The sequence below is a fragment of the Streptomyces sp. ISL-98 genome, assembly GCF_018614055.1.
Taxonomy (GTDB): Bacteria; Actinomycetota; Actinomycetes; order Streptomycetales; family Streptomycetaceae; genus Streptomyces; species Streptomyces spiramyceticus.
In genome coordinates this window covers 1-41418 of record NZ_JAGGPB010000053.1, presented here as the reverse complement: position 1 = coordinate 41418, position 41418 = coordinate 1, and the positions used below count along the sequence as shown (strand labels likewise).

Below are 41418 nucleotides of genomic sequence, written 5' to 3'. Positions count from 1 at the left end.
AATTATCAGACAGGCCTTAGGCCGGGTTGCCCGCGTGCGTCAGTGTCTCCCAGGCGACGAAGAGGTTGTTGGACCCGGCGGGCCGCTGCTGCTCGGTCAGCCGCTCGGTGCTGGTCATCGTGTATCCCATGCGGTTGTGGAGCGCGTTGAAGCCGACCTCGGTCACCGGGCCCAGCTTGTCCTTCAGGCTGCCGCCGCACAGCGACGAAGGAACCGGCTCCCCCAGCTGGTACTTGGCGTGGAAGCCCAGCGCGTGCCGCAGCCGGTCGGCGACCTCCGGGTAGAGGTCCTGCCCCTGGATTCGGCTGGTCTCGGCTATGTGCGAGATCGCCGAGAGGCCGTATCCGGTGTGCGTGAGGTCGCGGCAGGTCTCCTGGCTCAGCCCGTTGGTGAAGGTCGTCTGCCCCTGCCAGTACTTGATGATCTTCTCGCGGGTGTCGAGGTTGCTCCCGGGAGCGGTCTTCGGCAGCGCACCGTCGCTGTTCAGGTAGATGTACGCGGGCACCCGCCCACGGAATTTCGCGACCGCCTTGTCGTACGCCGTGCGGTCCTCCAGGAAGACGGCGATCCCGATGGCGGCCTCCGTCATGCTCAGCTCCCAGTTGCCGTTGGAGTGCGAGCCGTTGATGACCTCGGGAAGGTAGACCGTGCGCAGCATGGTGGCGAAGCGCCCGGAGTTCGGCCAGCCGCCGGTGTAGGTGTACTTGATGATCTCGGCGGCGCGCGGCCACGAGGAGCCCGCCCACCCCGTCTGCAGCGGAGCGTTGGAGTTGGTGTGGTCCTTGATCACGGCCGACCAGGCGTCCATGATCTCGACCGATTTCCTGGCGTAGCGGGCGTCACCGCTGATGTGCCAGGCCAGGGCGAGTGTGTACGCCGCGATCGCGTCCTCGCGCTCGTCCGTACAGCCGTAGTTGGGGTTCGAGTACGAGCCGCATTCGACGACCGCACGCGGCTTGGGGGTGCGTGACAGCGAGGCGTACTTGCTGGCCAGCATCTGGTCGTACGCCCCCTTCCAGGGCTGCGCACCGGCCCGCACCTTGTCCCGTACGAAGTCGAGTTGCGGGCGGCTGACGAGGACGCCGGGGTGGGTGAACGCGGTGGGCGCGGCGGCAGCGGCCGGCGTGACGCGCTCCGCTCTCCCGGCGGAGGCCGGGGCCATGAAGGCCGCTCCGATGAGGCCGGCCAGGGCGGCGGCGAGGACGAGGACGCGGGGGACGGATCCGGGACGCATGGGGGGCTCCATTCAGGTACCTGAACATGGGGTGAAATGGTGAACCCTGCAATGAGTGAGGAACCTAAAGGCGTCTCATGGACACGTCAAGAATGAGTGCTCAGTGAACGAACTGAACGAAGTAACGACGTAACGACGTAAACGAAGGGGCCCGGCACCCTTCGCAGGTGCCGGGCCCCTCAGGACCGCCTCACGCCAACTCACAGCGTCAGCGCATCAGTACGCCCGCGCCCTCCCCCGTCGCCCCGGTGGGCAGCGCCACCAGCCCCAGATCCGCGTTGTGCGCCAGCAGCGGGTGCGCCGGAAGGATCCGCACCGTGTACCCGTAGGGACCTGTGCGGTCGAGGGCGAGCGGGCCCTCGTACACCCAGCGGCCGTCCAGGTCGGGCCCGCTCGCGGGCTTCAGCGGAAACGGCTGCGCGTCGCCGATCGCATCGTCCGGGTCGACCCGTCCCGCGACCGCCTGCACCTCCACGTCCTCCGGCTGCAGCGGCCCCAGCGCCACCCGCACCCGCAGTCCGAGCGTCGAGCCCAGCTCCGCGGTGCCGTTGACGGCGGTGGCCGCCGTCGCCTCGACGTGGTCGACCGTGACCCGTGGCCAGCCGGCGCGCACCCGGGCCTTCCAGGCCGCCAGTTCCCTCGCGGTGTCGGGTCCGAGGGAACGGTGCGCCTCGGCGGCCGGGGCGTACAGCCGCTCGACGTACTCCCGCACCATGCGTCCCGCCAGCACCTTCGGGCCCAGGGTTGCGAGGGTACGGCGGACCATTTCGATCCAGCGCTCGGGCAGCCCGTCCCGTCCCCGGTCGTAGAAGCGCGGTGCGACCCGCTGCTCGATCAGCTTGTACAGCGCGTTGGCCTCCAGGTCGTCGCGCCGGTCCTCGTCCTGCACCAGGCCGGAACCCGTGCCCGGACCCATGCCCGGAGCCGTGCCCGGCCCCGTGGCCGCATTGGCCGGGCCCGCCGGGCCGGCGCCCCCTCCCACGCCGTCGGCGGTCGGGATGGCCCAGCCGAAGTCCGGCTCGAACCACTCGTCCCACCAGCCGTCGAGGACGGACAGATTCAGGCCACCGTTCAGCGCGGATTTCATCCCGCTCGTCCCGCACGCCTCAAGCGGCCGCAGCGGATTGTTCAGCCACACATCGCAGCCGGGGTAGAGCTTCTGCGCCATCCCCATCCCGTAGTCCGGGAGGAAGACGATGCGGTGCCGCACCCGCGGATCGTCCGCGAACCGCACCAGCTCCTGCACCAGCCGCTTGCCGCCGTCGTCCGCGGGATGGGCCTTGCCCGCCACCACGATCTGGATGGGCCGCGTCGGATGCAGCAGCAGCTCCATCAGCCGGTCGCGGTCCCGCAGCATCAGCGTGAGCCGCTTGTACGAGGGGACGCGCCGCGCAAAGCCGATGGTCAGGACGTCCGGGTCCAGTACGCCGGAGATCCAGCCGAGTTCCGCGTCCGCGGCGCCGCGCTGCCGCCACGATGCGTACAGCCGCTCCCGTACCTCCAGGACCAGCTGTTCGCGCAGGGTGCGCCGCAGGTCCCAGATCTCGGCGTCCGCGATGTCGGCGACGGTGTCCCAGCGCTGGGATCCGCCGACCGACAGGGCGTCCTCGGTGCGGGTGGCGCCGATCTGGCGTGCGCCGAGCCGGAAGACCTCCGGCGCGACCCAGGTCGGTGCGTGCACGCCGTTCGTGATCGAGGTGATCGGCACCTCTTCGGGGTCGAATCCCGGCCACAGGCCCGAGAACATGTCGCGGCTGACCGCGCCGTGCAGGGTGGAGACGCCGTTGGCGCGCTGGGCGAGCCGCAGCCCCATCACGGCCATGTTGAAGAGATTCGGCTCGCCGCCCGGGTACGTCTCCATACCGAGCTGGAGGATGCGTCCGACGTCGACGCCGGGCAGCTCGCCGTCGTCCCCGAAGTGGTGCGCGACGAGCTCGCGGTCGAAGCGGTCGATGCCCGCCGGTACGGGCGTGTGCGTCGTAAAGACGGTCCCGGCCCTCACCGTCTCCAGCGCGGGCTCGAATTCCAGCCCCTGGACGGCGAGTTCGCTGATCCGCTCCAGGCCGAGGAAGCCGGCGTGCCCCTCGTTGGTGTGGAAGACCTCGGGCGCGGGATGGCCGGTCAGCCGGCAGTACGCCCGCACGGCCCGCACACCCCCTATTCCCAGCAGCATCTCCTGCAACAGCCGGTGCTCGCTGCCCCCGCCGTAGAGCCGGTCGGTGACGTCGCGCTCCCCGACCGCGTTCTCCTCGACGTCAGAGTCGAGCATCAGCAGCGGTACGCGTCCGACCTGCGCCTGCCAGATGTGCGCGCGCAGCGACCGCCCGCCGGGCAGCGCCAGTGCGACCTGGCTGGGGGTGCCGTCGGCCTCCCGCAGCAGGGAGACCGGAAGTTCGTTCGGGTCGAGTACGGGATAGTGCTCCTGCTGCCAGCCGTCCCTGGACAGACTCTGCCTGAAGTATCCGTGCCGGTAGAGCAGGCCGACCCCGATGAGCGGTACGCCCAGGTCGCTGGCGGCCTTGAGGTGGTCCCCGGCGAGAATGCCGAGGCCGCCCGAGTACTGCGGGAGGGCGGCGGTGACTCCGAATTCGGGTGAGAAGTAGGCGACGGCGGCGGGCAATCGGGTGTCGGGCGACTGCGACTGGTACCACCGGCGGCCGCGGAGGTAGTCGTCCAGGTCGTCGGCCGCTGCGGTCAGTCTGCGCAGAAAGCGCCGGTCTGCGGCCAGCTCGGCCAGCCGCCCGGCAGGTACGGCCCCGAGCAGCCGTACGGGATCACCTCCCGCGGCCGCCCAGCCGTCGGGGTCGACGCTCTGGAACAGCTCACGGGTCTCGGTATGCCAGGACCACCGCAGATTGCGGGCCAGGTCACTGAGCGGTTGGAGGGATTCGGGAAGAACGGGGCGCACGGTGAATCGACGAATGGCCTTCACGTGTTCCACCTTCGCAGGGGACAAACGAATCGGGTCGGACGCACGACGGTGTGCTTCCGGCCTTCCCCCCGACGGTAGTGCCACCCCGCCCCCGCAACCACGGCGCACGGCGGGCGCTCGCGGTGGCAGACCTGCCCCGCGAGCGCCTCATGTGTGATCAGCGCACCGCGTGCGGCAGTACGTCGTACGGAGAGCCCAGATTCACCGTCCCGGGGTCGAAAGCCCCGGTGGCGGCGTACTTCCCGGCGATGGCCGCCAGCTCGTCGGCCGGGATCACCTCGTCGATGTCGGCGAACCCTCCGGGTGCCCGCTCGTGCGCCAGACTGATGACGACCTCCGGTCCCAACTGCCGGTTGGAGCACTGCAGTTCGGTCATCGCGGGCCTGCGCCCCGCCTCGTACACGGCAAGCGCCTCGGCCGGGTCCGTGTGCGTCGCCATGGCGTGGGCGAGCGCGCGGGCGTCGACGATCGACTGGGTGGCTCCATTGGAGCCGATCGGGTACATGGCGTGGGCGGCGTCGCCGATCAGCGTCGTACGGCCGTGGGTCCAGCGCTCCAGCGGGTCGGTGTCGACCATCGGGTATTCGAACGCGCCGTCGGCGGCCAGCAGGACCTCGGGGACGCTGACGCCGTCGAATACCCAGCCGTCGTAGTGGTGGAGGAACTTGGTGACCGGCACCGGCCTGTTCCAGTCGCCGCGCGAGGCGTCGTCGATGGAGTCGGCAGGCATCGCGAGGGCCCAGTTGACCAGCACTTCGCCGGTCTCCGGGTCCGGTTCCGTCATCGGGTACACCACGGCCTTCTGCCGGTCGGAGCCCGCGATGAACATGAACGTACCGGCCCGGTCCTCCGGCATCCGGGAGGTGCCGCGCCACACCAGCATGCCGTTCCACGGCGGCTCGCCCTCGTCCGGATTGAGCGCGCGGCGGACTGTGGAGCGGATGCCGTCGGCGCCGATCAGTACGTCGGGCTCCAGGGCGGCGCGGCCGCAGGTGCCGCGGTCGCGGTGCTCCAGGTGTACGCGGGCACGGCCGTCCGCCAGCATGGAAAGGCCCGACAGGCGTACGCCGCCGACGATGGCGGAGGGCCCGATGCGTTCCCGTACGGCATCGGCCAGCGCCAGTTGCAGGTTGCCGCGGTGGATCGAGAGCTGGGGCCAGTCGTAGCCGGCGCCGAGGCCGCGGGGCTCGCGGGATATCAGGCTGCCGGTGCAGTGGTAGTAGCGCAGTTCACGGGTGCGTACGGACTGTGCTTCGAGGTCGTCGAGCAGCCCGAGTGCGTCGAGTTCGCGTACGGCGTTGGGCATGATGTTCAGCCCGGCGCCGACCGGTTGGATCTCGCGCGCCGCCTCGACCACGGTGATCCGGTCGAAGCCGGCCGCGTGCAGGCTCAGGGCGGCGGTGAGCCCCGCGATGCCGCCTCCGGCGATCAGAATGTGCGTCATGGGGGAAGCCCTTCGCCCGGTCAGGCGGCCGGAGTGCGCGGCCGTTCGGTGGCGCGGCGCACCAGCGTCTCGTTGTCCCGGGTCAGGTCGAGTACTGAGCGCAGGAGTTCGATAGGGGCGCCGCCGCTGCCCACCTCGTACAGCCGTACCTCCTCGCTGTACGCCTTGCGGGCGATGCCGATGTGGCGGGCGCGGAACGTCTTGAGGATGCGCAGCACCCGGGCGAGCGAGACGGCCGACGCGGCCAGTTCGGGGGGCAGCCTGTCCACGGTCTCCCAGCTGATGGCGGCGGACAGCTTGGAGATGGCGGAGGTGCCGCCCTTGTGCGTGGCGTGGAATTCGCGCCACGACGGCAGGCTGTACTGCACGGATTCGGCGAGGAACTCGTCGTACTGCGGACTGGTGTGGTCGCACTGCCACAGCGTCAGGTCGATCGGCCACAGCGGGACCTGGGCGGCCGCCGGGCCGAGATAGTCGCGGCCCGCTACGTCGATCTCCTCGAAGTACGGGCGCAGGACCTGGGCGAAGAAGACCGGCGAGACATTGGCGACGGTGAAGTCGATGGAGTCGACCATCGACTGGACGTGCTGGGCGGTGCGGTCGAGGGCGAGCGAGAAGCCCGGTTCGTGCGGCTCCAGGCGGGCCAGCGCCGCACACGTGTCCAGCGAGGCGGCGAGGCTCGGGAAGACCATGCGGACCGCGTCCTGGAGGTTGCCCTCCATCTCCTCGCCGGTGTACATCCGCTGGCGTGCGCCGATGGGGTTCCACGTCGTGTAGTGGTGCACAGTGTCGCGCGGCACCATGTCGGTACGCCGCCCCAGCGCCTCCAGGACGGTCAGGGCTTCGGGGACCACGGCCAGCGGTTCGGTGCCGTGCCGCTTGAGCGAGCCGAGGATCATGCCGAGGTCGCGCATCGCGGCGAGCGACTCGACGACGCTCCACTGGGCGACGGTCCCCGAGGTCGGCAGGAGGGTGCGCAGGGCGACGGTGAGCGCGGCCACGTCGGCGTCGCGGTTCATCGCGGGCAGTACGGCGAGCAGCGGGTCGGCGGCCAGTGGGTCCGCCTCGCGTATCTCGGATATCCGGTAGCGCGGTTCATTGCGCGCATCGAGGCCGGGCGATGCGAGAACCGGCGATGCGAGGCCGGCTGATACAAGGCCGGCCACGGCATGGCCGGTCGCATTCCTCAGGTGCATGGTCATGGCGAAGTCCCCCTCGGACAATGGGTTCGGTGGATGCAATGCGGTGGTGCGCCTGGCCGGACCAGCCAGTTCGTCCCGTACACCGGGCCGCTCCACCGCAGCGGAGCGCAGGCAGCGGAGGCGATGTGCCGTCCGCCCCCGTCTCACTTCACGGCGTCTCCCACTCGCGCCGGTTCCGCGGGGAGTACCGCGGGGGCCGGGAGGCGCAGCCGGACACAGAGCAGGGCGGCAGCCCCTGCGAAGGCGGCGCCGACGAGCAGAGCGTCCCTGAAGCCCGCGGTGGCGGCCGTGACGGCGGCGCTTCCGGAGGCGTCGGTGACGGCGGTGGCAACGGCGACGAGGACGGCGAGGCCGAGCACCGAGCCGAACTGCTGGCTGGTGTTGATGAGTCCTGAGGCGAGCCCGGTCTCCTCGGGCGCCGCTTCGGCCGTGGCGGCCACATTGGTGGTGACCATGACCAGCGGCAGGGCGACGCCGAGCAGCAGGCTCGGGGCGAGGACGGTGGTGAAGAAGGTGCCTTCGGCGGCGAGCGCGAGGGCCAGCCAGAGCGTCCCGGCGAAGAGCAGTCCGAAGCCGAGCGTCATCGTGGACCGCAGTCCGATCCTGGCGATGATGCGCCCGCTCTGCGGCGCGGTGACGACGACGACCAGCGACAGCGGCAGCAGGCCGAGCCCGCCGATCAGCGGCGAGTAGCCGAGGACGCTCTGGAGGTACAGGCTGACCAGGAAGAACATCGGGAAGAGTGCCATCTGGGCGAGCGCGCTCAGCAGATTGGCGAGCCGCAGCGCGGGCCTGCGCAGCACGGCGGGCGGCACCAGCGGGCGTGCGATTTTCCCTTCGAGTACGGCGAAGGCGACGAGCAGTGCCAGTCCAGCGCCGCCCGCGGCGAGCGTGCGCGCACTGGTCCAGCCCGCCTCGCCCGCGCCGACCAGGGCGTAGGCGACGAGGCCGAGCCCACCGGTGGCGGTGAGCGCGCCGCCGAGGTCGAAGCCGCCCTCGGCGGCGCGCGTACCGCCGTCGAGGAGGCGCAGGGCGAGTACGCCGAGCAGCAGTCCGACGAGCACATTGAGCCAGAACGTGGAGCGCCAGCCGAGCAGGTCGGTGAGGACCCCGCCCATGACGGTGCCCAGTACGCCGCCGAGTCCGCCCATCGCGGCGAAGGCGCCGAGCGCCTTGTGCCGCCCGGGCCCGTCCGGGAAAAGGATGAGCAGCAGCGCGAACGCGGCCGCCGCGGCGAGCGCCGCGCCCACGCCCTGGACGGCGCGGGCGGCGATCAGCGCACCCGACGACTGGGCGAGCCCGCCGACGGCGGATGCCGCGGCGAGCAGGCCCAGACCGGCGGTGAACAGCCGCCGGTGGCCGAGGAGATCGGCGGTGCGCCCGCCGAGCAGCAGCAGCCCGCCGAAGGTGATGAGATAGGCGTTGGCCACCCAGGACAGTCCCGCCGAGCCCGAGCCGAGGTCCTCGCCGATCGACGGCAGCGCGACGTTGATGATCGCGGTGTCCATGATCAGCAGCAGCTGGGTGGAGGCGAGCAGCGCGAGCGCGGCCTTCGGAGAGCCCTTCACAGCGCCGAGCGCTCCCCGGACGTCCCGCCGCCCAGCGTGTAGCCGTCGAGACAGGCTTGCGCGAGGGACTCGCACGCGCCGGTGTCGCCCTCCCACGCCTGCTGCATCAGGTAGATGTGCGGGGCGCCGTGGTAGAAGCGCTCGTACTGCTCGTGGCGTCCGGCGAACTCCGAACCGAGCGCGTCCCAGGCCAGCTTGAGCAGCTTGATCCGGTCCTCGGCGGGGTGTCCGGGCGAGCGGATGTACTTCTTGACGAGCGGCCCGATCTCCGGGTGCAGCAGGTCCTCGGCGGAGGCGGGCAGCTGGATGACACCGCCGCCGGCGAGCATCTTGATCTCCTGCACGGCCTGCGGGTAGAGCTCGCCGGCCATGATGCGCTGCGCGAAGGAGATCTCCTTGCCGGGCTTCACGCCGTGCCCGCCCTCGACGCTCTCATACGACGCCTCAGCGGCCAGTACGAACGCCTTGGCCTGGGCGACCTTGCCCATCAGCCGACCGATCGCCTGGGTGACGGGCGGCAGCTTGTAGGTGTTGTTCGCCCTGGTCATCAGGATCGCGACGCCGGTGAGGAATTCCAGCTTGGTCCAGAAGCGGGTCGCGGCCTGGTGGACGAAGTTGACGTACGCCGGGGTCTGCCACCACATCGCGAAGCTCGCGTCGACATTGCGGTACGCGAGGACGTTCTCCCACGGTACGAAGACGTCCTCGCAGACCAGCAGGGCGTCGTTCTCGTCGAAGCGGGAGGACAGCGGGTTGTCGAAGACGCTGCGCGCCTGCGCCTCGTACGACGTGCGCGACAGGAATTTCAGGCCCGGGGTGTCGATCGGCACGGAGAAACACACGGCGTGCTCGATGTCCTGCGGGGCGAGCGGCTCGATGGTGCCGACGATGACCTCGTTGCCGAAGAGGGCGCCGGTGCCGATCATCTTGGCGCCGCGTACGACGATCCCGCCGTCCCGCTCCGCGACGACGCGGACCACCAGGTCGGCCTCCTCCTGCTCGGAGGCGGACTTGGTCCGGTCGATCTGCGGGTTGGTGATGGTGAACGTCGGGTACAGGTCGCCCTCGGCGAGCCGCCGATGGTAGGCGAGGGCGTTCGGGGCACCGTCGAAGCTGTCGGTGGTGAACGTCTGCGGCAGGGCGGCGAAGCCCGCCGCGCCGCCCGCCATGTAGTCGGGCGTACGGCCCAGGAAGCCGAAACTGGCTTCCGCCCACACCTTGTACGCCTTGCGCCTGGCGACCAGGTCCTCGTACGACTCGGGGACCGCGAACGCGCGGTGCACGCCCTGCGAGGTGAGCACCGGCGTGTGCTCGGAGTCGTGGGCGAGGTCGTAGAGGCGGGCTATGGACCCCGCGGTGTTGCGGAAGGCGGGGTGCTGGGTGACGTCCTTGATCCGCTCACCGTCGAGCCATATTTCTCGGCCGTCTCGCAGCGATTCCAGATAATCCTGACCGGACCTTGTCACCTTTTCTCCTCATGCGGAACGGCACTGCCGCTGCCGAGACTGTCGGCCCGCACCCACCTGCGGCAATGAACGACCGTCCAGCCGGACTTATGAACCAGCCACACAATCCGGCCAGCAACGCCGAGGTCACTGGTCTAGGCCGTACGGCCGGCGGCGAGCCGGTACTCGCCCGGCGTCGTACCGAACCACTTGCGGAAAGCGAGATGGAAGCCGACGGAACTCTGGTAGCCGACCCGCTGCGGCACCGCAGACTGGGCCACCGTCGTCTCCCCGAGCAGCCGCGCCGCCTCCTGCATCCGACGCCCGGTCAGATGCTTGGCGGGCGCGTCTCCGACGAGCTTGCGGAAGGCGGCCGTGAACGCGGACCTGGACATGCCGACCTCGCGGGCCAGCGATTCGATGGTCCACGGCTCGGCGAATCTGGTGGCGATGACGACCATGGCCCTGCTGATGCCCGCATGGCGCAGGACGGGCAACGCCGAGGGATTGTCGGCCAGTTCGCGCAGGAGCGGTCGCAGCGCGAGCACCAGCGCCATCTCGAAGGCGCGCAGCGTGATCAGCCGGTCGCCGGGCCCGACGGGCCGGTCGGGGGCGGCGAGCAGCTCCAGCGTGTCACGGAGCAGCGGCTCCGCGGCGACCTGCGGCCCGTCGAGCACCAGCGCTCTGGGCAGCGCTTTGTAGAGGCCGGTGGCGGCGCTCGCGTCGTAGTGCAGCCCGGCGCAGAGCAGCCTGCTCTCGGGCCCGGTCCCGTCGATCCTGATCTCGCCGGACGTGCCGGGCTGGCGCTCGGGGAGTACGGCCTTGAGCGGCACGCCCTGCCGGTCGGGCCGGTCGGAGAGCCGGTGCGCGGTGCCGGTAGGGAAGACGATGAGGTCCCCGGCGCTCAGTTCGACGGGGGTCTGGTCGTCGCCGCTGATCCAGCAGCCGCCCTCCACTATGTAGTGGAGTACGGCGCAACTCTGCTCGGCGTCGCCCTCGATGGCCCACGGCCCGCGGACATGCCAGCGACTGTCGAAGACTCCGGTGAGGCGGAGGGGCTTCAACAGCTCGCTGAGCAGATCGTCTCCTTCTCGTTCCATGGCGTCCATTGGACGATCCCTCAACCCCCGCCCCGGTTTGTTAATTGATCGGCCGAAGCCCCCGCCGCCAGCCTTGAAGGGCCTGTCACGGCAACAGCCACACCCTATCGAAGGGCTCTACAGACACATGTCCGATCACATGCCGATGCGCGTCGCGGTCGTGGGGGCGACCGGCTTCCAGGGCGGCGCGGTAGCCCGGCTGCTGGCCGAGCGGAACCACCGCGTCCGCACTTTGACCCGTAAGCACGAGACGGAGCGCCCCGACATGCCGGGCGTCTCCTTCGCCTCCGGCGACCTCGCGAAGGCGGCCGACGTACGACAGCTCTTCGAGGGCGCCACCCATGCCTCGGTGGTGATGCCGCTGGTGTACGACGCCGGGACGGTCAGGACGTACGCGCAGCACATCACGGACGCGGCGCGCGAGGCCGGGCTGAAGCGGCTCGTCTACAACGCCAACACGCGCATCCCCGAGGCCTCCACCAATGTGGCGGCCTTCGAGACCCGCCGGCTGGCCGAGACGGTGCTGCGGGAGGGGCTGCGCGAGAGCGGCGTGGAGCTGGTGGTCCTGCGGCCGCCGGTCTATCTGGACAACCTGTTCAGCCCGTGGAACGGCCCGGCGCTCACGAAGGAGGGCGTACTCGCCTACCCGCTGCCCGCCGACACCCGGACCGCGTGGCTCTCCCACCGCGATCTCGCCGAGGCGGTGTACGCGGCGCTCACCGCGGACGGCGTCGCGGGCCGCACGCTCGACATCGGCGGCTCGCAGAGCCTGACCGGCGACGAGCTCGCGGACGCGTTCGCCGAGGGCCTCGGCCGGGAGGTCCGCTACCTGGCACTGCCGCCGCACGTGTTCGAGGAGGGCCTGGCCCGGGCGATCGGCGCGGAGGCGGCGGCCGGTGTGGCGGGGATCTACCACTACATGGCGAGCGGCGCGGGCCCCGACCTGATGGCGGGCGACGGAGGCACGTCCGCCGAGGCGCTCGCGGTGAAGCCGGCACCGGTGGACGAGTGGGTGGCACGGCAGCCGTGGCAGATCTGGACGGACGACGCGGACGCGGAGGGCGCAGCGACCGACGCGTCGTAGGCCGCCCGCGGCGCTTTCCCCCCGGACGCCCTGAGAATCTCCCAACTCCACTGCCCGCCCGCGCAGTTGTGTAACGACCGCGTCCGCCGCCAGGCAAAAAAGAAACCGGCCCCGCCAAAAAGGCGGGGCCGGTTTCTTGCCATAACCATTACGCGCAAGTAGTTAACAAAGCACCGGATTGCCCACCCGTACACCAAGGGAAGGCTCCCCCGGTACGCACGCCCGCGCGCCCCAAAAGTCGGTCCACCCGAGTGAACGTGGACAGGAGCGGTCATGCCCGCAGCCCGCCATTCTCCAACGGAGCAGCTAAAAAGGACAGACCCTAAGAAAGCCCTCAAACGCGAACCGCGGTCGCCCGCGGTCGCACAGCCCCCAGGTGAGCCAATGATCGGTCGCATCCCCGTCCTGGACGTACGCCCCGCCGTCGACTGCGGCAGAAGGCCCGCCAAGGCGGTGGCCGGTGAAACCTTCGAAGTCACCGCCACCGTCTTCCGCGAAGGCCACGACGCTGTAGCCGCCAATGTCGTCCTGCGGGACCCCGCGGGCCGCGAGGGCCCCTGGACCCCGATGCGTGAACTCGCCCCGGGCACCGACCGGTGGGGCGCCAGTGTGACCCCGGTCGCCGAGGGGCGGTGGACGTACGCCGTGGAGGCCTGGAGCGACCCGGTCTCGACCTGGCGGCACACCGCCCGGATCAAGATCCCGGCGGGCCAGGACACCGAGCTCGTGCTGGCGGAGGGCGCCGAGCTGTACGAGCGCGCCGCGTCCGGAGTTCCGAAGCGCGACGGACGCGAGGCCGTCCTGGCCGCCGTCGACGCACTGCGCAACACCAAGAAGCCCCCCGCCGCCCGCCTCGCCGCGGCACTGTCCGCCGAGGCCGATGCCGCCCTGGCCCGCCACCCCTTGCGCGAACTGGTCACGTCGTCCGCTCCCTTGCCCCTGCTCGTCGAACGCGAGCGCGCGCTCTACGGGTCCTGGTACGAGTTCTTCCCCCGCTCCGAGGGCGCTCGCACGAAGAAGGACGGAACGCACGTCAGTGGCACGTTCCGCACGGCGGCCGAGCGACTGCCCGCCGTCGCCGCGATGGGCTTCGACGTCGTCTACCTGCCCCCCGTACACCCCATCGGCACCACGCACCGCAAGGGCGCCAACAACTCCCTCTCGGCGAGCGCTTCGGACGTGGGCGTCCCCTGGGCGATCGGCTCCCCGGCCGGCGGCCACGACGCGATCCACCCGGACCTCGGCACGTTCGACGACTTCGACGACTTCGTCGGACGCGCCCGTGACCTGCGCATGGAGGTCGCCCTGGACTTCGCGCTGCAGTGCTCGCCCGACCACCCGTGGGTCTCCGAGCACCCCGAGTGGTTCCACCACCGCGCGGACGGCACCATCGCGTACGCCGAGAACCCGCCGAAGAAGTACCAGGACATCTACCCTGTCGCGTTCGACGCCGACATGCCGGGACTGGTCCGCGAGACGCTCCGCGTACTGCGGCTGTGGATGAGCCACGGCGTACGGATCTTCAGGGTCGACAATCCGCACACCAAGCCGGTGGTCTTCTGGGAGAAGGTCATCGCGGACATCAACCGCACCGACCCCGACGTGATCTTCCTGGCCGAGGCTTTCACCCGCCCGGCGATGATGCACACCCTCGGCGCGATCGGCTTCCAGCAGTCGTACACGTACTTCACCTGGCGTAATACCAAGGAGGAAATCACGGAGTACCTCACGGAGCTCTCCGGCGACGCGGCTTCGTACATGCGTCCCAATTTCTTCGTGAATACCCCGGACATCCTGCACGCCTACCTCCAGCACGGCGGCCGCCCCGCCTTCGAGGTACGGGCGGCGCTCGCCGCCACGCTCGCGCCCTCGTGGGGCGTGTACGCGGGTTACGAGCTCTGCGAGAACACGCCGGTCCGGCCGGGCAGCGAGGAGTACGCCGACTCGGAGAAGTACCAACTGAGGCCCCGCGACTGGGAGTCGGCGGAGCGCGAGGGCCGCACCATCGCCCCGCTGATCACCACACTCAACCGTGTACGCCGCCGCAATCCCGCCCTCCAGCAGCTGCGCGATCTGCATTTCCATCACGCCGACAACGACGCCGTCATCGTGTACTCGAAGCGCTCGGGATCGAACATCGTTGTGGTGGTCGCCAACCTCGACCCTCACCACACCCAGGAGGCCACGGTCTCGTTGGACATGCCGGAACTCGGCCTCGACTGGCGCGATTCCTTCCCGGTGCGCGACGAGCTCACCGGCGAGACCTACCACTGGGGCAGGGCCAACTATGTGCGCCTCGAGCCGGGCCGTACGCCCGCGCACATCGTCGTCCTGCGACCGTCCCCGCCGATCGGAGGGTCACCCACATCATGATCGTCAATGAGCCCGTCCATGACACCTTCGCAGACACGCCCGCCAAGGACCGCGATCCCGAGTGGTTCAAGCGCGCCGTCTTCTACGAGGTGCTCGTACGCTCCTTCCAGGACAGCAACGGAGACGGCGTAGGCGACCTCAAGGGCATCACCGCCAAGCTGGACTATCTCCAGTGGCTCGGCGTCGACTGTCTCTGGCTGCCGCCGTTCTTCAAGTCCCCGCTGCGCGACGGCGGTTACGACGTGTCGGACTACACGTCGGTCCTTCCCGAGTTCGGCGATCTGGCCGACTTCGTCGAGTTCGTCGACGCCGCCCACCACCGCGGCATGCGCGTCATCATCGACTTCGTCATGAACCACACCAGCGACCAGCATCCGTGGTTCCAGGAGTCCCGGGCAGACCCCACCGGGCCCTACGGCGACTACTACGTCTGGGCGGACGACGACAAGCAGTTCCAGGACGCCCGGATCATCTTCGTCGACACCGAGACGTCCAACTGGACCTTCGACCCGGTCCGCAAGCAGTACTTCTGGCACCGCTTCTTCTCCCACCAGCCGGATCTCAATTACGAGAACCCGGCCGTCCAGGAGGAGATGATCTCGGCACTGCGCTTCTGGCTCGACCTCGGCATCGACGGCTTCCGCCTCGACGCCGTTCCCTACCTCTACCAGGAGGAGGGCACGAACTGCGAGAACCTGCCGCGCACCCACGAGTTCCTCAAGCGGGTGCGCACCGAGATCGACGCGTCGTACCCCGACACGGTGATCCTCGCCGAGGCCAACCAGTGGCCGGAGGACGTCGTCGACTACTTCGGCGAGTTCGAGGCGGGGGGCGACGAGTGCCACATGGCGTTCCACTTCCCCGTGATGCCGCGCATCTTCATGGCCGTACGCCGCGAATCGCGCTACCCGGTCTCGGAAGTCCTGGCCAAGACCCCGGCGATCCCGTCCAACTGTCAGTGGGGCATCTTCCTGCGCAACCACGACGAACTGACGCTCGAAATGGTCACGGACGAAGAGCGCGACTACATGTACGCGGAGTACGCCAAGGATCCGCGCATGCGCGCCAACATCGGCATCCGCCGGCGTCTGGCTCCGCTCCTCGACAACGACCGCAACCAGATCGAGCTGTTCACGGCCCTCCTCCTGTCCCTCCCGGGCTCGCCGATCCTGTACTACGGCGACGAAATCGGGATGGGCGACAACATCTGGCTGGGCGACCGGGACGCCGTACGGACGCCCATGCAGTGGACACCCGACCGCAACGCGGGCTTCTCGTCCTGCGACCCGGGGCGGCTCTTCCTCCCCACGATCATGGACCCGGTCTACGGCTACCAGGTGACCAATGTGGAGGCCGCGATGACCTCGCCGTCCTCCCTCCTGCACTGGACGCGGCGGATGATCGAGATCCGCAAGCAGAACCCGGCCTTCGGGCTCGGCTCGTACACCGAACTGCCGTCCACCAATCCGGCGGTGATCGCCTTCCTCCGCGAGTACAAGGACGACCTGGTCCTGTGCGTGCACAACTTCTCGCGGTTCCCTCAACCGACCGAACTCGATCTGCAGTCCTTCAACGGGCGGCATCCGGTGGAACTGATCGGCGGGGTGCGCTTCCCCGCCATCGGTGAGTGGCCCTACCTGCTCACTCTCGCGGGGCACGGCTTCTACTGGTTCCGGCTCCGCAAGGACGCAGCACCGTTGCCCGCCAAGCGCGTTTGACGCTCCCGTCCGGGGCGGGGCGTTTCCACTGCCCCGCCCTGGGCACTCTCCCCCTCATATCGGGTCCGTACGGACCATCCCGACCCGACACTCCCCGCGTCTGCAGCGGAGAGAACCCCACGCACCGCCCGGACAGCTACGGTCGCAATCCGGGACACTCTGCGCAAACTGTGGTGTGCCCGGGGAAAGGACGCGATGCCATGTCGGAGGCTGCATCCACCCGGAGTTCGGCCGCCCACCGCGCCACCCCTCCAGCCGCTCCCCCCACGCTGCTCCCCTCTCTCACACACCTGCTCCACGAATGGCTGCCCAGGCAACGGTGGTTCGCGGGGAAGGGGCGCTCGATCACCGGCTTCTCGCTGGTCTCCGCCACGGAGCTGCTGCCGGTCGGTTCGGCGTCCGCTCCGGGCCTGCTTCATCTGCTCGTACAAGTCCATCAATCCGCACCGTCCACACCACCGCCCGTGGCCGACTGCTACCAACTGCTCCTCGGCGTACGGGCCTCACTGCCGCCGCATCTGGCCCCGGCCCTGATCGGCCACGTACAGGAGGGACCCATCGCCAACCGCACCGTGTACGAGGCTCTGCAAGACCCGCGCCTTGCCGGGCTGCTCCTGGAACGCCTGCGCACGCCGGGCGTCCACGGCTCCCTCCACTTCCAACGCGACCGTGCCGTAACGATCCCGCCCGCCCTCACCCCACGACCGCTCGACGCCGAACAGTCCAACTCGTCCCTGATCTACGGCAATTCCTACATCCTGAAGATCTTCCGCCGCGTCTCGCCGGGCTCGAACCCCGACCTGGAACTGCCGCTCGCGCTGGCCCGCAAGGGCTGCGAGCGGGTGCCCGCGCCGGTCGCCTGGTACGAAGCGGCCACCCCCGCCTCCCGCGAAGAGACGTACACCCTCGGCGTACTCCAGCCCTTCCTGCACGGCTCCGAGGACGGCTGGCAACGCGCGCTGCGCGCCCTCGCCGTGGGCAACGACTTCACCACCGAGGCGCAGGCCCTGGGCCGCGCCACCGCCGAAGTCCACACCGCACTCGCCACGGCACTGCCGACCCTCATGCTGCGCAAGCAGCAGACGCAACTGCTGGCCGCCGCGATGACCGAGCGCCTCGAAGCGGCGGCCCAGGCAGTGCCGGCCCTGCTCCCGTACGCCCCCGCACTGCGCACCGCGTTCGACGCGGTGGCGACGCTCGGCCGGAAGGGCCGGACGTGGGCCGCCCAGCGCATCCACGGCGACCTGCACCTGGGGCAGACCCTGCGAGCCCCCGCCGGCGACTGGTCGGTCATCGACTTCGAGGGCGAACCGACACGCCCCCTGACGGAACGCCGCCGCCCCCAGCCACCCCTGCGCGACGTGGCGGGCATGCTGCGCTCCTTCGACTACGCGGCCCGCTCCCACGACCCCTGGGACGCCGCATGGGCCGTGCGCTGCCGCGACGCCTACTGCACGGGCTACGCGAAGGCATCGGGCGCCGACCCCCGCGAGGAGCCGGAGCTGCTGCGGGCGTACGAGACCGACAAGGCGATCTACGAGGTGCTGTACGAGGCAAGGCACCGCCCGGACTGGCTCCCGGTCCCCCTGGCAGCAATCCACCGCCTGGCAAGCACATGACCCGCCACAACCCACCGGGACGCGCTCCCCCCCCGGCGCGGCACCGACACCGGAGCCACCGCACCCCCGCCCACCGCACCACGCCCGAAGTCACCGCACCCCCGACCGGAACCTCCCAAGGAGGCCTCACCCGTGACCCCCCGTCCGCCGTCCCGCAAGTCTTCCGAAGCCCCGACCGAGGCGCAGGCCCCGCAGCCGCCCGCGCCCGCGAAGACCGCCAAAGCCGCCGGCACCGCCAAGACCGCGAAGGCCACCAAGAGCGCCACCAAGAGCGCCACCAAGACGGCCAAGACTGCCAAGGCCGCCAAACCGGCCAAAACGACGCAGGCCACGAAGAGCCCCACGGCCAAGGCGACAGCCCCCCGACGCCGCACCGGCGTATCCACCGCCGAGCCGCTCGACGCCGGGACGCGCGGCCGCCTGCTGGCCGGGGCTCATCACGACCCGCACAGCGTGCTGGGCGCCCACCCCGGCCCCGACGGCGTAACCTTCCGCGTCCTGCGCCCGTACGCGCAGGCCGTCACCGTGGTCACCGAGGGCACGGGCAGGGCCAAGGAGACCCGTCTCCAGCTGAACGACGACGGCGACGGGCTGTTCTCCGGCGTACTGCCGCTGCGCTCCGTCCCGGAGTACACGCTGCGCGTCACGTACGACGGCAGCGAGCAGGAGATGCGTGACCCGTACCGCTTCCTGCCCGCCATCGGCGAGGTCGACCTCTACCTCATCGGCGAGGGCCGCCATGAGGAGCTGTGGCGGGCGCTCGGCGCGGAGCCGATGACCCACGAGGGCGTCGACGGCACGCGCTTCACCGTATGGGCGCCGAACGCGCAGGGCGTCCGCCTGGCCGGGGACTTCAACTACTGGGACGGCGCGGGCCTCCCGATGCGCTCCCTGGGCGCGTCCGGCGTCTGGGAGCTGTTCGTCCCCGGCATCGGCGAAGGCACGCGGTACAAGTTCGAGATCACCCAGCCGGACGGCGGCCACACCCTGCGCGCCGACCCGATGGCCCGCCGCACCGAGGTGCCGCCCGACACGGCGTCGATCGTGACGGCCTCGCACCACGTGTGGCGCGACGAGGAGTGGATGGCGCACCGCGCCGACCACCCCGTCCACGAGGCACCGTTCTCGGTGTACGAAGTCCACCTCCCCTCGTGGCGCCCGGGCCTGACGTACCGTGAGCTGGCCGAGCAGCTGCCCTCGTACGTCGCCGACCTCGGCTTCACGCACGTGGAGCTGATGCCGGTCGCCGAGCACCCCTTCGGCGGCTCGTGGGGCTACCAGATCACCGGGTTCTACGCCCCGACGGCCCGCCTGGGCACGCCCGACGACTTCCGCCACCTGGTCGACGCGCTGCACCGGGCCGGCATCGGCGTGATCGTCGACTGGGTGCCCGCGCACTTCCCGAAGGACGACTGGGCACTGGCCCGCTTCGACGGCACACCGCTGTACGAGCACCCCGACCCGCGGCGTGCCGAGCACCCCGACTGGGGCACGCTCGAATTCGATTACGGCCGCACGGAGGTGCGTAACTTCCTGGTCGCCAATGCCACGTACTGGTGCGAGGAGTTCCACATCGACGGCCTGCGGGTGGATGCCGTCGCCTCGATGCTGTACCTGGACTACTCGCGCGAGGGCGGCGACTGGGCCCCGAACGAGTACGGCGGGCGGGAGAACTTCGACGCGGTCGGCTTCCTCCAGGAGATGAACGCCACCGTCTACCGCCGCTGCCCGGGAGTCGTGACGATCGCCGAGGAGTCGACGGCCTGGGAGGGCGTCACCCGCCCCACGGACCACGGCGGTCTCGGCTTCGGCCTGAAGTGGAACATGGGCTGGATGCACGACTCGCTGGTGTACGTCTCCAAGGAGCCGGTACACCGCAAGTACCACCACAACGAGATGACCTTCTCGATGGTGTACGCGTACAGCGAGAACTACGTCCTGCCCATCTCGCACGACGAGGTGGTGCACGGCAAGCAGGCGCTGGTGTCCAAGATGCCGGGCGACTGGTGGCAGCGGCGTGCCAACCACCGCGCGTATCTCGGCTTCATGTGGGCGCACCCCGGCAAGCAGCTCCTGTTCATGGGCCAGGAGTTCGCGCAGGGCGCCGAGTGGTCGGAGGCGCACGGCCCGGAGTGGTGGCTGCTGGACGACACGTACCACTCGGCGGGCGACCACCGGGGCGTGCGCGACCTGGTCCGCGACCTGAACCAGGTGTACGCCGCCACACCCGCGCTGTGGGAGCGGGACACCGTCCCGGAAGGCTTCGCGTGGGTGGACGGCGGCGCCGCCGAGGACAACGTCTTCTCGTTCATGCGCTTCGACGCGCAGGGCTCACCGCTGCTGGCCGTGTCCAACTTCTCGCCGGTCGTACGGCACGACTACCGGCTGGGCGTCATGGACGACATCCCGGCCTGGACGGAGATCCTGAACACGGACGCGGCCCGCTACGGCGGCAGCGACGTACACAACCCGGAGCCGCTCAAGCCCGAGTCGACCGGGGCGCACGGGCGTCCGGCCAGTGTGCAGCTGACGCTGCCGCCGCTGGCGACGGTATGGCTCAGGCCGGCGTGAGCCCCTCCTTCAGGTCCTGCCGGAACTCCTCCCGGAGGTTCCCCCGGAGGCACTCCGGCAGGACCCCCGTGTGAACGACGGCGAGGTGCTGTGTAGCCCGGGTCAGGGCCACGTACAGGTCGTTGGCACCACGTGGTGACCCGGCGAGGATCCGGCCGGGCTCGACGACGATCACGGTGTCGAACTCCAGGCCCTTCACCTGACGGGGGTCGAGGAGCACGACCGGCAGGGTGAGGTCGGGGGCGGTGCCGTGCGCGGCGCCGGGGAGGGCGGCGGCCAGCGCCCCGTGCAGCTCGCGCGGGGCGACGACGGCCAGCCGGCCCTCCTCCGGCGTCTCGTCCGCGACCGTTTCGGCGACGGTACGGGCGAGGGCGTCCGGCTCGGTGGCGCGCGCGTGGGGGCGTTCACCGGTGGAGCGGACGGAGCTCGGCGGCTCGAAGGAGGGGTCTTCGGTCCGCCGTACGCCGGCCGCGACCTCCATGATCTCGGCGGGGGTGCGGTAGTTGACCCCGAGGCGGGTGTGGTGCCAGCGGTCTTCGACGTACGGGCCGAGGATCTGCTGCCACGAGTCGCATCCCGCCGCGTCCCCGGTCTGGGCGGGGTCGCCGACCAGGGTCATCGAGCGCGTCGGGGAGCGGCGCATCAGCAGCCGCCAGGCCATCGCGGACAGCTCCTGCGCCTCGTCGACGACGATGTGGCCGAAGGCCCAGGTGCGGTCGGCGGCGGCGCGTTCGGCGGCGCTGCGGTGGTCGGCCTCTTCGTGGCGCTCGGCCATCCGCTCGGCGTCGACGATGTCGTGCGCGCCCAGGACCTCGGACGCGTCCTTGTCCACGTCCTCCTTGTCCTCGAACTCGTAGGTGCGGGAGGCGTACGCGACATCCAGCACGCCCTGGGCGTACGCGATGCGCTGCTGCCGCTCGGCCTCCTCGGCGGCCCGCGCGGCGGAGTCGTCCTCGCCGAGCAGTTCGGCGGCCTCGTCGAGGAGCGGTACGTCGGCGGGCGTCCACGGACCGCCGCCCCGCCGGATCAACTCGGCGTCGGCGTCGGGGAGATGAACGGGTTCGGCGAGGAACTCCTCGACCAGCTGCTGAGGAGTGAGCGGCGGCCACAGTGTGTCGATGGCCGCGTGCACGTCATCGCTGAGCGCGATGGCCTTGCCCAGCTGGGCGATGTCGTCGGGTCCGAGGAAGTTGGGGCCGCCGTACGGGTCGGCGCCGATCCGGTCGGCGAGCTGCTCGGTGAGCGCGTCGATGATCCGGAAGGCGAAGTGGGGGCGGGCGAGGTTGTGCGGCAGCAGGGTCTCGCGGGCGGCGGCCCGGGCGTCCTCCGCCATCGCCCGCTCCAGCCACAGCGTGCCGTCGTCGTGCTCGATCTCGATGCCCGGATGGGGCACGGTCTGGCGGTCCCGTACGAAGCGGGCCAGCGCGTCCGCCATCGCGGCCCGGCCCTTGACCTCGGCGGCTTCGGCGGTGTCGGTTCCGGTGGCGGTGACCCCCGGGAAGAGCTCGCCGACGGTCGAGAGCAGCACGCCGGTCTCGCCGAGCGAGGGCAGTACTTCGCCGATGTAGGCGAGGAAGGCCGGGTTGGGCCCGACGATCAGCACGCCGCGGCGGGCGAGCAGGTCGCGGTAGGCGTACAGCAGGTACGCCGCCCGGTGCAGCGCGACGACGGTCTTGCCGGTGCCGGGACCGCCCTCGACGACGAGGACGCCGTGGTGCGGGGCACGGATGATGCGGTCCTGCTCGGCCTGGATGGTCTGCACGATGTCGTGCATCCGCCCTGAGCGCGCCGCGTCCAGCGCGGCGAGCAGCACGGTGTCGGCGGCGGAGCCCTCGTGGCCGGTGCGGGTGGTGTCGGTGAGGTCGAGGATTTCGTCGTGCAGCGCGGTGACCGTGCGGCCCTCCGTGGAGATGTGCCGCCTGCGGCGCAGTCCCATCGGGGAATAGCCGGTCGCGAGATAGAAGGGGCGTGCGATCTCGGCCCGCCAGTCGACGACGAGAGGCGTACGGTCCGGGTCGTTCTGCCGGATTCCGATACGGCCCATGTGGTACTTGCGGCCGTCCTGGAAGTCGAGCCGGCCGAAGCACAGCCCGTTCTCTCCCGCATTGAATGCGGCGAGCAGTCCGGACTGCTCGGCCACCATCACATCGCGCTCCAGCTTCGCCTGGTGGCCCGTCCTCACCTGGGTCAACGCCGCCTGTGCGGTGGCCTCGGCCTCTTCTCGCAGGTCATCGAGGCGCGCGTAGAGACCGGTGATGAATTCCTGCTCTTTCTGAAATTCCTCGGTTGACAATTCAGCTCCCAACAAGCTACGCTGCGTTCACACGGCACCTCTGTGACCCAATTTACGTGAGGTCGCAGAAACGCTCAATATACGCAGAGAAAAACCCCGGGTGTCAATTCCCCGGGGTTTTCCTTTTGCCTGTGGAGCCGGGCGCGCGACCAGCCGGATCAGCCCTTGAGCGCCTCGATCGTGCTCGCCCAGTCGTCCGCGCCGTGCCCCTTGGCGATGGCACGGTCGGCGACGGCCTTGATCGCCTCCAGGTGTCCCGTGTCCAGGCCCCGGTCACGCGACATGTGCAGGAGGTGGTCGACGCTCGCGGTCATCATGGACAGGTTGGCCTGCTCGCCGTCGTAATTGCCCTCGTCGATCGCGGTCGCCATACCGGCCGCGATGGGTGGCAGGATCGAGGTGATGGCGTTCAGGTACGGAGCCAGGGCCGTGGCCGCCACCTTGTCCTCCCGCGCCAGGGCGAAGGCGTGCACCAGACCCGAGATGCTCGCGTAGAAGAAGTCGAGCATCGACAGGTCGTGGACGGCGGCAAGGGTGTGGTCCTCGCCGAGGTGGGCGGCCTGCCCGGCCAGTGCCTTCAGCGTGCTCTCGTACTTCTCGAAAGCCGGCCGCGAACCGGCGTAGAGGATCAGCGCCTCGGGCCCGCCGACGAGCGGGGTCGGCACCATCACCGCACCGTCCAGGTAGGCGATGCCGTGCTCGTCCGCCCAGGCCGCCGCTGCGCGGGCCCGCTCCGGGGAGTCCGAGGTGAGGTTGACCAGGACGCGGCCCGCGAGGGCTTCGGCCAGCGGGTCGAGCACGGCCTGCGAGGCGTCGTAGTCGACAACGCAGACAACGGTCAACTCGCTTGCGCGAACGGCCTCTTCGGCCGAGGCGGCGAGGACCGCGCCGCGCGCGACGAGGTCATCGCCCTTCCCCGTCGAGCGGTTCCAGACGGTGGTGGGGTGGCCGGCGTCCAGGAAGGCACCTGCGAGGGCGCGGCCCATGGCGCCGAGGCCGATGACGGTAACGGTAACAAGGTTGTCGGAAGTCATGACCACCATGCTTCGGCGTCACAACGAGCCCTACAAGTACCGACTTTAAAGTCGGATACGCACCAGAAGGTAAGCATCAAGGGCTGAAGGGCCCGGCCGTCGCCGGCCGAGCCCTTCCCCTCACATCGCACCGTCACATCGCGGCGTCACATCGCGCCGCGTGCTTACAGCTGCGCCGAGGCCTTTTCCACGCTCACCCCGTCCCGCTGCTCCGGGACGTCGCCGTGGGGCCGCGTCTCGTCCGGCGCCGCGACGTGGTCGTCGACCAGCGTCTTCTCGTCGAACGGGGCGCGTCCGGCCAGGACTTCGGCGACCCGGTCCTTGTCGATCTCCTTGGTCCACGTGCCGACCAGCACCGTCGCCACCGCGTTGCCCGCGAAGTTCGTCAGGGCGCGCGCCTCGCTCATGAAGCGGTCGATGCCGACGATCAGACCGACACCGTCGACCAGTTCCGGGCGGTGGGACTGGAGGCCGCCGGCGAGAGTGGCCAGGCCGGCGCCCGTGACGCCCGCCGCACCCTTCGAGGCGATGATCATGAAGATGAGGAGGGAGATCTGCTGGCTGATCGTGAGCGGGTTGCCCATCGCCTCCGCGACAAAGAGCGAGGCCATCGTCAGATAGATCGCCGTACCGTCGAGGTTGAAGGAGTAGCCCGTCGGGACGGTGATGCCGACGACCGGCTTGCTCACGCCCAGGTGCTCCATCTTCGCGATCAGCCGCGGCAGCGCCGACTCCGAGGACGACGTGGACAGGATCAGCAGGAATTCCCTGGCCAGGTACTTCAGCAGCAGGAAGAGGTTCACGCCCGCGACCAGGCGCAGGATCGTGCCGAGTACGACGAAGACGAACAGCGCGCACGTGATGTAGAAGCCGATCATGATGACCGCGAGCGACTTCAGGGCGTCGAGGCCCGTCTCGCCGACGACCGCCGCGATCGCGCCGAACGCGCCCACCGGGGCCACCCACATGATCATCGCGAGCACCCGGAAGACCAGCCGCTGGATGTGTCCGATGCCCCGGATGACGGGCTCGCCGACCGAGCCCATCGCCTGCAGCGCGAAGCCCACCAGCAGCGCGACCAGCAGCGTCTGGAGCACCTCGCCCTCGGTGAAGGCGGACACCAGGGTCGTCGGGATGATCCCGAGCAGGAAGTCGGCGGTCGACTCGCTCGCGCCCTCCGCCTGGGCCGCGCCCGCGCTGCGCGCCGATTCGGTGAGGTCGAGGCCCGCACCCGGCTCAAGGATGTTGCCGACGAGCAGGCCGATGGAGAGTGCCACGGTCGACATCACCAGGAAGTAGCCGAGCGCGAGCCCGCCCACCGCACCGACCTTGGCGGCCTTGCGGACCGAACCGACGCCCAGAACGATCGTGCAGAAGATAATGGGCGAAATCATCATCTTGATCAGATTGACGAACCCGGCGCCGATCGGCTTGAGCTCGACGGCCACGCCGGGGGCCGCGAAGCCCACGACGACACCGAGTACGACAGCGCCGATGACGGCGAGGTACAGATAATGGGTACGGTCCCGCCTTGCGGCTTTCTCTGCCACGGGGGTCCTCCTCCTATTGCTGCGACACCCATGTCCCGATGGGTCCCGGCGACTATCCACCAGCGCTGTGACCCCCGTCACCGTTGCGCGCATTTCGTTCACAGCTTTTCGGCCATGCAGACGGCCATGCACACTTGCGGCATGCGCATACCCCGTCCCCGCAGCCTGGCCGGCCAGCTCTTCGCCATGCAGGTCGTGCTGGTGGCGGTGATCGTCGCCGGGTGTGCGGCCTTCACATACGTCTCCGACCGGGCCCAGGCGGAGGAGACCGCGACCCGGCAGGCCACCGCCACCGCGACCGCCGTGGCGAAGTCCCCCGCGGTGATCGAGGCGGCCCGCTCGGACAATCCGACGGCGGCCCTCCAGCCGTACACGGAGGAACTCCGCAAGGAATCCGGCGTCAACTTCGTCGTGATCATGGCGCCGGACGGCACCCGCTGGACGCATCCGGAGGGGACCGAGATCGGCCGTATGTACCTGGGAACCATCGGCCCCGCCCTGAAGGGCAGGACCTACGGCGAGACGCACCTGGGGACACTGGGGCGCTCGGTGCGCGTGGTGACGCCGGTGCGCGACCCGGAGGACGGGGGGCGGATCACCGGGCTCGTCAGCGCGGGCATCACCATTGAGCGGATCAGCGCGCAGCTGCGGCAGCAGGTGGCGGCGCTGCTCGGAGTCGCGTCGGGCGCGCTCGCCCTCGGCGGCCTCGGTACGTACGTCATCAACGCCCGGCTGCGGCGTCACACCCACGGCATGAACGCCGCCGAGCTGAGCCACATGCACGACTACCACCAAGCCGCACTGCACGCCGTACGGGAAGGGCTGCTGATGCTCGACAGCCGGCAGCGCATCGCGCTGATCAATGACGGCGGGCGCGAGCTGCTCGGCCTCGGGGACGACGCGGTCGGCCGCCCGGTGGCCGAAATGAGCCTGCCCAAACCGCTCACGGCGGCGCTGCTCGCCGCCGAGCCGCGCGTCGACGAGGTGCATCTGACGGCGGACCGGGTGATCGTCGTCAACAGCCGTCCGGTCTCCACCGGGAAGCAGCGCGGTACGGTCGTGACCCTGCGCGATCACACCGAACTCCAGGCTCTGTCGGGCGAGTTGGACTCGGAGCGGGGCTTCACGCAGGCGCTGCGCTCGCAGGCCCACGAGGCGGCGAACCGCCTGCACACCGTCGTCTCGCTCATCGAGCTGGGTCGCTCGGACGAGGCGGTGGAGTTCGCCACGGCGGAGCTGGAGCTGGCCCAGGCGCTCACCGACCAGGTCGTCGACGCGGTCGGCGAACCGGTGCTCGCGGCGCTGCTGCTCGGCAAGGCGGCGCAGGCGAACGAGCGGGGCGTGGCGCTCGTACTGGACGAGGACAGCAGGATCGACGACGGCCTGCTGCCGCGCACGCTGCCCGCTCGCGACCTGGTCACGATCCTCGGCAACCTGATCGACAACGCGGTGGACGCGGCGCAGGGCAGCGACGGAGCGAGGGTCACGGTGACGGCCCGCACGGAGGACGACGAGCTGCTGGTGCGCGTCTCCGACACGGGGCCCGGCGTCGACCCCGAGTCGGCCGACGCGGTGTTCGCACGCGGCTGGTCGACGAAGAGCCCGGGCCGGGGGATCGGCCTGGCGCTGGTCCGGCAGGCGGTGCACCGGGGTCACGGCACGGTGGTCTTGGCGGAGGGCGGGGACGGGGGCGCGGAGTTCACGGTACGGCTGCCGTTGCGGGCGGGCGCGGGTGCGCATGCGGGTGCCAATGCGGGTCCGGGCGCCGATGCGGGTGCGGGTGCCGATGCGGGTGCGGGTGCCGATGGCGGCGCGGGCGCGGGCGCCGACGCAGGTGCGGGTGCGGGTGCGCATGCGGGCGCGGTTGCCGACGCGGGCGCGGACGCCAACGCGGGCGCGGCGGGGGTGCGGGCATGACGCGGCGTATCCGGCGGGCCTTTTCTTTCCCCACCCCGCCCCTTCCCGAACCAGGGCTCCGCCCCAGACCTCGCTGCTCAAACTCCCCCAAGGACTTCGTCCAGGGGGGACCCCCAGGGGCTGGTATTTCAGCCCGTCCGGCGTTTGAGGACATTCCCCCAGACTTCGTCCGGGGGGACCCCCAAGGGCGTACCGGGGGTCTGGGGGCTTGCCCCCAGTTCGGGAAGAATGGGGTCTCCCCTGCTCGAACGAAGTTGAGAGCTTGGGGAAGGGTAGGGGAACAGCCCCGCAGGGCAGCCCACCCCGAGGTGGCCGCATGAACGCAGCCCCCATCCGCGTCCTCGTCGTCGAAGACGACCCCGTAGCGGCCGACGCCCACGCGCTCTACGTGGCCCGCGTCCCCGGATTCGCAGTCTCCGGCGTCGCCCACTCGCGGGCCGAGGCGGTGCGTGCCCTCGACCGGCGGCCCGTCGATCTGCTGCTGCTCGACCTCTACCTGCCCGACGGCCACGGCCTGCAGCTCGTACGTTCACTGCGCGGCGCGGGCCACACCGCCGACGTCATCGCCGTCACTTCGGCGCGCGATCTGGCCGTCGTACGGGAAGGGGTGTCGCTCGGCGTCGTCCAGTACGTCCTGAAGCCCTTCACCTTCGCGACCCTGCGCGACCGCCTCACCCGCTACGCCGAGTTCCGCGCGTCGGCCGGCGAGGCCAGCGGCCAGGACGAGGTGGACCGCGCGCTCGCCGCCCTCCGCACCCCCGAGCCCGCCGCCCTCCCCAAGGGCCTGAGCGCGCCGACGCTGGACGCGGTGACCCGTACGCTGCGCACATCGGCGAGCGGGGTCACGGCCGCCGCGGCCGCCGCCGAGGTCGGGATCTCGCGGATCACCGCGCGCCGCTATCTGGAACACCTGGTCACCACGGGCCGGGCCGAGCGCAGTCCGCAGTACGGCCAGGTCGGGCGCCCGGAGCTCCACTACCGGTGGATCTCCCTGCACTGAACGGGAGTTGGGGTTCAGGAAGCGGCAGGCCACGAAGGCCTTGAACGCGGCGCGTCGGCGGAGGCCGGCACCGGGGCGGCGGGCCCGGTGCTCAGCGGGGCACCGCCGCACTTCTGCCGGTCGGTGATCCAGTTGGCGATGCGTACGGCTGCTCCGGCCACCAGGCGCCGGTCGCTCGGCGAGAGCTCGCTCGCGTACGCGTCCTTCACCTTCACCGGCAGGCCCACGGCCACCTGGAGATCCTGGCTCGGCCGGACGCGGCCCGTCAGGCCCTTCGGGCACTCGACGACCAGGGAGGCGATCGCCCGCGCCGCACCGCTCCGGTCGATCTTCACCGTTCCCTGCGCGGTCGGCGGCAGGCGGAAGGGGAAGTCGCTGTCGGATGCGCCGGGCGCCTCCTCGGCCCGGGCCGGCAGGGCGTTCGCCCTGACGGTGACCTCCTCGTCGCCGCCCCAGGACAGCCGGCAGTCCAGCAGAACGCGGCTCTGCTGCCCCGGATCGAGCATCGTGCCGTACTGATGCAGCGAACCCGCCTCACCCTTCGACAGGAATCGCCCTAAATGCCCCTGTGGCAGCAGACCCGCGCAGGCACTCTTCAACTGTGCGCGGTTGTCGGCCAGTTGCTCACTTCGCCGGTCCAGCCACACGACGACGCCCACCGCGATCACCGTGATGACCACCACCACAGGAACGGCGCGACGCAGTCGTACGTACCCCCGTAACCCGCGCAAGGCGTTTCCCCTCCCGCTCCAGGATCCGGCCGGGGAGGCTACCAGAATTGGATCGTAGGACGTTCCTACGACTTGTAATCTTGGGCGAACGCACCGTAGTCGCCACACCGTTTTCATACGTACGGTGTGCCCCGTGCACCCCACTCCGCCCTTTAACGCCCCCGCCGCGCGACGACTGCGCGAAGCCCTCGGCATGGCGCCCGGTCATGTCGCCTACGGCCTGCGCGCGCAATACGGGCTGAACATCGTCCCCGACATGGTCGTCGCCTGGGAGCGCGGCCTGCGCGCGCCCGATTCACGGGAGATCACCGCGCTCGCCGGCGTGCTGTGGTGTTCGCTGAGCGACCTGCTGGCCTCCCCCACCACGCTGCGCGAGCACCGGCTGGCGCGCGGCCTGGCCGTGCCCGATCTTGCGCGGGCGATCGGCGTGGAGCTGAATGCGTACCAGCGCATGGAGGAGTCCGGGCGGTGGCGCGGCAATGAGCGGCAGTCCGCGGCACTCTCCGAGGTGCTCGGCCTGTCGCCGGAGGAGTTCGTGAAGGCGACCGGCCGGAACGAGGAGCTGGCCGGGGTGCTGCGCAGCGCGGTGATGACGCGCTGGCAGGCGTACGTACGCCCGACGGCCAAGCTGGTGCCTGTGCCGCGGGACCAGCTGGAGGACGTACTCCAGCGGCTGCACGCCGACTACCAGTCCCGGATGGTGTCGACGCTGAGCTGGGGCGGGAGCGATTCGGCGGGGGACGGTGCGGCGGGCCGCGATTTCCTGGACGCCATCGTCGGCCACTTCTGGCAGCTGGCCCGGCGCCCCTGACCTGGGGCGACGACGCTCGCGGGCAGGTGCCCGGGCCGCTCGCGGCCCGGGACCCCGTCCTGCCGGGTCAGAAGACCGATTCCGCCTCGTACATCCGCCCGTCGGGGACCCTCTTGAGCTCCTCGACGCCCTCGGCGAGCGGCACCATCACGATGTCCGTGCCCCGCAGCGCCGTCATGTTGCCGAAGTCGCCACGGTGCACCGCCTCCACCGCGTGCCAGCCGAAGCGCGTCGCCAGGACCCGGTCGTACGCCGTCGGGGTGCCGCCACGCTGGACGTGGCCGAGAATGACCGGGCGGGCTTCCTTGCCGAGGCGCTTTTCCAGCTCGCCGGCGAGCCGCGTGCCGATGCCGGTGAAGCGCTCGTGCCCGAACTTGTCGATGGCGCCCTTCTCGTACGGCATGGAACCCTCCGCCGGGCGCGCGCCTTCCGCGACGCACACGACCGCGAACTTCTTCCCGCGCGCGAAGCGTTCCTCGACCATCTTGACCAGGTCGTCCACCTCGAAGGGACGCTCCGGCAGGCAGATACCGTGCGCGCCGCCCGCCATGCCGGACTCCAGCGCGATCCAGCCCGCGTGCCGGCCCATGACCTCGACGACCATCACGCGCTGGTGCGATTCGGCGGTGGTCTTGAGGCGGTCTATGGCTTCGGTGGCGACGCCGACGGCCGTGTCGAAGCCGAAGGTGCGGTCGGTGCCGTTGATGTCGTTGTCGATCGTCTTCGGTACGCCGACGACGGGCATCCCCGCGTCCGACAGCATCCGGGACGCCGTGAGCGTGCCTTCGCCGCCGATCGGAATGAGCGCGTCGATACCGGAGCGCTCCGACAACTCGTGCCAGTTCTCGGCCGCTTCGCGCAGCCGGTCCCGCTCCAGGCGGGCGGAGCCCAGGATCGTACCGCCGCGTGCCAGGATGCCGCTCACGGCGTTGAGGTCGAGGGGGCGGTAGTGGCCGTCGAGCAGGCCCTTGAACCCGTCCTCGAATCCGACGACTTCGTCGCCGTGACCTGCGACGGCACGGTGCACAACCGACCGGATCACTGCGTTCAGCCCCGGGCAGTCGCCGCCGGCGGTGAGAACTCCGATACGCATTGTGCTGTGTCTCCTGCTCGCTAGTGATACACGTGAGCCAGAGTCCGATTGTTTCACGGGTCGCATGGGCTCCGCGCTTTCGGACACTCCGGCAGGAAGGCCGCAGAAACGCCGCAGAAAGGTCCCTGCGGGGCGTTTCCGCAGACGTCCGGCGGGCCCCGCCCGGCGGGCGCCCTAACCACCCTCAGAGGTATTGTCAAGAGGGCAAGCCCACCCTAACTGGACGGAGAGCACGCGTGACGCGCAGCGTGTACGTGACCGGGATCGACCGGGGCGACGGTCGCCAGGTCGTCGAGCTGGGAGTCATGGAGCTCCTCACCCGCCAAGTGGACCGGGTGGGCGTATTCCGCCCCCTCGTGCACGACGGGCCCGATCGGCTGTTCGACCTACTGCGCGCCCGCTACCGGCTGTCGCAGGACCCGGCGTCCGGGTACGGCATGGACTACAGCGAGGCGTCCGCCCTCCAGGCCGAGAAGGGCACCGACGAGCTGGTGTCCCGCATCGTCGACCGCTTCCACAAGGTGGCGCGGGAGTACGAGGTCGTCCTGGTCCTCGGTACGGACTTCGCGGACACCCTGCTCCCCGAGGAACTCGCCCTGAACGCCCGGCTGGCCAATGAGTTCGGCGCCTCGGTGATCCCGGTGGTCGGCGGCAGGAAGCAGACCGCCAAGTCGGTGCGCTCCGAGACCCGTAACGCCTACCGCGCGTACGAGGCCCTGGGCTGCGACATTCTGGCCATGGTCGCCAACCGGGTCGCCCCGATGGACCGCCACGAGATCGCCGAGCGGCTGTCGGCCAGCCTGCCCGTGCCGTGCTACGCGCTGCCCGACGACGCCGCGCTCTCCGCCCCCACGGTCTCCCAGATAACGCGCGCCCTCGGCGGCACTGTGCTGCTCGGCGACGACGCGGGTCTCGCGCGCGACGCCCTGGACTTCGTGTTCGGCGGTGCGATGCTGCCGAACTTCCTGAACGCCCTGACCCCCGGCTGCCTCGTCGTCACCCCGGGCGACCGCTCCGACCTGGTGGTCGGTTCGCTCGCCGCCCACAGCGCGGGCACCCCGCCCATAGCCGGCGTACTCCTCACCCTGAACGAGCGCCCCGGCGACGAGGTGCTGACCCTGGCCGCGCGCCTCGCGCCCGGTACCCCGGTGGTCTCGGTGGCCGGCGGCTCCTTCCCCACCGCGGGCGAGCTCTTCGCCATGGAGGGCAAGCTGAGCGCGGCCACCCCGCGCAAGGCGGAGACCGCGCTCGGCCTGTTCGAGCGGCACGTCGACACCGCCGACCTGCTGGCCCGGATGTCGGTGGCCCGCAGCGGCCGTGTCACACCGATGATGTTCGAGCACGAGCTGCTCGAAAGGGCCCGCGCCAAGCGCCGCCGCGTCGTACTCCCCGAGGGCACGGAGGAGCGCGTACTGCGCGCGGCCGATGTGCTGCTGCGCCGCGACGTGTGCGACCTGACGCTGCTCGGCGACGTCGACGTCATCCGCAAGAAGGCCGCCGACCTGGGCATCGACCTCGCGCTGACGCAGATCATCGACCCGCAGACCTCCCAGCTGCGCGGCCGGTTCGCCGAGTCGTACGCGAAAATGCGCGCGCACCGGGGCGTCAGCCTGGAGCTGGCGCACGACGTGGTCGCCGATGTGAACTACTTCGGCACGTTCATGGTCCACGAGGGCCTGGCCGACGGCATGGTGTCGGGCTCGGTGCACTCCACCGCCGCGACCATCCGCCCCGCCTTCGAGATCATCAAGACCAAGCCGGACGCCAAGATCGTGTCCTCGGTCTTCTTCATGCTGCTCGGCGACCGGGTCCTGGTGTACGGCGACTGCGCGGTCAACCCGGACCCGAACGCCGTCCAGCTCGCGGACATCGCCGTGCAGTCGGCCGCCACGGCGCAGAAGTTCGGCGTGGATCCGCGGCTGGCGATGCTCTCGTACTCGACCGGCAGCTCGGGCTCCGGCGCGGACGTCGACAAGGTGCGCGAAGCCACCGAGCTGGTACGGGCCGGCCGCCCGGACCTGAGGGTCGAGGGGCCGATCCAGTACGACGCGGCGGTCGAGCCGTCCGTCGCCGCGACCAAGCTGCCGGACTCCGAGGTCGCGGGCCAGGCGACGGTCCTGATCTTCCCGGACCTGAACACCGGCAACAACACGTACAAGGCCGTGCAGCGCTCGGCCGGTGCGGTCGCCGTCGGCCCCGTCCTCCAGGGCCTGAACAAGCCGGTGAACGACCTTTCGCGCGGCGCCCTGGTCCAGGACATCGTCCAGACCGTCGCCATCACGGCGATACAGGCCCAGGGCGAGTCCGCATGACCACCACCCCCGTCCAGGAAAGCTCCGCACCCGTGACCGCTACGCGCATCCTCGTCCTCAACTCCGGCTCGTCGTCGGTGAAGTACCAGCTCCTCGACATGCGCGACCACTCGCGTCTCGCGATCGGCCTGGTCGAACGCATCGGTGAGCAGACGTCCCGCCTCGTGCACACCCCGCTCACCGGCGACGGCGCCGGCAAGCGCGAGCGCACGGGACCCATCGCCGACCACGACGCCGCGCTGAAGGCCGTCGCCGAGGAGCTGGCGACCGACGGACTCGGCGTCGACTCCCCCGAGTTGGCCGCCATCGGTCACCGCGTCGTCCACGGCGGCCTGAAGTTCACCGCGCCCACCGTGATCGACGACGAGGTGATGGCGGAGATCGAGCGGCTCGTACCGGTCGCGCCGCTGCACAACCCGGCGAACATCACCGGCATCCGCACCGCCCGGGCGCTGCGCCCCGACCTCCCGCAGGTCGCCGTCTTCGACACCGCCTTCCATACGACGATGCCGGAGTCGGCGGCCCGCTACGCGATGGACGTCGAGACCGCCGACGCCCACCGCATCCGCCGCTACGGCTTCCACGGCACGTCGCACGCGTACGTCTCCCGGAAGGCTGCCAAGCTGCTGGGCAAGGACCCGTCCGAGGTCAATGTCATCGTCCTGCACCTGGGCAACGGGGCGTCCGCGTCGGCCGTCCGGGGCGGGCAGTGCGTCGATACGTCGATGGGGCTCACGCCACTGGAAGGTCTGGTGATGGGAACGCGCTCCGGTGACATCGACCCGGCCGTGATCTTCCACCTGAAGCGGGTCGCCGGTATGTCCACCGACGAGATCGACGCACTGCTCAACAAGAAGAGCGGCCTGATCGGTCTCTGCGGCGACAACGACATGCGGGAGATCCGGCGCCGTATCGACGAGGGCGACCGGCGGGCGCTGCTCGCCTTCGAGATCTACATTCATCGGCTGAAGAAGTACATCGGCGCGTATTACGCCGTTCTGGGACGGGTCGACGCGGTGGTCTTCACCGCGGGCGTCGGCGAGAACGCCGCGCCCGTGCGTGAGGCTGCGATCGCGGGCCTGGAGGAGCTGGGCCTGGCGGTGGACGCGAACCTCAATGCCGTACGTTCCGGTGAGCCGCGTCTCATCTCGCCGGAGTACGCCAGGGTCGCGGTCGCCGTCATACCCACCGACGAGGAGCTGGAAATCGCCCGGCAGACGTATGCATTGGTCAACGCCTGAGCGGCCTCCCGCCCATTTGTACATTCCACCAGACGGAATATTCCGCAGCGAAACAAACCGATAGGATCCGCCTCATGCGCCGTTCCAAAATCGTCTGCACACTGGGCCCCGCCGTCGACTCGTACGAGCAACTGAAAGCGCTCATCGAGGCCGGTATGAACGTGGCCCGCTTCAACATGAGCCACGGAACCCATGCGGAGCACCAGGAGCGGTACGTCCGCGTCCGCAAGGCCGCCGAGGACACCGGCCGTGCGATCGGCGTACTCGCCGACCTCCAGGGCCCCAAGATCCGTCTGGAGACCTTCGCCGAGGGACCCGTCGAACTGGTCCGTGGTGACGAGTTCATCATCACGGCCGAGGACGTCCCCGGTGACAAGTCCATCTGCGGAACCACCTACAAGGGCCTGCCCGGCGACGTCGCCAAGGGCGACCCGATTCTGATCAACGACGGCAACGTCGAGCTCAAGGTGACGTCGGTCGAGGGCCCGCGGGTCCACACCATCGTCATCGAGGGCGGTGTCATCTCCGACCACAAGGGCATCAACCTGCCCGGCGCGGCGGTCAACGTCCCGGCCCTGTCCGAGAAGGACGTCGAAGACCTCCGTTTCGCCCTCCGCATGGGCTGCGACCTGGTCGCACTCTCCTTCGTGCGCGACGCCGACGACGTCAAGGACGTCCACAAGGTGATGGACGAGGAGGGCCGCCGTGTCCCCGTCATCGCCAAGGTCGAGAAGCCGCAGGCCGTCGAGCACATGGAGGGCGTCGTCATGGCGTTCGACGGTGTGATGGTCGCCCGCGGTGACCTGGCCGTCGAGTATCCGCTCGAAAAGGTCCCGATGGTGCAGAAGCGGCTCATCGAGCTGTGCCGCCGCAACGCCAAGCCGGTGATTGTCGCGACCCAGATGATGGAGTCGATGATCACCAACTCCCGCCCCACGCGCGCCGAGGCGTCCGACGTCGCCAACGCGATCCTGGACGGCGCGGACGCGGTCATGCTCTCCGCCGAGTCCTCGGTGGGCGCGTACCCGATCGAGACCGTCAAGACGATGTCGAAGATCGTCGTCGCGGCCGAGGAGGAGCTCCTGTCGAAGGGCCTCCAGCCGCTGGTCCCCGGCAAGAAGCCCCGTACGCAGGGTGGTTCGGTCGCCCGCGCGGCCTGCGAGATCGCGGACTTCCTGAACGGCAAGGCACTGGTCGCCTTCACCAAGTCCGGCGACACGGCCCGCCGCCTGTCCCGCTACCGCACGCTCCAGCCGATCCTCGCCTTCACGACGGACGAGGCGACCCGCAACCAGCTCGCGCTGAGCTGGGGCATCGAGTCCTTCGTGGTGCCGCACGTGAACAACACGGACGCGATGGTCGACCTGGTCGACGCCGAGCTGCTCAAGCTCCAGCGCTACAACAACGGCGACCTCATGATCATCACCGCCGGTTCGCCCCCCGGCATCCCCGGCACCACGAACATGGTGCGGGTCCACCACCTGGGCGGCGAGAGCGCCTGACGGCAGTACGCAGGCCTGTACCGCTGTACGACATGACCGTGGCCCGCCCCCTGATTCTTCGGGGGCGGGCCACGGTCGTAGGCGGTGTGCCTCTCAGCCGGTGTAGAAGTTGTGCAGGCCGGGGACCGTGAGCGTGCCGCCGAACTGGCCGGCCTGCGTCACCTTGACGTCGGTGAACATGGCGATCGGAACATTCAGCGGCGGCGGGGTCTCCGGGCTGAACGTGATCGGGATGAGGCCGAAGAGCTTGCCCTTCAGCTCCTCCGTGTACATGGTCACCGTGCCGTTGCGAAGGGTCGACTTGGAGCCCTTGGCTGCCTGGACGTGCGCCGTGGTGCCGTTGGGGCCGACGACCTTCTGGTGCAGGTCCTTGATGTCGGTTTCCACGGCGGTGAACTTCAGGACCTTCTTGATCTTGCCGCTGCCGGTCCTGACCTCGACGATGCCCTCGTAGTCGAGCCCACGCAGGGTGAGCATCGAGCTCTCCAGGATCCACGGGTCGTCCGGCAGGTCCGGGATGCCCTGTTCCAGGTCGGCCGCCGCAAGAGCTTCCGGGTCCGCCGTCGGGCAGGGGAAGGGCTTCTTGCCGTCGGCGTCCTCGGCCGGGTCATCGGCCTTTGCCCCGGCCTTGTCAGCGGCGTCCTCGGCGGACTCCTTGGCGTCCTCGCCGAGTTCCTCGACCTTCGCGCCCGCCTTGTCCGCCGCGTCCCTGATGGCGTCTGCGGTCTTGTCGGCCGCGTCGTCCACCGCGTTGCCCGCGGCGTCCTTCGCGTCGTCGGGCTTCGTGGTCGCGCTCTCCTCGGCAGCCGGCTTCGACTCGGCCGGGTCCGACGCTGCCGGGTCCGACTCCGCCGGCTTCGACTCGGTCGGCTCCGGGGAGGCCGTCTCCTCGTCCGGGCCGTCCAGGACGTCCTTGATCGCGTCGCCCACGCCCAGCGGGTCGAGCGGGTTCTTGGTCTCGCTCTCCGTCGGGGCCGGCGCAGGCGTCTCGGTCGTGCCCGCCTCGGGCTCCTTCGTCGGCTCGGTGGCCGGCGGGGTGCTGCTCGCGCTCGCCGACGGCGACTCGCCCGGGGCCGGGGTCTCCGTCTCCGCGGGCTTGTCGGCGCTGGCGCTCGGGCTCGGCGTGGCCGTCGAAGAGGGCTTGTCCGAGGGGGACTTGGACTCGGAGGCGTCCGGGTCCGGCGTGTCCGAGCGGGTTACGCAGGGACCCGGCGCGAAGGGGTTGGTGATCCCGTCGTCGGCGATCGCCAGCTTCGGCGTGAGCCCCATGCCGACGAACACGGCCGTGGGCATCGCGGCCAGGGCCATCGCCTTGCCCGCGGGTATCTGCAGCTTCGTCAGGAGCGACTTCCTGGGGGCCGCGTGACGCGGCCCCTTTCTCTCACGGGTCCCGTCGCCTCCGGCCGCAGTCAGCTCCGCCTCGTCACCCCGCACTGTTCCTCCCGCCATTGGCGTCAACAGATGTGTCGTACATGTCGTCCGGGAAGTCGGCCCGGTCGGTGCCGCCGTCCGGCTCGTCGCCCTTGGGCGAGGTCTCGGCGGTGTCGACGACGGGCCTGGCCGGATCGGCCGGCGCCCAGGAAATCGACATGGCTCCGCCGAGCAGCGCCAGCAGGAAGCCGACCAGGAATCCACCCAGGTTGGACACGGGGATGGAGACAAGTGCCAGCAGAATCGAGGCGACACCCGCGAAGACCCGGACGATGTGGTGGTACCACATGGTCAGGCCCAGTGTGACGAGCAGTACGCCGATGATCAGCGAGCCCGCTCCCGCGGTGGTGGCCATGGCCAGCGTGAGGTGACCGATCTGGAGTTCCGCGTACGGAAGCCATGCGATCGGTACACCGCCCAGAATCGTGAGCAGGCCCGCCCAGAACGGCCGGCTGCCCCGCCAGGCACGGAAACGCAGCCGCCAGTAGGTGAAATCGCGGCTCGGACCCGAGGACTCGGCGCTCATGGAAAACAGCTCCCTGGAACCGGTGTTGCTGTGCAGAGATAAGGGAGGGGCGGCAGGCGGGACGACATGTCACACGAGTCACGCGTGTCACGCGCCCCGCCCGCGGAGGGGGTGCTTAGTAGCACTCCTTGATGCCCTTGTGCAGGCGCATGCTCAGACCGCTGAGCTTGAAGGTTCCGGCCGTGGTGGCCCATGCCTTCTGTCGCACCTTGGTCAGGACGGCCTCGTCGGCCTCCTGCGAGAAGCCGTACGGGTTGACCGACTTCTCCGTGCCCGGCTGGATACCCGGGCCCTTGCTGGCCTTGCCCGCGGCAACACCGATGTTGATGTTCTTGAACTCTGCGTTGGCGTCGAGTTCCTCGACGTCCAGGTACAGGTTCTCGGCCTTGACCGGAGTACCGTTCCCGCCGGCGTTCAGCTGGAGGGTGATGTTTCCGAAGATCGGGACGTTGGGCGTCACGACCGACTGACACATCTTGGTGATCTCGGCGGACTTGAACGCCGACACCGCGACCGGGTGGGCAGTCTTGTTGCCCTCCAGGTCGGTGCCCGTGGCCATGCTTCCGTACTGGAAGAAGCCCTTACCCTCGAGCCTCTCCGCGCTGACCTTGAAGCTCTGGCCGGAGACGCTGAACGATGCCGCGAGCGCGCCCTGTGCAAGGGCGACGCCTATCGCGGCAGTCGCGGCCACACTCGGCACCATGACAACGGCGAACCGCTTCCATCTGGTCCCGCCACGAACTACAGACTCCATGACTTTCCTCCTTCTCGGACGTACATCTCCAGTACGGGCAGGAGCCCGCAGGGGGATGGGAGAAGTGCTACGTCCTCGGGAAGGAGAGCGCCCGATTCGGAGGCGCGAACGTCATCCGAAACACCGGCGATCACCCCCGAGCGACAACCACTGGCCACGCATTCGCGCAACCTGCCGGACAGGCCCTGCCGAACAGCAGAGACCCCCCTGTCCACGGCCGGCGCCACTGCCGCCGACCGGCTCGGTGGGGACCCAAGGGACCACGCGGCACGATTGGCTGTCGGGCTGGTGCGGTATTGGACCGAGCGTGGCCGATCGTGGTCCATTCGAAGCCGGGGCACAAGGGGGTTCGTTACTGGCTAGTAACGGCCCGATAACCGATGCGCGACCACCCGGCATCGAGCAGCCACGGACGGTGTCATCAGGTGACGAGAGAAACGTGGTGATTGACGCTCAGAAACGGGCAGAACACCCCGCTCGGCTTACTGCAAGTAACAGCGGCCGCGATTACCAAGTTTTGGTAAAGCGCGGCCGCGTTTTGTCACTGTGTCGCCAAATCACTGGTGTTGCCCGGGGGCACAACCGGTCAGAACAGCACCCTCGCCAGGGCTGTTCGCGCCGAAGCCACCCGCGGGTCGTCGGCGCCGATGACCTCGAAGAGCTCAAGCAGCCGCACCCGTGCGGCATTTCGGTCATCACCGACAGTTCGGCGCACCGTTTCCACCAGGCGCCCGAAGGCGTCCTCGACATGACCGCCGACCAGGTCGAGGTCGGCCGCGGCGATCTGCGCGGTTACGTCGGCCGGATTCTCGGCGGCGTCCTTGCGGACCTGCTGCGGGTCCAGGTTCTGGACGCGGGCGAGCAGTTCCGCCTGGGCGAGGCCCAGCGTGGCCTCGGTGTTGCCGGGGTCGTCGGCGAGGACGTTCTTGTACGCCTGGGCCGCACCGGCGAAGTCGTTCGCGTCCAGCGCCTGTACGGCTGCTTCGAGCAGCGCGTCGTAAGGACCGGCGGGCGCCTCGGCCTGCTCGGCCGGACCGCCTTCCGGGGCCGCGTTCGGGTCGACGGTGATGCCGGTCAGGCCGAAGCGCTCCTCGGCGACCTGGATCAGCTGCCCCAGGGTCTCGCGGATCTGCTGCTCGGAGGCCACACCCTGGAAGAGGGGCAGTGCCTGCCCGGCCACCACGGCGAAGACCGCGGGGATGGCCTGGATCGCGAACTGCTGGGTGAGCATCGGGTTGGTGCTGACGTCGACCCTGGCAAGGACAAACCGGCCGTTGGCCTCGACGGCGAGCCGCTCCAGGAGCGGGCCGAGCTGCTGCGACGTATCGGCGCCCGGGGCCCAGAAGTCGATGACGACCGGGACTTCGGCGGAGCGCTGGAGGACATCGCGCTCAAAACTGGCCTCGTCGACATCGGACACCAGACTCGACGGAGACACCGCACCACCGCCGCCCTCCCGGGCGGACTCCGCACGCGTCTGCTCCGCCTTCTGCCGGGCTTCGCCGGCCGCCTTCACCGCGGCGAGGTCGACGACGCCGCTCATGGACATGTTCCTAGGCTGCATGCGTACATCCTCCCCCTTTCGCGCGCGGTAGAGAAAAACTGCCCCCGGATACACGAACCGGATACATGGACCGGGCCCGTCCGCAGCCCCCCGCCGGTTTGCGGGGCGTACGGTCGAACACGGCCGGAGGTCCCGAGGAGGACCGTGGGTCGGCGCTGGGTCCCCACCCTGGCGCCTGCGGTTGTCTTGCGTGGTTGTCGCTTGGCTGACCGCTCTTTCGCTACGGGTCGTAGCGTAACTCCAAAGGCAGGGACCGCGCCGCCCTCTTTCGGTGATCTCCCTCACGGCGCTCTATTCCCTACTGGCCGGTATGGTCGCGGGCATGCCCAGCCAGCCCCCCACCACTCCGCCTTCCCGTACGGGCCGCCCGCGCAGCCTGGAGGCCGACGCCGCGATCCTTGTGGCGACCAGGGCGGCGCTGGTCGAGCTGGGCTGGTCGAAGTTCTCGATGGGCGATGTGGCGAGCCGGGCGGGTGTCGCCAAGACGACGCTCTACCGCCGCTGGGCGAACAAGAACGAACTGGTCGTCGACGCCGTCGCCGTCCTTTTCGACGAGCTGGAACTCCCGGACCGGGGAAGCCTGACGGCCGACATCGAGGGCGTGGTGCTCCAGTTCTCGGCGCTTCTCGAACGCCCCGAGACGAAGACGGCGCTGATGGCAGTGGTTGCGGAGTCGACGCGCGACGAGGCGCTGCGCGAGCGGATCCGCTCGGCGATCGTCGACCGCCAGAAATGCCTGGTACTGCTCGGCCGGGAACGCGCGCAGGCCCGCGGCGAGCTCCCGTACGAGGACTCCCCCGCACAGGCCGCCCGCAACGCGGACCTGATCTTCGACGTGATCGCGGGCGCCGTGGTCCACCGGGCGCTGGTGAGCGCGGAACCGGTGGACGCGGAGTGGGCGAGCAGCTTCACGATGCTGCTGGTGAGCGGCCTGACGTCGGGGCTGTGAGCGGGCACCTCTCACCGGCCGACTTGGCAGGCACGAGCCGGACCTTGCCCGCCGACACCTTCAGAGGTTTTCCGGTCCGCGCATCCCAGAGCACTGCGTCGCCACCCGCGACCCCGAAGGCAAGGTAGGGGCGATACGGGTCGATCCGGCCGCCCTCGCCAGGGAGTTCGGCGGGCGGCACAGCAGGCTCGACGCAGGTCCATTCGGGCTCGACACCGAAATACGACGGCGGCTGCTCGCCCTTCGCGGCGGCTGCGGCGGTGGCCGCCGCCGCCGAACTGGCCGACGACCAGGCCAGTATGCCGACGCCCAGGAGGATGACCCCGAGCAGGACGACGTACAGCACTCCGGTCAACTACCCGGCCCTAAAGGGCCGGGCTTGGAGGTAGGGCCCAACTGGCTGCTGGGTGGTCTCCTCCG

At 70.0% G+C, this 41418-nt stretch carries 29 protein-coding genes; 12 read left to right on the top strand and 17 right to left on the bottom strand.

Translation table 11 applies throughout. From position 1 onward, the window contains the following. Positions 1-16 precede the first annotated feature (16 nt). The 7 genes from J7I98_RS31185 to J7I98_RS31155 form a co-directional block, all read right to left on the bottom strand. Positions 17-1234, bottom strand: a complete 1218-nt coding sequence (locus tag J7I98_RS31185; RefSeq protein WP_214928400.1) for an alginate lyase family protein — start codon at positions 1232-1234, stop codon at positions 17-19. 208 nt (positions 1235-1442) lie between these two features. Further along, positions 1443-4166: an alpha-glucan family phosphorylase gene (glgP, locus tag J7I98_RS31180; RefSeq protein WP_214928399.1), complete on the bottom strand. Its 2724-nt coding sequence runs from the start codon at positions 4164-4166 to the stop codon at positions 1443-1445. 157 nt (positions 4167-4323) lie between these two features. Continuing rightward, the gene (locus J7I98_RS31175) at positions 4324-5610 is read right to left on the bottom strand and encodes a flavin-dependent oxidoreductase (protein WP_214928398.1); all 1287 of its coding nucleotides are present in this window, start codon (positions 5608-5610) and stop codon (positions 4324-4326) included. 20 nt (positions 5611-5630) lie between these two features. Next, entirely contained in the window at positions 5631-6812 is a 1182-nt protein-coding gene (locus tag J7I98_RS31170; protein WP_251021484.1) for a monodechloroaminopyrrolnitrin synthase PrnB family protein, read from the bottom strand. Between the two features lie 143 nt (positions 6813-6955). Then, complete coding sequence (locus J7I98_RS31165) at positions 6956-8380, bottom strand: MFS transporter (protein ID WP_214928397.1); 1425 nt, start codon at positions 8378-8380, stop codon at positions 6956-6958. After that, complete coding sequence (locus tag J7I98_RS31160) at positions 8377-9846, bottom strand: 4-hydroxyphenylacetate 3-hydroxylase family protein (protein WP_214928396.1); 1470 nt, start codon at positions 9844-9846, stop codon at positions 8377-8379. Before J7I98_RS31160 ends, J7I98_RS31165 begins: the two co-directional genes overlap by 4 nt. A gap of 134 nt (positions 9847-9980) precedes the next feature. Then, the gene (locus J7I98_RS31155; protein ID WP_374225192.1) at positions 9981-10925 is read right to left on the bottom strand and encodes an AraC family transcriptional regulator; all 945 of its coding nucleotides are present in this window, start codon (positions 10923-10925) and stop codon (positions 9981-9983) included. A 127-nt stretch (positions 10926-11052) separates the two neighbouring features. Here J7I98_RS31155 and J7I98_RS31150 point away from each other — a divergent pair, with 127 nt between their 5' ends. From J7I98_RS31150 to glgB, 5 genes are all read left to right on the top strand, one after another. Next, positions 11053-12009 carry an SDR family oxidoreductase gene (locus J7I98_RS31150; protein ID WP_214928394.1) on the top strand — a complete coding sequence of 319 codons (957 nt, stop codon included), beginning with the start codon at positions 11053-11055 and terminating at the stop codon, positions 12007-12009. 384 nt (positions 12010-12393) lie between these two features. After that, a complete protein-coding gene (locus J7I98_RS31145) occupies positions 12394-14382 on the top strand; it encodes an alpha-1,4-glucan--maltose-1-phosphate maltosyltransferase (RefSeq protein WP_214928393.1) in 1989 nt (662 codons plus the stop codon). Continuing rightward, positions 14379-16100, top strand: coding sequence for a maltose alpha-D-glucosyltransferase (treS, locus tag J7I98_RS31140; RefSeq protein ID WP_214928392.1), 1722 nt, complete (start codon positions 14379-14381; stop codon positions 16098-16100). The genes J7I98_RS31145 and treS overlap by 4 nt, the downstream gene beginning before the upstream one ends. Positions 16101-16300: 200 nt before the next feature. Beyond that, the gene (locus tag J7I98_RS31135; RefSeq protein ID WP_214928391.1) at positions 16301-17719 is read left to right on the top strand and encodes a maltokinase; all 1419 of its coding nucleotides are present in this window, start codon (positions 16301-16303) and stop codon (positions 17717-17719) included. Between the two features lie 132 nt (positions 17720-17851). Next, positions 17852-20290, top strand: a complete 2439-nt coding sequence (glgB, locus tag J7I98_RS31130) for a 1,4-alpha-glucan branching enzyme (protein ID WP_214928390.1) — start codon at positions 17852-17854, stop codon at positions 20288-20290. Here glgB and J7I98_RS31125 read toward each other — a convergent pair. From J7I98_RS31125 to J7I98_RS31115, 3 genes are all read right to left on the bottom strand, one after another. Further along, complete coding sequence (locus J7I98_RS31125) at positions 20277-22583, bottom strand: ATP-binding domain-containing protein (RefSeq protein WP_214928389.1); 2307 nt, start codon at positions 22581-22583, stop codon at positions 20277-20279. The two genes, glgB and J7I98_RS31125, sit on opposite strands and share 14 nt — an antisense overlap. Before the next feature lie 158 nt (positions 22584-22741). Next, positions 22742-23617, bottom strand: coding sequence for an NAD(P)-dependent oxidoreductase (locus J7I98_RS31120; protein WP_285438111.1), 876 nt, complete (start codon positions 23615-23617; stop codon positions 22742-22744). A 164-nt stretch (positions 23618-23781) separates the two neighbouring features. Next, the gene (locus J7I98_RS31115) at positions 23782-25167 is read right to left on the bottom strand and encodes a cation:dicarboxylate symporter family transporter (RefSeq protein WP_214928387.1); all 1386 of its coding nucleotides are present in this window, start codon (positions 25165-25167) and stop codon (positions 23782-23784) included. 141 nt (positions 25168-25308) lie between these two features. On the opposite strand from J7I98_RS31115, the gene J7I98_RS31110 reads away from it, so the two are divergent. Then, positions 25309-27084: a sensor histidine kinase gene (locus J7I98_RS31110; RefSeq protein ID WP_214928386.1), complete on the top strand. Its 1776-nt coding sequence runs from the start codon at positions 25309-25311 to the stop codon at positions 27082-27084. 316 nt (positions 27085-27400) lie between these two features. Continuing rightward, a complete protein-coding gene (locus J7I98_RS31105) occupies positions 27401-28084 on the top strand; it encodes a response regulator (protein ID WP_214928385.1) in 684 nt (227 codons plus the stop codon). Positions 28085-28098: 14 nt separating this feature from the next. Here J7I98_RS31105 and J7I98_RS31100 read toward each other — a convergent pair whose 3' ends face one another. Continuing rightward, a complete protein-coding gene (locus J7I98_RS31100) occupies positions 28099-28815 on the bottom strand; it encodes a hypothetical protein (protein ID WP_214928384.1) in 717 nt (238 codons plus the stop codon). A gap of 133 nt (positions 28816-28948) precedes the next feature. Here J7I98_RS31100 and J7I98_RS31095 point away from each other — a divergent pair, with 133 nt between their 5' ends. Further along, positions 28949-29626 carry a helix-turn-helix transcriptional regulator gene (locus tag J7I98_RS31095; RefSeq protein ID WP_308378006.1) on the top strand — a complete coding sequence of 226 codons (678 nt, stop codon included), beginning with the start codon at positions 28949-28951 and terminating at the stop codon, positions 29624-29626. Positions 29627-29693: 67 nt separating this feature from the next. Here the strand turns inward: J7I98_RS31095 and J7I98_RS31090 are convergent, their stop codons facing one another. Continuing rightward, positions 29694-30719, bottom strand: a complete 1026-nt coding sequence (locus J7I98_RS31090; protein WP_214928383.1) for an ATP-dependent 6-phosphofructokinase — start codon at positions 30717-30719, stop codon at positions 29694-29696. Between the two features lie 236 nt (positions 30720-30955). Here J7I98_RS31090 and pta point away from each other — a divergent pair, with 236 nt between their 5' ends. The 3 genes from pta to pyk all read left to right on the top strand — a co-directional run bounded on the left by pta (position 30956) and on the right by pyk (position 35774). Then, entirely contained in the window at positions 30956-33031 is a 2076-nt protein-coding gene (pta, locus tag J7I98_RS31085; protein ID WP_214928382.1) for a phosphate acetyltransferase, read from the top strand. Next, positions 33028-34272, top strand: a complete 1245-nt coding sequence (locus J7I98_RS31080) for an acetate kinase (protein WP_251021483.1) — start codon at positions 33028-33030, stop codon at positions 34270-34272. The genes pta and J7I98_RS31080 overlap by 4 nt, the downstream gene beginning before the upstream one ends. A gap of 74 nt (positions 34273-34346) precedes the next feature. After that, complete coding sequence (gene pyk / locus J7I98_RS31075) at positions 34347-35774, top strand: pyruvate kinase (protein ID WP_214928381.1); 1428 nt, start codon at positions 34347-34349, stop codon at positions 35772-35774. A 93-nt stretch (positions 35775-35867) separates the two neighbouring features. Here the strand turns inward: pyk and J7I98_RS31070 are convergent, their stop codons facing one another. The 4 genes from J7I98_RS31070 to J7I98_RS31055 all read right to left on the bottom strand — a co-directional run bounded on the left by J7I98_RS31070 (position 35868) and on the right by J7I98_RS31055 (position 40049). Beyond that, complete coding sequence (locus tag J7I98_RS31070) at positions 35868-37208, bottom strand: hypothetical protein (RefSeq protein WP_214928401.1); 1341 nt, start codon at positions 37206-37208, stop codon at positions 35868-35870. Continuing rightward, entirely contained in the window at positions 37198-37731 is a 534-nt protein-coding gene (locus J7I98_RS31065; protein ID WP_214928380.1) for a DUF6114 domain-containing protein, read from the bottom strand. The genes J7I98_RS31070 and J7I98_RS31065 overlap by 11 nt, the downstream gene beginning before the upstream one ends. A 115-nt stretch (positions 37732-37846) precedes the next feature. Then, complete coding sequence (locus J7I98_RS31060) at positions 37847-38485, bottom strand: DUF6230 family protein (protein WP_214928379.1); 639 nt, start codon at positions 38483-38485, stop codon at positions 37847-37849. Between the two features lie 586 nt (positions 38486-39071). After that, entirely contained in the window at positions 39072-40049 is a 978-nt protein-coding gene (locus J7I98_RS31055; RefSeq protein WP_214928378.1) for a tetratricopeptide repeat protein, read from the bottom strand. A 322-nt stretch (positions 40050-40371) separates the two neighbouring features. Here J7I98_RS31055 and J7I98_RS31050 point away from each other — a divergent pair, with 322 nt between their 5' ends. Continuing rightward, complete coding sequence (locus J7I98_RS31050; protein WP_214928377.1) at positions 40372-40998, top strand: TetR/AcrR family transcriptional regulator; 627 nt, start codon at positions 40372-40374, stop codon at positions 40996-40998. Here J7I98_RS31050 and J7I98_RS31045 read toward each other — a convergent pair. After that, positions 40958-41353: a hypothetical protein gene (locus J7I98_RS31045; RefSeq protein WP_214928376.1), complete on the bottom strand. Its 396-nt coding sequence runs from the start codon at positions 41351-41353 to the stop codon at positions 40958-40960. The genes J7I98_RS31050 and J7I98_RS31045 overlap by 41 nt on opposite strands. Positions 41354-41418 lie beyond the last annotated feature (65 nt).

Excerpts from the sequence above, each read along its gene's own strand:
- J7I98_RS31185 (WP_214928400.1), bottom strand. The coding sequence starts at position 1,234 with ATGCGTCCCGGATCCGTCCCCCGCGTCCTCGTCCTCGCCGCCGCCCTG.
- J7I98_RS31175 (WP_214928398.1), bottom strand. The coding sequence starts at position 5,610 with ATGACGCACATTCTGATCGCCGGAGGCGGCATCGCGGGGCTCACCGCC.
- J7I98_RS31170 (WP_251021484.1), bottom strand. The coding sequence starts at position 6,812 with ATGACCATGCACCTGAGGAATGCGACCGGCCATGCCGTGGCCGGCCTT.
- J7I98_RS31155 (WP_374225192.1), bottom strand. The coding sequence starts at position 10,925 with ATGGAACGAGAAGGAGACGATCTGCTCAGCGAGCTGTTGAAGCCCCTC.
- J7I98_RS31150 (WP_214928394.1), top strand. The coding sequence starts at position 11,053 with ATGTCCGATCACATGCCGATGCGCGTCGCGGTCGTGGGGGCGACCGGC.
- J7I98_RS31145 (WP_214928393.1), top strand. The coding sequence starts at position 12,394 with ATGATCGGTCGCATCCCCGTCCTGGACGTACGCCCCGCCGTCGACTGC.
- treS (WP_214928392.1), top strand. The coding sequence starts at position 14,379 with ATGATCGTCAATGAGCCCGTCCATGACACCTTCGCAGACACGCCCGCC.
- J7I98_RS31135 (WP_214928391.1), top strand. The coding sequence starts at position 16,301 with ATGTCGGAGGCTGCATCCACCCGGAGTTCGGCCGCCCACCGCGCCACC.
- J7I98_RS31120 (WP_285438111.1), bottom strand. The coding sequence starts at position 23,617 with ATGACTTCCGACAACCTTGTTACCGTTACCGTCATCGGCCTCGGCGCC.
- J7I98_RS31110 (WP_214928386.1), top strand. The coding sequence starts at position 25,309 with ATGCGCATACCCCGTCCCCGCAGCCTGGCCGGCCAGCTCTTCGCCATG.
- J7I98_RS31105 (WP_214928385.1), top strand. The coding sequence starts at position 27,401 with ATGAACGCAGCCCCCATCCGCGTCCTCGTCGTCGAAGACGACCCCGTA.
- J7I98_RS31090 (WP_214928383.1), bottom strand. The coding sequence starts at position 30,719 with ATGCGTATCGGAGTTCTCACCGCCGGCGGCGACTGCCCGGGGCTGAAC.
- J7I98_RS31080 (WP_251021483.1), top strand. The coding sequence starts at position 33,028 with ATGACCACCACCCCCGTCCAGGAAAGCTCCGCACCCGTGACCGCTACG.
- pyk (WP_214928381.1), top strand. The coding sequence starts at position 34,347 with ATGCGCCGTTCCAAAATCGTCTGCACACTGGGCCCCGCCGTCGACTCG.
- J7I98_RS31065 (WP_214928380.1), bottom strand. The coding sequence starts at position 37,731 with ATGAGCGCCGAGTCCTCGGGTCCGAGCCGCGATTTCACCTACTGGCGG.
- J7I98_RS31060 (WP_214928379.1), bottom strand. The coding sequence starts at position 38,485 with ATGGAGTCTGTAGTTCGTGGCGGGACCAGATGGAAGCGGTTCGCCGTT.
- J7I98_RS31055 (WP_214928378.1), bottom strand. The coding sequence starts at position 40,049 with ATGCAGCCTAGGAACATGTCCATGAGCGGCGTCGTCGACCTCGCCGCG.
- J7I98_RS31050 (WP_214928377.1), top strand. The coding sequence starts at position 40,372 with ATGCCCAGCCAGCCCCCCACCACTCCGCCTTCCCGTACGGGCCGCCCG.